This is a genomic window from Candidatus Enterococcus avicola, assembly GCF_047470845.1.
Lineage (GTDB): Bacteria > Bacillota > Bacilli > Lactobacillales > Enterococcaceae > Enterococcus_D > Enterococcus_D casseliflavus.
Genome location: NZ_JBLGTY010000009.1, coordinates 57,672 through 115,342, shown reverse-complemented (window position 1 = coordinate 115,342; position 57,671 = coordinate 57,672). Strand labels below are relative to the sequence as shown.

The following is a 57,671-nucleotide window of genomic DNA, read 5'->3' as shown; positions in this document are numbered from 1 at the left end:
GCATGACCACCTAACTCCAATGAAACTTTTTTCAGAGTTGGTGCTGCTTGTTCATATAATTTCATCCCAACTTTCGTGGAGCCGGTAAAGGTGATTTTTTTGACTTGTTCATTTTCGGTCAATTCTTTCCCAATCTCAGAAGAATCACCTAAGACGATATTGACGACCCCGTCTGGAAGTCCTGCTTGTTGAAAAAGCTCGCCTAAAGCTAATGCGGATAGTGGGGTTTCTTTTGATGGTTTCATAACAAGGGTACAGCCAACGGCCATAGCAGGTGCAATTTTTCTTGCAATCATGTTAGAAGGAAAGTTCCAAGGCGTGATCGCGCCAACAACCCCGATCGCTTCTTTGCGTACCAGCCAATGATTGTGTTCAGGGGCTGGAATCACTTCGCCATAGACCCGTTGCGCTTCAGCTGCATTCCAACGGAAATTGTCAACGTTGGATTGGATTTCTGCCTCCGCTTCTTTTAATGGTTTTCCTTGTTCCATACTCATGATTTTTGCTAAACGATCGCTTTCTTCCTCCATCAAATCAGCAATGACGTTCATCAAATCGGCACGTTCTCGAGGGGAGCGCTTTGACCATTCGGGAAAAGCAATCGCTGCGGCATCGATTGCTTGCTTGGTTTCCTCGATCCCTCCTTGACTAACTTTTACGAGTTCTTCATTAGTGGCAGGATTGGTAACCGAAACCGACTCTTTTGTTCCTTCAAGCCATTTTCCGTTAATCAATAACTTTGTTGGTACTTGTGGTAACTGTTGGTTCATCTTGGCACTTCCTTTCAATAATGGGTTCTTATTTAACCCTAGCACGGATCAGAAAGGATGACAATTCATATGCAAGTCTCTTGATTCTCCAAATTTTTGTAAAGAACCAAAGGGGAAATGTCCTGCTCCTATCATTTTATGGTAGAATAGAAAAATAAGAATGTTTGTTCGATTCTTGGAAAATATAGTAAAATATTCAAGGAGTGAGGGACGCGTGCAACAAGTAAAAGAGCTTTTAAAAACAGTAGGATTTGTCGTGATCTTCACTTTATTCCTCTTGTTATTAAGACAGTATGTCTTTACTCCTGTGATCGTAAAAGGAGATTCGATGGACCCCACATTACATGATGGTGAGCGGGTGATTGCTTTGAAAAATACCGAGATCGAACGTTTCGATATCATAACGTTTGAAGCACCGGATGAAGCAGGCAAAAACTATATCAAACGCGTGATCGGTTTACCTGGCGATCAGGTTTCCTATCAAAACGATACCCTTTATATCAATGGACAAGCATATGATGAACCCTACTTGGATGAATTCAAAGCAGCTGTCACAGATGGCTTTCCATTGACCAGTGATTTTGATATGGGGTTATTTGGTGTTGAAGTCATTCCTGAAGGTCAAATTTTAGTGTTAGGGGATAACCGCCGAATTTCCAAGGATAGTCGTCAATTAGGTTTGATCGATGAAGCAACGATTTTGGGTGATGTAAAATTTGTATTCTGGCCAATTGCCGATTTTGGTATGCTAGGCAAAGAGTGAAATTCTGCGACCGTTTTTTTGTTTTTAAGGAGATTCTTTTAAAAACAAAGACGCATTTGAAGAAGCGTGTCGCTGATTTTTAGTGTTTTTTTAAAAGACGATGGAGAGAAGGAGTCCTTTCATGAGTTTACGATTTATCCTTGGCGATGGCCGTTGTCGTCATGATCAAGCAGTGATAGAAAATGCAAAAAGTTGGTTAGAAAAAGACCATCAAGAAGTATTTTTTCTGGTACCTAACTACAACAAATTTGAACGAGAGCGCGAGATCCTTCAATTACTGAAAGAGGATCGCGTAGAAGATTTTGCTTCTATTCGCGCGCAAGTGTATAGTTTTCACCGTTTGGCTTGGTTTTATCTGCAGCAAACCGGCTTGCTTTCTCAAAATGCCATCACTGAAAATGGTGCCTCCATGATCATGCGTAAGCTGCTTTTGGAACTAGAAGAAGAACTCGTCTTATACCGTGGTGAGATCAACAAAGCGGGTTTTATCCAGCAATTGTTGGCGTTCTATCAAGAAATGCATACAAGTCGATTGGGGATCGAAGATTTATTGGCAGGTGGTGCTGCACCAAGCGCAACCCAAGACGAGGAGAAAAAATACAGTGAATTAGCGAAAATATTTCAACGATTTGAACAAGAACTTCTGGAGCGTGCATTACAAGTCGAACAACCGATCACCTTGTTGACACGCTTTCTTGAAGGTTCCTTGCTGGATGATTCTCCAGTGGAGCAAGCAATGCCTAACGCGGTGTCAATGAACAAAGCACCAGATCTTTCCCATGCCTTATTTATTATCAGTGGGTTTTCCGCTTTTTCAACACAGGAACAGCAGCTGATTCAAGTGTTGATGAAAAAAAGTCATGTCATTATTGATCTTTTTCTGGATCGTTGGTATCCACAAGAGCTGCCTTCACCGTTAAATTTGTTTTATGAAGCAGGGCGAACCTATTATCAATTGATCAGTTTTGCCCGAGAAAATCAAGTGCCGATTTATTTGGATCAGAAACTTTCGGTCAACCAAGAGGTAGACAAGGAAGCGAAGGGATCGATGCAACAGGCGTATAATGAAATTGAAACATTTTGGCGGCAGACTCAGTCACAAGTCAACTATCAGCAACAGTCCTCTGTGAAGGACTTTCTGGCAGTTTGGAAAGTTGGGAATCCAGAAGAAGAGATCCGTCAGATTGCAGCGTCGATCCGTGGGATGATGAGCGATAAGAAACGGTACCCAGCATTACGATACCGAGAGATCCAATTATTGATCGCTGAACCAGAAATCTATCATCAATATATCCCTAAAATTTTTACTGAGTTTGAGATTCCTTTTTATATCGATGAAGAGCAGATGATGGCGCAACATCCATTGGTTGAGTTTTTGAATGCTTTTTTTGCTTGTCAATCCTACGGCTTTCGCTTAAATGATATTTTACGGTTGCTTAGAACGGAACTTTACTTACCGGCAGCCTATCGCTCCGAAGCAGATTGGCTCGTTGGGCGTGACCAGTTTCGTAAGTTGGTGGATATTACCGAGAACAAAGCGTTGGCTCATGATTTCCAAGGAGCGAGTTGGACGAGAAACGAAGATTGGGAACTGATCGAGTATTTACAATCGGAAGAAGAGCAGACGGATAAAGTGGATTTGACAGCGTATACCAACCAGTTGCGCAGGGCCTTTAAACAAGATGTTGCTGATACTCTTGACTGGCTGACAGCTGCTAGAACGAACCGCGATGCGGTCGAACTGCTGTATCGCTTTTTACTGAATGCCGGTGTTGAAGAACAACTGCGGCATTGGCGAGATCAAGCGATCCAGCAAGGGAAGTTGGATCAAGCCCGTAATCATGAACAAGCATGGCAAGCCTTGATGGATTTGCTGGATGAATATGCTGCGATCTATGGGGAAGAGTCCTTTGATTTTGCGCTCTTTGAGGATGTCTTATTGACTGGCTTAGAAAATGTCACATTCGGGAAGATCCCAACAGCGATCGACCAAGTCAACATCAATCGCCTTGATCTGGCACGTCCAAAGCAAGCAAAGATCACATTTGCACCGGGATTGAATGAAACGGCGTTACCAAGAAAAATAGAGAACAAAACGTTGTTGACGAATGAAGAACGTCAGCATTTCAATCAGTTGTTCAATGGTGAAAAATACCTTAGAGATACAGTGGTGGAAGGCAGTGTCAAAGAGCCATTTGCCTTTTATTCTGTCTTGCTTTCAGCAACGGAACACTTATCACTGTCCTATGCCGTTAATTTTGATACCCAGCAAAACATCAAAATGTCGCCTTATTTAGATCGCGTGGTCAAACGTTTGGATGTCCCACTGCAAGAGCGAGGGATTTTGACGCTAGTCAGCGATCCAAGAAACTATGTCGGCAGTTACCGTGGTCTGATCTATCAAATCAATAACCTCAGTCAGCAAGCGCAAAAAAACAAAGAGAATTTGCCTAGGGTTTGGGAGCAGCTGAAACAAGCACTGCTGCGTTCGGAATGGACAGATTTAGCTGCCCAAGTATTTGAAAGCCAAACGCATCAAAATATTCCGATTCCTTTGTCTCAAGCACAAGCTGCGGCACTATATGGACCGTCGATCTACAGTTCCATTTCTCAGATGGAGACGTTCTATCAGTGTGAATACAAGTATTTCGTCAGCTACGGATTACGGTTAAAAGAACGGGAAGTTTATGGCTTAAATCCAGCAATGACCGGTGAGTTTTTCCATGATGCGTTGGACCGCTTTGTCAAAGTCCTGATTGCTGAAAATATTTCCTTGACCCAGTTAACTGCTGACCAACGCGTGCAATTTGTGGAAGTCGTTTTGCAGGAAATTTTTGGCGAAAGCCGTTATCGCTTACTGACGAGCTCTGCTCGGATGAATTTTATTCGGTATCAATTAGGCAAGACGATTCAGCGAGTAGCGTGGGCATTAGCGAAACAAGGACAAAAAATGCATTTTAGTCCTGAAAAGACGGAGGTGCTATTCGGTCAGATCGCTGGCTCAAATGGAATCAATGGGATCGAATTGCCATTAAGTTCTGGCGGGAAACTGCATGTGCGGGGGAAGATCGATCGTGTCGATACGGCGAAAACGGAAGAAGAACAATGGCTTTCTGTTGTTGACTATAAATCTAGCAGCCGAGATTTTGACCTTTCTGAAGCATACTACGGACTTGCGATGCAGTTGATCACCTATCTCGATGTCGCATTGACGGATGCTGTCCAACTGGTTGGTTCGCCAAATGTGCGACCAGCGGGGGCTTATTATCTGCATGTGCATAATCCGCTTTTGGACGGACAAGAAGCCAGTGAAGAAGAACGTTTAAAACGTTTCAAGTATGACGGGTTGTTTATTGACGAACCGGCTGTTTTCCCGTTGCTAGATGAGGATGTTGAAGCCAGCAAAAATTCACCGATATTTCCTGTTCGAAAAGACAAAAACGGCAATTATCAAAAAACAACGCAGGCGAAAAACAAGTTTTATACAGAAGAAGAGCTTGAACTATTAAGAAAACACAATCGTAAAAACATGCAGCAAAGCGGTGAGAAGCTGTTGAGCGGTGAAATCGCCTTAAACCCGTCTTATAAAATAAAAGACAAAAAACGGGCGTGTGAATTTTGTCCGTTTCGCAGCATCTGTGACTTTGATGTATTGTTGAAAGAAAATGAGTACCACCGTTTAGAAAACTTATCTAAAGATGAGATTATCCATCGCTTAAGGGAGGAAGAAGATGAGTAAGATCCCTTTAAAACCGCAAAATGAAACCTTTACGGATACCCAATGGCAAGCCATTTTTGATAAAGGGGATAATATCCTCGTTTCCGCTTCAGCGGGTTCAGGCAAAACCACCGTTTTGGTTCGGCGAGTGATCGAAAAGCTAAAAGCAGGAACGACGATCGATTCTTTACTGATCGTAACCTTTACCGAAGCAGCTGCTCGAGAAATGAAAGAACGGATTCAAGTGGCATTGCAACAGGCCATCAATCAAGAAAGTGACGAGCAAAAGCGCCAGCACTTCGTTCGTCAGCTGCAGCTGTTGCCGACAGCTAACATTTCTACCTTGCATGCGTTTTGTTTAACTGTGATTCGGCGTTTTTATTATTTGATCGATTTAGATCCCAATTTCCGCATGATGACCGATGAAACCGAAATTTTATTGATGAAAGAAGAAATATGGACACAGCTGAGAGATCAACAATATGAAGCCAATGATGAAGCCTTCTTTCGTTTGACGGAAAATTTTTCAAGTGATCGTTCTGATGAAGGCGTCGGGGATCTGATCCTGTCTCTTTATGACTTTGCCCGAGCCAATCCAGATCCAGTCAACTGGTTAGCCCATCTAAGTGATCACTATATCGGCAAAGAAACCTTTGCTGAAAATATCCTGTATCAATCGCAAATCAAACCGAGTTTGCAAGAAAATTTGAAGACAGCGGCGCATTTGCTGCAGGCGGCGCAAGACTATGCCCGTTCTGATGAAGCGATGGAAAAAGCCGCACAGTTGATCGATACCGAATTGGGCATGGTGGAAACCTTAAAGGCTCTGCTGGATGCAGACGATGTCGATGGCTTCTATGAGCAGATCCAAACATTGCGTTTTGGTCGTTACCCAGCTTTTCGCAAACCAGAACAAAAGGAATTGTCCCAAGAAATCAAGCCCTTACGCGATGATGCGAAAAAATTGGTCGAGCAATTGAAAGCCACCTTCCCGTATCCACCAGCTGAAATGATGGAGCTGCTTCATCGATCAGCACCTGTCGTTGAAAAAATGGCAGCGATGACCGAAGCATTTATGAAAGCATTTCAAGAAAGAAAGCTTTCAAAAGGCCGTTTAGACTTTAATGATTTGGAACATTTCACCTTGCAGATTTTACAAGGAGATGGCAGTGGAAGTGAGGCGTCGACCTATTATCGTGATCGCTTTGAAGAAGTTTTAGTCGATGAATACCAAGACGTCAATCGGCTGCAAGAGGCAATTTTATATTGGGTGAGACAAGTCGATCATAACCCTGGCAACATGTTTATGGTGGGGGATGTGAAGCAGTCGATCTATTCGTTTCGACTAGCAGATCCGACGCTATTTATCGAAAAATACTTGGCATTTGAAACAGAGAATGGTGGGCGGAGAATCGTCTTAGCAGAAAATTTCCGTTCTCGTTCCGATGTATTGGATTTTACGAATCTAGTTTTTCAACAACTGATGGATGAAAGGGTTGGACAAATCCCTTACGATGAGGCGGCAGCCTTGATTACCGGTTTTCCTGATTTTCCAGAAAGCGAGGCCTTTGCCACAGAGCTCTTGTTATATGAAAAAGAGCATGAATCCGAAGAACAATTGATCGATGACAAAACAGAAGGTGAAATGCAGATCACTGCCTTGAAGATTCGAGAGTTGATTGAATCAAACTTCATGATCTATGACAAAAAAGCCAAAACAAATCGACCAATCACTTACAATGACATCGTCTTATTGACCCCCACACGTAAAAACAATCTTGTCATTTTAGATGTCTTTAAGCAGTTTGGGATTCCGATGGCGGTCAATGATGCTCAAAACTATTTTCAGGCAACGGAGATCCAAACCGTCGTTTCTTTGCTGCAGATCATTGATAACCCGTACCAAGATATCCCACTTGTGGCCGTTTTGCGTTCGCCAATCGTCGGCCTAACAGAAGATCAATTGGCTGAGATCCGTTTAGCGAATCGTTCCAGCGACTACTACGATGCAGTATTGGATTACCATGGGCAACAAGAAGCGTCACCCTTGTGGCAAACGGTGGATGGGTTTTTAACAAAACTGGAACAATGGCGAGAGGAAGCACGACGATTACCAATCCCGACCTTACTTTGGCAAATCTATGAAGATACTGCCTATTTGGATTATGTCGTGGGACTGCCTGCGGGTCAGCAGCGCTATGCCAATTTAGCGGCATTGGTCCACAGAGCGGAGAAATACGAAAAGAGCAGTTTCCGTGGGTTGTACCAATTCATTCGCTTCATCGAAAAGATGCAAGAAAAAAACAAGGACTTGGCAGAGCCATTAGCTACACCAGTAGAAGATGCGGTTCGTGTGATGACCGTCCATGCAAGTAAAGGTTTGGAATTTCCTGTAGTCTTCTTATTGGATACAACAAAATTCTTTAATTACCAAGATTTTCAAAAACGCTATATCTTTGAAGAACAGCTGGGGGCTGGAATCCAATATGTGGAACCCGCAGAAAACCTTAAATTTGAAACACTGCCGTTTCAAGCCATCAAGCAAGTTCGTTTGAAAAAAGCCTTGTCAGAAGAGATGCGAAAATTATACGTAGCATTGACACGAGCAGAGCAGAAGCTTTTCTTAGTAGGCTCCTATAAAAATCAAGCGGATGCCTTTAAGACGTGGCAATCTGGCTTGACACAATCCGAGATGGTTCTTGATCCAGCGTTGCGCTTAGTGGCTCGGGGGAGCTTGATGGATTGGGTCGGACGGACCTTGATGCGCCATCCAGATATGGAAGCAGTATTCTCCGAAGCGTCAGAGCGCAAGCGAACGATCGATCATCCTGCTCATTTTCGTCTGTCATGGTGGAATCAAGAAACGATCACGCAAGAAGTCCAAGAGACGCTTGCGCCAGTCGAGGAGCCTAAACGATTGATTGCGCCAGATAGCAATATCGATGATCTTTTGAAACGCCTAGCCTATCGCTATCCTTATCAAAAAGCGACCCAAACGACTAGTTATCAATCTGTTTCAGAATTGAAAAGACTCTATAACGATCCTGATGATCAACAGACCACTTTGTTGGAATGGCGGTCGGTTTCCGAGAAGACGAATCCTCAGCAATATCGCTACGTACAAGATGAATTGGCGAAACCCAAATTTCTGCAAGAAACGAAGCCTCTCGCCAGCAGTATCGGAACCGCAACACATACGGTTTTGCAAATGATCCCCTTAGGAATGAAGCCAACACAAGATACTTTGGCGCTCCTGATTGCTGAACTCGTGAAAAAGCAATTTTTTTCTGAAGAAATCGCCAAAAAAATTGACCGATCGAGTATTTTGTGGTTTTATCAAACTGAACTAGGTGAACTGCTGAACCAATTCTCTGATGTGGTGAAGCGGGAGCAGCCGTTTTCGATGCTAAAAGAGGCCGATACGATCTTTGAAGGGTTTGACGAACCAGATGCGCCGCTTTTGATCCATGGTATTATTGACGGCTATATTGAATTGGCGGATGAAATCATTTTGTATGACTTTAAAACGGATGATGTGTTCGGCAGTCAGGCTCAGATTGAACAGAAAATGCGCGAACGATATTATGGTCAATTAAAACTCTATTGCCAAGCATTGGAGAAAGCATTGAACAAACCAGTGAAACAGACCTATCTAGTGCTGTTAAAACCTAAGATGATCGTGGCATTCTAGCTGATCGATCCTAGTTTCTTACATTTCGTAAGTCATATGCTATAATAGGTAAAAGAGGTGATGGAGAATGATAAAAGTAGAATCGGATTATGCCCTTTGTCCTAAATTTGAAAAAGCTTTTTCTATTTTAGGCAAAAAGTGGAACGGCTTGATCATTGATGTCCTTCTTGAAGACGGCAAACAAAGATTTGTTGAGTTAGCAAACAAGATTCCTCAAGTGAGTGATCGGGTGTTAGTCGAACGCTTGAAAGAATTAGAGCGGGAAGAAATTGTCTGCAAAGAAAACAATCTTTACTGCTTGACGCCAAGAGGTATTGCTCTTGAAAAGAGTATGATGAGTGTGAAGCGTTGGGCAGAAACCTGGGTACGTGAGGAAGAATGCAGTTGATTTCTCAACGGAAATTAGGTAAACTAAGCTTAAATGAATAGTAATAAAAAGCGTTGATAGAAACTAGTAATTTGGCTGGATCAGAAAAAGGGAGACTTGTCACAGACTGAAAGCAAGTCCTGCATTCGAAAAATGAATTTCACTTCTGGAGCTTGCTGAGAACAATCAGTCGGCAGTGTTGCTGTCGTTAGCCGAAGTGAGTGCGCGGAACTTTCCGCGAATGAGGATGGTAACACGAGACGTCGTTCCTTTTTAAGGGATGACGTCTTTTTTTGTCTTTTTTTCAAAAGATCGTCACTTTTTCCAGTCAAATCGTTTTTTACACTATTCACTGTATAGAAGGAGGAAACACATGTCTTTACAAGAAAAATTAGAAGCATTGAAGGAAACGACATTGCTTAAAATCAAAGAAAGTCCAACCATGAATGACTTGAATCAGATTCGAGTGGAAGTGCTTGGAAAAAAAGGTCCCATTACTGAAGTTCTACGGGGGATGAAAGATCTTTCTGCGGAAGAACGGCCGAAGGTGGGGAGCTATGCCAACGAGATTCGTGATATCTTGACAGAAGCGATCGAAGAAGCAAAATCGTCTATCGAAGCAGCAAACTTGGAAAAAGCCCTTGCTGAAGAATCCATCGACGTGACTTTGCCTGGTAAAAAGATGGACCGAGGAACACGCCATGTGCTAACGCAAATCATGGAAGAAATCGAAGATATCTTTGTTGGTATGGGCTACCAAGTAGTTGAAGGCTACGAAGTGGAAAAAGATCATTACAACTTCGAACGGATGAATCTGCCAAAAGATCATCCAGCCAGAGACATGCAGGATACTTTTTATATTTCAGAGGAAGTGCTGATTCGGACCCATACGTCACCAGTGCAAGCGCGAACAATGGAGACTCATGATTTTTCTAAAGGGCCGCTGCGGATGATCTCACCAGGGAAAGTTTTCCGTCGTGACACAGATGATGCGACCCATAGCCACCAATTCCATCAAATTGAAGGATTGGTGATCGATAAAAATATTACGATGGGTGACTTAAAAGGAACCTTAGAAGTCATGATGCAAAAAATGTTTGGTGAAGATCGCCAAATTCGCTTGCGACCAAGCTATTTCCCTTTCACAGAACCATCGGTCGAAGTCGATGTCAGCTGCTTCAAGTGCGGTGGTGCGGGTTGTAACGTTTGTAAACAAACTGGCTGGATCGAGATCCTCGGTGCTGGAATGGTGCATCCTAACGTCTTAGAAATGTCAGGGATCGATCCAACCCAATATTCAGGATTTGCTTTTGGTTTAGGTCCTGATCGAGTGGCAATGCTGCGCTACGGCGTAAACGACATTCGCCAATTCTATCAAAATGATGTGCGTTTCATTCGCCAGTTCAAGGGGGAACAATAAATGTTAGTATCGTACAAATGGTTAAATGAATACCTTGATCTGTCTGAGATCACACCAAAAGAGCTGGCGGATAAAATGTCAGTGACTGGGATCGAAGTCGAAGGTATTGACGTGCCTGAAGAGGGTTTAAAAAAAATCGTTGTCGGAGAAGTGACCGACTGCCGACCACATCCAGATTCTGATCATCTATCGATTTGCCAAGTAAATATTGGTGAGGAAGAAGACACGCAAATCGTTTGTGGGGCACCAAATGTCAAAAGCGGCATCAAAGTCATCGTGGCATTACCAGGCTCTCGAATCGCGGGCAATGTAAAAATCAAAAAGGGCAAGATGCGGGGAGAAGTTTCGAACGGCATGATTTGTTCATTGCAAGAATTGGGATACGCCGATAGCGTGATTCCCAAAGAATACGCAGAAGGAATCTATTATTTACCAGCAGAAGCAGAAGTAGGAACACCGGTTTTTCCTTATCTCGATATGGATGATCACATTATCGAATTATCGATCACTCCGAACCGCGCGGATGCGTTGAGCATGCGGGGGGTTGCTTATGAAGTCGGTGCCATCTATCGGCAAACACCGAAGTTTCCTGAAATTGCGCTTAATGAAAGTGAAGTAGCTGCTGCCGATAAAATTCAGGTGAAGGTCACGGAAGCAACCGATGCACCCGCCTACCAAATTCGAATCATTGATGGTGTAACGATCGCCCCAAGTCCACAATGGCTGCAAAATCGCTTGATGAATGAAGGCATTCGTCCAATCAACAATGTTGTGGACGTGACAAATTATATCTTGTTATTATTTGGACAACCATTGCATGCTTTTGATTATCAAAAGCTAGACAGCAAGGAAATACTGGTACGTCGCGGCAAAGAAAATGAAAGCCTAGTTACCTTAGATGGAGAAACACGTCAGCTTTCATCAGAAGACATCGTTATCACCAACGGAATGACACCCGTTGCGCTCGCAGGCGTCATGGGAGGGCTTGATTCTGAAATCACGGAAACAACGACCACAGTCGCTTTAGAAGCGGCGCTGTTCGATCCATTAGCGATTCGTTTAACCTCAAAGAAATTCAATTTAAGAAGTGAGTCCTCTGCTCGTTTTGAAAAAGGGATCAACCAAGCAACGGTTGCAAAAGCTTGTGATGCAGCAGCAGCACTAATTGCGGAACTTGCTGGCGGAACGGTCTTAAAAGGGGCAGTAATAGGTTCCCAAGTAGCTGTAGAACCTGTGGAGGTTACAATCACTTTAGCTCGAATCAATAGCTATTTAGGCACAGAAATCACTGATGAAGAAGTGCAAGAAATCTTTGATGCATTAGGCTTTGGTCATCGTCAAGAAGCAGACAGCTATATTGTTTCTGTCCCACCTCGTCGTTGGGATATTACGATCGAAGCAGATATCATTGAAGAAGTGGCGCGTATTTACGGTTATGATCGTTTGCCATCGACTTTACCGCAAGGAGAAACGGTTGCCGGTCATCTAACCAAAGCGCAACGTCTGACTAGAGAAGTTCGGACGCTATTGGAAGGCAACGGGGTCAGTGAAGCCATCAGCTATGCTTTGACCACTGAAGAGAAGGCACAACAATTTACGGATAAATCGAGCCAAGTGACTCGATTGGATTGGCCAATGACCGAAGAGCGTGCCGTCTTGCGCTTGAATCTGATTTCAGGCTTGTTAGACGACGTTGCGTACAATTTGGCACGTAAAAACAATCGTGTTGCTTTGTATGAAATTGGTCGCGTCTTCTATCAAACAGGCGACAGTAAGCACGAGCTGCCAACAGAAGTCAATCACTTAGGGCTAGCTTTGACAGGAAATATCCATGAGAAAGACTGGCAAACCCAAGCTCAAAAAGTTGATTTCTTCCATTTGAAAGGCATTTTAGAAAATCTATTTGATTCGTTGGCATTAACCGACCGTATTCGTTATCAAAAAACGGCAGCCCTCAAAGAGATGCATCCTGGCCGTACGGCAATGATCTTGCTAGATGACCAAGAAATCGGCTTCTTGGGACAAGTCCACCCATCGATTGCCAAAGATTATGAAGTGAGTGAAACCTATGTTACTGAATTGAACTTAGATCAACTGTTAGCAGCGAAAACAGAACAATTGGTCTATCAACCAGTTTCTAAGTTCCCATCAGTAACGCGAGATATGGCACTCTTGCTTGATGAAACGATCGATAACCAGTCCGTGATGGAGATCATTCGCGAAAGTGCCGGTCGCTTCTTAAGTGCGATTCGTTTATTCGATGTTTATCAAGGGAAAAACATCGAAGCAGGCAAAAAATCATTAGGGTACAGCCTGACCTTTAGCAATCCAGAAGCTACCCTGACGGATGAAGAGATCAATCAAGCAATAGCGAAAATTACTCGTAACTTAGAAGAAAAAGTTCAAGCAGAAATCCGCTAATCAAATAAGTAGAAAAACGTTCTCCACCATACAAAGAAGTTGGGTGGGGAACGTTTTCTACTATTATAATAGATGCTCAGATGACACAAGAATGTGAGGAGTTGAGTGAAAGCTGTAAAAGATTTCTCTATAGAAGGCAATCCAGTTTTTTTGGTACAACCTTTTTTAAACACTGGCAAGGCTGGAAAAATGCATTTTCTAATCCACATTTTATGAAGATATTTTTTAGGACAGCTCTCTTAGTTTTTGTGCAAGAAACAGCATCAAATCAAATTACACAAAGTGTCAGTCTGGGGAGGAAGGGTTCTCGTGAAATCTAACACAGAGTTGGCACATAGGTTTTGTATGAAAGAATTCATTCCGATTTGTAAACAAAAAAACAAGCCTTTACGGCTTGTTTTTTTAGGCAAAGTAATTGATGCCCATTGCATTTTTGACTTCAGCTAACGTTTGGGCGGCAACTTGTTCTGCTTTTTCACTACCAAGTTTTAATAAGTTCATCACTTCACCGGGATCTTTTGCAAAAGCTTCACGGCGTTCACGAATCGGTGCAAATTCGGCTTCCAGAACATCGATCAAATAGCGTTTGATTTTGACATCGCCTAGTCCACCACGAGTGTAATGTTCTTTTAATTCAGCAATTTTTTCTTTTTCAGTGCCAAATACATCAAGATACGTAAAGACCATATTGCCTTCGACTTGTCCAGGGTCGTTGACATGAATGTGATTTGGGTCCGTGTACATGCTCATCACTTTCTTTTGTAATACATCGGCTGGATCAGATAAGTAAATACCATTGTTCAGTGATTTGCTCATTTTCCCGTTCCCATCGATCCCCGCTAAACGCCCCATGCCTTTTGGCGGTAAAACCGCTTTTGGTTCGACTAATACTTCATTATACGTAGAATTAAAACTATGCACGATTTCTTGCGTTTGTTCCAGCATTGGTTTTTGATCTTCTCCAACGGGGACTAAATTTGCTTTAAAAGCGGTGATATCCGCTGCTTGAGAGACAGGATAGATGAAGAAACCTGAAGGGACGCCTTCACCAAATTTTTTTTGTTCAATTTCGGCTTTAACGGTTGGATTGCGTCGTACTCGAGCAACACTGACTAGATTGAGATAATACATCGTCAATTCAGAGAGCTGAGGGATTTGCGATTGAATAAACATCGTTGTTTTTGCTGGATCCAATCCAACGGCTAAATAATCCAAAGCAACTTCTAGAATATTCGCTGAGACCTTCTCAGGTGTTTTCGCATTATCTGTTAGTGCCTGCATGTCAGCGACCATGATATAAAGCTGATTTTCAGGGTCAGCTTGCATTTCGACCCGTTTTTTTAAAGACCCCACATAATGGCCAAGATGCAATTTGCCAGTTGGGCGGTCGCCAGTTAAAATCGTATTCACTTTTTTTCCACCTTTTCCTTTGTTATATGGTTTATCTTACCTTTTTTTAGCAAAAGAAACAACCGGTTCTCCTTGTGATCTGATGGGGTGAGAAAAATTTTCATGGACAAAAACCTCACATCAAAGTAAAATAGCACTTGTCTTTTCAGAAATAAGGGGGGAACATTGGAAAAGCACCTTTACAAATGAAAAAAGATTGAGCTATAATATGAATCAAATCTTTCCAATTACTCATTTAATTTTAAAAAAAGCTAGGAGTGTGAATCAATGGCAATGATCGAATTTAAGAACGTAGAGAAATATTACGGAAAGTTCCATGCATTAAAAAACATCAACCTTGAATTTGAAAAAGGTGAGGTCGTTGTTGTTATCGGACCTTCAGGATCTGGTAAAAGTACAATGCTCCGTACGATTAATGGTCTAGAAACCATTTCAGGTGGTCAATTATTGGTCAATGGCAAGAACTTGTTTGACAAAGATGTCAAAATGACAGAAATTAGAAAAAACATCGGCATGGTGTTTCAACATTTCAATTTGTATCCAAATAAAACCGTGTTAGAAAACATTACGTTGGCACCGATCAAAGTATTAAAACAAAATGAGCAAGAAGCCATCAATTTGGCGGAAAAGCTTCTTGATCGGGTAGGGATGTTAGATAAAAAAGATTCCTATCCTTCCATGTTATCTGGCGGACAACAGCAGCGGGTCGCAATTGCCAGAGGGCTTGCGATGAAACCAGAAATGCTGCTTTTTGATGAGCCAACGTCAGCATTGGATCCAGAAATGATTGGTGATGTCTTGGATGTCATGAAAAAAATTGCCAGTGAAGGCATGTCCATGATCGTTGTTACCCATGAAATGAGCTTTGCCCGTGAAGTAGCAGATCGAATCGTCTTTATGGCGGAAGGACAAGTCCTAGAGGATCGGCGCGATGTCGATGGATTCTTTGATGCACCAAGAGACGAACGTGCAAAACAATTCTTGAGCAAAGTCAGCAATCATTAAGCAATAGGAGGAACCCTTATGAGAAAGAAAATCTTTTCCTTTCTAGTCTTAGCCTTTGCCCTTGTGACTTTCTCAGGTTGTAAAGGACAAAGTGCCGCAGAGATCGATATTTTAGAAAACAGCAAAGAGACGAATCAGATCGTTTGGGGCGTAAAAAACGATACCCGTCTTTTTGGATTAATGGATATCGCGACCAGAGAAGTACGAGGATTCGATATTGATATCGCTCGTGCAATCACTGAGAAAATTTTAGGTCGTGATGGCAATGCCATCTTTGTTGAAGTTACCTCAAAAACCCGGATTCCTCTTTTGAAAAACGGCAACATCGATGCAATCATCGCCACGATGACTATCACGGAAGAACGTAAAAAACAGGTCGATTTTTCCGATGTCTACTTTGATGCAGGACAATCGTTATTAGTCGCAAAAGATAGTCCAATCCAAGGGATCGAAGATTTGACCGCAGATACCACTGTATTGGTCGTGAAAGGCTCTACTTCCGCTGTGAACATCCGTGAAGCAGCACCAGAAGCGCAAATTTTGGAACTTGAGAATTATGCGGAAGCCTTTACCGCTTTACAATCTGGTCAAGGGGATGCTATGACCACGGATAATGCGATCCTATTAGGGATGGCGAGTGAAAATCCCAATTACCATTTAGTTGGCGAAACTTTTACAGAAGAACCTTATGGGATTGCTATCAATAAAGGACAAAAGCCGTTTCTTGATGCAGTGAATCAAGCCTTGCGGGAAATGCGTGAAGATGGAACCTATGATGAGATTTACAACAAGTGGTTCCCTGAAGACGAATCAGGAAAAGTAGAGTAGGAGGAAACTGAATGGTTGAATTATTTCAAACGTATACCGGTCAGTTTATTGAAGGCTTTAAATACACAGTCATGGCGAGTTTGATCGCACTGTTTTTTAGTCTTTTGATCGGAACCTTAATGGCAATTTTTCAGTTGTCAGACAATCGCCTCATCAAAGGGATTGCCAAAGCGTATGTTGAGTTTTTTAGAAATATTCCCTTATTGATCATCGTGATGTTCTTTTATGTCGTTGTGCCAATGTATTGGGTTTCTTTTGACGGCTTTCAAGCAGGAACGATCGGCTTAACGATCTATACATCGGCATTTATCGCTGAGACGATCCGTTCAGGGATTCAAACGGTCCCTAAAGGCCAGTTGGAAGCTTCCTTGTCTTCTGGTTTTACTTACAGCCAAGCAATGCGCTACATTATTTTGCCTCAAGCATTTAAGATCGTCGTACCGCCGTTAGGCAATCAATTTATCAATCTTGTCAAAAATTCATCAATTTTGGCGATGGTCGCAGGATTAGATATTATGTATCAAGGCGATTTGATCGCAAGTGAGACCTTCAATACATTTGATACGTATATCATTGTTGGTCTTTTCTATTTGATCATTACCCTACCATTGTCTTATTTGATGGTTTACTTGGAACGGCGTTGGGCTGTCCGCTCATAGAAAGGAGCTAACGAACTATGGACTTTTTTGAAGCTTTTTCAGCGATTAACATTCGCTTCTTGATCGATGGCTTGCGGGTAACAGTTGAAGTGTCGATCCTATCGATTTTATTTAGCTTTATTATCGGAGGGATCGCCGGCATTTTGCGCTTCAGCTCGATCCCAGTCTTTTCTAAAGTATTAGGTGTCGTGATCGATGTTATTCGTAACTTGCCTTTGCTCTTGATCATCTTTTTCACTTACTTTGCATTGCCGCAGATCGGTATCCGCTTTAATATTTTTTGGTCAGCAGTTGTGGCGTTGACGATTTTTGAATCAGCGATGCTTTCTGAAATTTTTCGTGCTGGTTTGAATTCTGTGCCAAAAGGGCAGATGGAAGCTGGTTTGTCTACAGGGCTAAGCTATGTCGAAGTATTGCGGAGCATCGTCGTGCCGCAGGCATTTAAAGCGATGCTGCCAGCGATCGTCAGTCAGTTGATCTCTTTGATCAAAGATACGTCATTAGCTGTGATTATTTCTTTACCAGAGCTGACTCATCATGCTCGAATCATTTATGGTCAAAACACAAACTATGTTTTGCCTATGTTTTTAGCAATGACTGTTTTATACTTTTTGGTTTGTTATGCCTTGTCATTGCTTTCTGGCTTTTTGGAAAAACGTCAGTACGATTACTAAAACGAATAATCGTCAAAAACATCCCCACGATCGGTCTTTCACCCATGCAAGTGCAACTTGTGGGGTGTAAGCCAATCGTAGGGGCTTTTTTCTTTTTGACCGTTTCGTGGTTTTTGGGAAAGCTTTTTTAGCAAACGAAAGGAATACTTGAAAAATAGTCAAAAAAAGTCCAAAATGAATAAGAGAGAAAAATGCACCAAACTCTTTCTTTCATGTAAAGGATGGAAACTATGACAAACAACAGACCAATTGGTTTTATCGATTCTGGTGTTGGTGGGTTGACGGTCGTCAAAGAAGCAATCAAGCAATTACCCAACGAATCGATTCTTTATCTGGGAGATACAGCCAGATGCCCGTATGGTCCGAGACCTGCTGAGCAAGTCATCGAGTATACGTGGCAAATGACCCGTTTTTTATTAGAAAAAAACATTAAAATGTTGGTGATCGCTTGTAATACAGCAACAGCGGTCGCCCTTGAAGAAATCAAAGAACAACTAGCGATCCCAGTGATCGGCGTGATCCTGCCTGGCAGTCGAGCAGCAGTCAAAGCAAGCAAAAACCAACGAATCGGTGTCATCGGGACAAACGGAACGATCAAAAGTGACTCTTACAAGCGCGCGCTTCATGGCAAAGCGCCCCATGCGTCCGTCGTCAGTTTGGCTTGCCCGAAGTTTGTGCCGATCGTAGAAAGCAAACAATACCATAGCTCGGTCGCCAAGAAAATCGTGGCAGAAACGTTGCGTCCATTGAAAAACAAACGGCTAGATACAGTGATTTTGGGTTGTACCCATTATCCTTTATTGCGTCCTTTGATCCAAAATGAATTGGGCGCTCATATCCAGCTGATTGATTCAGGGGCAGAAACGGTGGGGGAAGTCAGCACCTTGTTGGACTATTTTTCCATTGCTGCAACGAGTCAGGACGATCCGCATCCGCAACATGCATTTTTTACTACTGGTTCACCGAAAATGTTTGATGAGATTGCCAATGATTGGCTTGATTTAGACACGATCTCATCGATTCACACTGATTTAGGAGGCTTTTAAATGCGACATGATGGCAGAAAAGAAACAATGTTAAGACCAGTTAAAATTCAAACCAACGTCTACAAACACCCCGAAGGATCGGTTGTGATCTCTTTTGGTGACACAACCGTGATCTGTTCGGCAACGATTGAAGATCGGGTCCCTCCGTTTTTACGAGATACGGGAAAAGGCTGGGTCACAGCCGAATACAGTATGCTTCCACGAGCGACCAACACTCGTAATCGTCGAGAAAGTGCCAAAGGCAAGCTTTCTGGTCGGACGATGGAGATCCAACGGCTGATCGCTCGTTCCTTGCGCGCAGTAGTCGATTTAGAAAAATTAGGGGAGCGCAGTATCGTGGTCGATTGTGATGTCGTTCAAGCAGATGGCGGTACCCGAACAGCTAGTATTACCGGCGCATTTGTCGCGTTGCGTTTAGCTATCGATACCTTGTTGCGTGACAAAGCGTTGACGGAAGATCCAATCAAGGAGCATTTGGCAGCAATTAGTGTCGGGATCTTACCAGATGGCACCTGTGTGACCGATCTTGATTATCAAGAAGATTCTTCAGCTGCTGTTGACATGAATTTGGTGATGACGGAATCTGGTCGATTTGTCGAATTGCAAGGAACTGGGGAAGAAGCGACCTTTGATGGTCAGCAGTTGAATGAGATGCTGATTTACGGAAAAACGGCTATCGAAGAATTGATTGCCTATCAAAAAGAGGCACTGTTTTTACCAGATGAACCCCCTTATGAGATTCCCGAAAAAACGATCGTCATTGCTACAGGCAATCCAGGAAAAGCCAAGGAATTTAAAGCCGTATTTGGCGCAGCAGGTTACGATGTGCGTACCTTAAAAGACTATCCTTCCTTGCCAGATGTTGAAGAAACCGGCACCACCTTTGAAGAAAATGCCCGCCTTAAAGCCGAAACCATCGCCAGAATTTTGGGAAGACCGGTGTTAGCTGATGACTCAGGACTGAAAGTCGATGCACTAGGGGGACGACCAGGGGTGTACTCTGCTCGATTTGCTGGTGAGCAAAAAAGTGACGCTGCCAATAATGCAAAATTGCTCTATGAATTGACGGATGTCGAAGATGACAAACGCAGTGCCCAATTTCACTGTACGTTAGTTTTCGCAGCGCCAGGAAAAGAGAGTTTGGTGGTTGAAGCTCAATGGCCGGGGAGAATCGGCCGCATCCCTCGCGGAGAAAATGGGTTCGGCTACGATCCATTGTTTATTCCTGATGGTTCAGAGCAAAGCGCAGCCCAAATGAGTCAAGAAGAAAAGAACCGAGTGAGCCACCGTGGTCTAGCAATCAAAAAACTGCAGGAACAGTGGCGGGAGTGGTTAGAAGGAGAAAATGTATGAAATACTTAGTTGTCAGTGACAATCATTCAGATCGTGAGATTCTTGTTGATCTTAAAAATGAATTCGAAAATCAAGTCGATTTGTTCCTTCATTGTGGGGATTCAGAACTTCCTGAAACGGATCCTTTATGGGAAACATTCCAAGTCGTTTGTGGCAATTGCGATTACGGTGGTGGTTTTCCGAATGAGCGTATCGTTAAAACGCCGCTGGATACCATCTATATGACCCATGGCCATTTGGCGGATGTTCGTTTTGGCGTAACCAAATTAGGCTTAAAAGCGCAACAAGCAGATGCCTCGATCGCTTTGTTTGGTCATACGCATCAAATTGCTTGTGAGAAAGTCGGGAATCGACTTTTCTTGAATCCCGGCAGTATTTCCCAACCGCGAGGGCAAATTCAAATCAAAAGTTTTGCGATTATTGAAAGTACGCCAGAACAATGGGCAATCCAATACTATGATCGTTCCTTTCATAAAGTCCCAGAGCTAGCTTTCGTTTTCACACGTTAAGTAAGCGGAATCAAAAAGTAAAAATTTCATTATAATTTTGCAGGTTTCTACTTTCTATTCTCATTTTCAAGTAAAATAGAAGAGTAGCTGTGAAATGGAGGCAATTAGATTGATAGGACAGACCGTAGAAAAAATATTACTCGAGAATCAAGAAAATTTCTTGGTGCCGGCAGAGAATGTGGCATCGGTATTTTATAACCACCCTTTGAGTCACGCATTGCTTGTTTTATCAAAAGTGGGCTATTCAAAGATCCCAGTACTAGATAGTGAGGACCATTTAGTCGGCTTAATCAGCCTCTCAAACATCGTAGAACGAATGATGGATCTCACTGGCTTCAGTATGGAAAATATTGAAGGGCTGACTGTGGCAGATGTCATGGAAGTCAATGTGAATTGCATCAAAGAAAACGATGAGTTGGAAAGTATGCTGCATCTGTTAGTGGATCAAGCATTCTTGCCGATCGTTGATGATGACAATGTCTTTGTTGGGATTATCACCCGCAAAGAGATTTTAAAATCCGTCAATCATTTGGCGCATGAAATCGAAAGACGCTATTTGCTGATTTCGAAAGAAGATGCCCCAAAGATGACAGATGAACTGCATGTGGTATAGAAAAAAGGTTATCCCAGTTTCGGGATAACCTTTTTTTAAATACCGACGATCGGCGCATTGGGGATCGTATAGCCTTTGGCAGTTAAAGCATCGATCGATGCGGCCAAAAATTCCTCTTTGATTTTCCATTGCGTACCGTTGGTCACATACATGGTCGTGCGAATTGCAAAGTTGTTGTTCCCTAGATCCACCAGACCGAAGACCGTAGGGGCCGTTTGAATCTCTTCTTCGTGCTGCTGAGCAATCTGTTCATTGACTTCTTCAATGATGGCACGTATTTCATCTAAGCCTTCAGATGGTAAGATACGTACGTCTACCACGACTTGCATATTGGCTCTGGATGTATTACTGATGGTTGTGATGTTACGATTTGGGATATAATGAACGGTTCCATCAACGGATTTTAATTGAACAGTCCGAATACCGACGGCCGTCACTGTACCTTCAAGCGTCAGATTGGTCAAGCGGACGTAATCACCAACGTTGATTTGTTGTTCGGTAATAATAAAGAATCCAGTAATCAAGTCATTCATAAAGCCTTGGGCACCGAGACCGAGGGCGACACCGACGACTCCGGCACCGGCTAGTAGCGAGCCTACAGGTACGCCGATGGTTGAAAGGAGTGCATAGACAAAAAAGAAGCCTAATGTGTAATGAACCGTATTGCGGATCAGGGTATGGATCGTGTTGATTCGACTCACATTGAAGGTGGCTTTTTTTTCATAGGACCGATAGATCCGGTCAATGATCATGTTGCTTATTTTTAATAAAATTCCGAATAAGATACACAAAAAAAGCAGCATCAGTGCTTTTTGGATCAGTAGGCCAATGATCGATTCCCAGTCGATCGATGCCCACCATTTTTGTAATGCATTGAGCTGAGCAGCTGCTGGTTCGGTAATGCTGGAACCACTTGAATCGGTCGTGCTAGCTGCAAGTAGCAGTTGTTTCATAAAATCCCTCCAAGTCTTACTGCATCTATTTTAACGAAGATAAAATAGAAATGCAAAGGAGGTTTTCTGAAATACCTGTTTTTTTCAGAAAAAGCCTGCTCAGCCAACGGAGAGGCAAATAGCAGACTTTTCTATGACAATCATTGATTAAGATAAATGAACGCCTTTATCAACAAAAATCACTTCGCCGATAATCCCGCTTGATAATGGACTGATCAAGAAGGCACAAGTATTGCCCACTTCTTCAATCGTCACACCAATATGATCAGGTGTTCGATCCTCTGACAATTGGATCAGTTTTTGATAGTCTTTTACACCAGTTACTGCCAGCGTCTTGATGGCACCAGCTGAAATCGCATTGACGCGGATTTTTTGCGGTGAAAGTTCGGCAGCTAAATAGCGAACGCTTGATTCTAAAGCGGCTTTTGCAATCCCCATCATATTGTAGTTCGGTACTGCCCGTTCGGCACCTAAGTAGGAAAGGGTAACGATTCCAGCATTTTCAGCTAAGATTGGTTTGGCATATTTGGTGACGGCAATCAATGAATAACTGCTGATGTCTTGCGCCAAAGCATAACCGTCACGAGAAATATTCAAAATATCGCCAGATAGATCTTCTTTATTGGCATAAGCAACGGCATGGACAACACCGTGGATCTCACCTGCATATTCTTTGATCGTTTCAAAGGCGGAAGCAATGCTTTCGTCATTGGCGACGTCACATTCCACTACAAATTCATCAGATTCCAATAAGCGCTCTAAAGGCTTTTTCATGCGGTCGTTTTGATACGTGTAGATCACTTCGGCTCCTTGTGCTTTTAATGCTTGTGCACAGCCCCAAGCGATACTGCGTTTGTTAGCAACGCCCATGACGACAACTTTTTTACCAGTTAAAAAACTCATAATTCCACTCCTTAATAAATTCAACAATAATAAAATACGTATAATGACAAATAGTAAATCAAACTATCTTGATTTCTAATTATTAAGCATAATTGTTTGATTGTCAAACTATTTTTTTCTTAATAAATATTTAGTTGCGAATTTCGCTGAACTATGATACTTTGATAATCAAACTATAATAAATTCTTAAGCAAGGAAGGGAAACCATGAAAAAACTATTGACTGAAACAGAAGTCATGGATTTGATTCCAAATCGCTACCCAATTATATATATTGATTACGTCGATGAAATCGAGTCTGGCAAAAAGATTATCGCAACGAAAAATGTCACCATCAACGAAGACTTTTTCCAAGGACATTTCCCAGGAAATCCAGTAATGCCAGGTGCTTTGATTTTAGAAACATTGGCACAAGCAGGATCGATCCTGATCTTGAAATCCGAGGAATTCCAAGGTAGAACGGCGTATATCGGCGGCATCAACAAAGCCAAATTCCGTCAAAAAGTTGTTCCGGGAGATACCATCAAACTTGTTTTCGAGATCACCAAAATCAAAGGCTCTGTAGGAACTGCTGATGCGGTCGCTACAGTGGACGGAAAAAAAGCTGCGGAATGCGAATTCACCTTTATCGTTGGCGACCAAAAATAAAAGAAAACCGCTGAAATTCCCGATTAACGGAGACTTCAGCGGTTTTTTATTTATTCTTTGGCTTCTTGCAAGACCTTGATCGTTTCGATCTTCACTGGCTCAACCGGTTGAGAATTCTCACCATTGCCAGAGTCTTGGGTTTCTGCTTGCGCAATTTTATCTACGACATCCATGCCTTCGATCACTTGACCAAATACAGTATAGCTGCCGTCCAATCGTGGTGTTCCACCATTTTTGTAGGCTTCGATGATTTTTTCAGGATAGTGTTGGATCGCTAGACCGTCGGATACATCTTGATCATTTTGAACGATGTAGAATTGACTGCCTTGGCTGTTTGGCGCACTTGATTTTGCCATTGCTAATGCGCCTCGCAAGTGATAAAGCTGGTTCGAGTATTCTTCGCCGAATCCTTCGCCCCAAATGCTTTCTCCGCCAGTGCCATCACCATTAGGGTCGCCCCCTTGGATCATAAACTCTTCTACGACACGATGGAAAGTCAAGCCGTCATAATACCCATCTTTGGCATGGGTCAAAAAGTTTTCGACTGCTTTGGGCGCGATCTCTGGGAAAAGTTTGATTTTGATCGAGCCTTCTTCCGTTACCATTTCAACTAAAGCTTCATTCTCTTGCACATCCGTTGATAATTGCGGCAATTCCAGGGCATTCAAGTCAACAGATTCTGAGGTTGACGTGCTTTCTGCCGAATTGCTTGATGAGGGATCGGTGGTACTTGAACCTGTACAAGCAGCTAATAATAAAAGGCTAGCAGCTGCTGTCAGTGTGAATAGGATTTTTTTCATTCTTTCATTCCTTCCAGTTTTCTTAATGATAATCATAACAAAAAAGAGACATAGAAGAAAGCGCAGATTTTGTGGAATGAGAAAGAAACAGACGGAAAGGTGTAGACCACTTTTTAGATGTTTGCTATAATGAAAGAGGATTCATTATAATAAACGGATAGAATTTACAGGAGGTTTTTTTGATGGGAAAATTAGGGATATCGATTTATCCAGAGCGCTCAACGTTTGAAAAGGACAAAGCGTATCTAGACTTGGCACACAAATACGGCTTTAAACGGGTATTTACCAGTTTGCTGCAAATCAACGATGACAAAGAAAAAGTCTTGGCAGACTTTAAACAAGTCGTAGATTATGCCAATCAGTTAGGAATGGAAGTCATGGTAGACATCAATCCTGGTTTATTCGAACAGTTAGGTATTTCTTATGATGATTTATCCTTCTTTGATGAGATGGGGGCTTACGGTGTTCGGTTAGATATTGGTTTCACTGGTTCAGAAGAAGCCAAAATGACCCGTAATCCTTACGGGATCAAAATCGAAATCAATATGAGCAGCGGCACGAGCTACGTGGATAACATCATGAGTTATTCACCTAATACTGAAAATTTACTCGGTTCGCATAACTTCTATCCTCATCGCTATTCAGGGTTAGGCTATGACCATTTTGTTTTTTGTTCGGAAAAATTCCGCAAATACAATTTAAATACGATGGCTTTCGTGAATTCTCACGAAGCTGATTTCGGTCCATGGCCAACACAAGATGGTTTATGCTCTTTGGAAGACCATCGTGATCTGCCACTAGCTACACAAGTCAAACATTTAGTGTTGACTGGTTTGATCGATGATATCTCTATTGGAAATGCCTATGCTTCAGAAGCAGAATTGGCAGCAATGGCTGAAGCGTTTCATGCTGATTATCCGACATTAAGAGTCGATGTCGTTGACGGAATCACTGAAGATGAACGAATTTGTCTCTTCGATAATCTGCACAGCTATCGAGGAGATCACTCAGAGTACATCTTGCGTTCAACAATGACGCGGATCTATTATAAAGACAAGGAATTTCCCCCTCATGATACCCGTGATATGGTAAGAGGGGATGTCTTGATCGATAATGCTGGCTATGGTCAATACAAAGGTGAGACGCAAATCGCCTTGAAAGCAATGAAAAATGATGGTCGCGTCAATGTCGTTGGTAAGATCGCTGATGAGGAACTATTCTTATTAGAATTTTTGAAACCTTGGTCAAGTTTTAAATTGGTCGAAAATAACTAATTATCACGAGAAATCAACCATTGCCAACAAAGCGTGTTGGCAATGGTTTTCTTTTTGGGCGCTTGCAATTGACAAACACGAGCAAAAAACGGTAATTTATGTAGTGGGTTCTTTCCATGAAGAACGATGAAACCATAATAATATTATGTAAACTATATAACAAGAGGACGTGACACGTGTGAAATTGCGCTGGAAGATTGCCATCGGAGTGGCTGTATTAGCAATTGCAGGATTAGGGTATGCAGGAAACTATTTTTACGATTATGCGGTGGTTCCTTCAGAAAAAGATTTTTTGGAAGGAGATACCCCTGGTACGGATGAAAATCAGACAGGAAATGAATCGCAAAATTGGTTTACAGATCCAGCAAATCGTGAGATGTGGCAGCTGACTTCTGAAGATGATTTAAAATTATCCGCCATTTATCTACAAGCAAAGGAGAAGAATCGAGGAAAAACGGCGATCATCGCGCATGGCTACATGGGGAATGCAGAAACGATGGCGGACTATGCTAAGATGTATCATGATTTAGGCTATAATGTCTTGGTTCCAGACGCTCGAGGGCATGGTCAAAGCGAAGGAGATTATATTGGTTTTGGGTGGCACGAACGTAAGGATTATCTGCAATGGATCGATGAAGTACTCGCAAAAAATGGTCCTGAAGAAACGATCACTTTGTATGGCATCAGTATGGGGGCTGCCACGGTAATGATGACCAGTGGGGAAGACTTGCCGAAAAATGTCACTTCTATCATTGAAGATTGTGGGTATACCAACGTCAATGAAGAATTGGGTTATCAACTCGATCAATTGTTTGGTCTACCTGCCTTTCCATTGATGAATGTCACTAGCCTTGTCACAAAAATCCGAGCGGGGTATTTCTTTGGTGAAGCAGATGCAGTCAAACAACTGCAAAAGAATACGCGTCCAATCTTTTTTATCCATGGCGATGCGGATACGTTTGTTCCTTATTCGATGCTGGATATTTTGTATAACGCGACCGATGCACCAAAAGAAAAGTGGGTTGTTTCAGGTGCCGAGCATGCGAAAAGCTACAAAACAGATCCAGCGCTTTACAAAGAAAAAATTGCAGCTTTTTTGGACAAATACGATCACCCAGCAAGTGAATAAAAAAGTGCCGGTTCAAAAAAAGAACCGGCACTTTTTGCTTGACCATTGGCTTATAAACGAGCAAATTCTTCTAGCAAACGAATCATTTGGCAAGTAAAGCCATATTCATTATCATACCAAGCGACGGTTTTCACCAGTTGGAAATCGCCAGCCGTGGTTACTTCTGTTTGTGTCGGATCAAAGATAGAACCTTGAGTGGTACCAATCACATCTCCAGAGACGATCTCACGGTCATCGTAACCGAATGACGGATTATCGACGGTGTGTTTTCTGATCGCTTCATTGACTTCATCGGCGGTTACTTTGGTTTTCAAAATTGAGACTAATTCTGTTAAAGAACCATCGACGACAGGAACCCGTTGGGCGTGTCCTTGTAATTTGCCATTTAATTCTGGGATAACTAGACCGATTGCTTTAGCAGCACCCGTCGAGTGAGGGATCGTGTTGTCTGCAGCGGACCGAGCGGCTCTTAAGTTTCCGCCTTTTACCGGACCATCCAATAGCATTTGTGTAGAAGTATAGGCATGTACCGTTGTCATCGTACCAACTTCGATCCCGAATTCCTCATTTAAGAAGTAGGCCATCGGAGCTAAGCAGTTGGTCGTACAAGAACCTGCGGATATGATAGTATCCTCTGGTGTTAACGTGTCGGAGTTAACATTGTAAACGATCGTTTTCATATTACCAGCTGGTGCGGAGATAACGACTCGTTTGACACCCGCATCAAGATGGGCTTGTGCTTTTTCTGCGGAAGTGTAAAAACCCGTGCATTCTAAAACGATATCGACGCCATTTTCTTTTGCCCAAGGGATTTTGCTTGCGTCTGGTTCAGCGTACACTCGGGTCTCTTTGCCATCGACAACGATAGCATTATCCGTTGCAGTAACAGTTCCAGGGTACGTGCCGTGGGTCGAGTCAAATTGCAATAAGTGTGCTAACATGACTGGACTCGTTAAATCATTGATTGCCACAACTTCAATATCGGCAGAAACTTCTTTGATCCTACGAAAAGCCAAACGTCCAATTCGTCCAAAACCATTGATTCCAACTTTTACTGTCATTTCTTGTTTCCTCCTTTGATTGTGTCTGGTACACTTAAAAGTTTGCTACGATTTCAAGTGACTGTCTAAGAATAACCCTTAAGAATTCGCGATTTCTTACGGAAACCCATGAGAAAAGATAGACAAAAGGCGTTTGGGTCGTTACAATAAAATAGACTTTCTTATTAGAGAAATAGTAACCACTTAAGGTGAGATAACTGATAATCAAAAAGTATAGAAGGTAGTAAAAAAAGAATGGAGGACAAATAATGTCCATGTTTTTAGATCAAGTGACAATCGATGTCAAAGCAGGAAAAGGCGGCGACGGAATGGTTGCTTTTCGCCGAGAGAAATATGTCCCAGACGGCGGACCCGCAGGTGGTGACGGTGGACGTGGTGGTGATGTCATTTTAGTCGTAGACGAGGGTCTGCGTACATTAATGGATTTCCGTTTTAATCGTCATTTTAAAGCGCAACCCGGGGAAAACGGCATGAGTAAAGGAATGCACGGTCGTGGCTCAGATGATACATACATCAAAGTTCCACAGGGAACGACCGTTCGTGACGCTGAAACAGGTGCCTTATTAGGTGATTTGATTGAGCAAGGCCAAACATTAGTGATTGCTAAAGGTGGCCGTGGCGGCCGTGGCAACATTCGGTTTGCCTCTCCGAAAAACCCAGCCCCAGAATTAGCTGAGAATGGAGAACCTGGTCAAGAAAGAAAAATCGAGCTCGAATTAAAAGTTTTAGCAGATGTTGGTCTAGTTGGTTTCCCTTCAGTTGGGAAGTCTACATTACTCTCTGTGATTTCCTCTGCTCGACCAAAAATTGGTGCGTATCATTTTACCACGCTGGTACCAAATTTAGGTATGGTAACAACTACTGATGGCCGTAGTTTTGCGGTCGCTGATCTGCCTGGTCTGATCGAAGGAGCCTCACAAGGGGTTGGTTTAGGGACTCAGTTTTTACGCCATATCGAACGGACCCGCGTCATTTTACATGTGATCGATATGAGTGGCATGGAAGGACGCGATCCATACGAGGACTATTTGTCCATCAACAATGAATTGTCGACCCATAACTTGCGCTTACTAGAGCGACCACAAATCATCGTTGCCAATAAGATGGATATGCCGGATGCTGAAGAAAACCTAGCCCTTTTCAAAGAGCAGCTGGCAAAAGAAAAAACGGATGAGTTCGCGGATGAACCAATGATTTTCCCAATCTCAGGTGTCACTCGTAAGGGAATCGATGCCTTGTTGAATGCGACAGCGGATCTATTGGAAGTCACCCCTGAGTTCCTCTTATACGATGAAGAAATGGAAGAAGATGTTGTTCATTATGGCTTCCAATCGGATGAACCAGAGTTCTCAATTGATCGTGATCCTGATGCAACTTGGATCTTGAGCGGTGAAAAAATCGAAAAACTATTCCAGATGACGAATTTTGATCATGATGAGACCGTGATGCGTTTTGCTCGTCAGCTGCGTGGTTTAGGTGTCGATGAAGCATTACGGGCGCGCGGTGCCAAAGACGGCGATATCGTTCGGATCGGCAACTTCGAGTTCGAGTTTGTCGAATAATCGTTTAAAAGAACATCATTTGCCTAAAAAATACCTTTTTAGCTGCAGTGCATTTGACTACCGATCATTGATTTTCACTAAGAAATCAATGATTGGTAGTCTTTTTGGTTTCTTTTTTCATTTAAATGATTTACTGTTAAAATAAAGAAGAGAACAAATAAACCAAAGGGAGCGATTTTTATGTCAAAACGTGTCATTGTAATGAATTTTGATGCCAGTGCCAAAGCGTACCAAGCCTTTTCGGAAGTGAAACGGATGCATATGGAACGGAAGATCAAAGGGGAACAAATGGCAGTTCTTACCCACACCAATGAAGGCGTGCATCAATTTAAAGTCGAGGACTTTCTCGATTTTACTGGGAACAATAAGACATCAACGGGTGGATTGATCGGGATGCTCGTTGGTGTGCTAGGCGGACCTTTAGGAATCATGCTGGGCTGGTTTGGTGGCAGTATGATCGGTGCTACTCGTGATGCAAAAGAGATCCAAAATGCGCAAATGCTTTTTGAACATGTCGGAAACCAAATTGGTGTTGGTGATACGGGGTTATTATTGATCGCAGATGAAGAAGACAATCGTCCTTTGAATCAATTGATCATGAATGAATTAGGCGGTGACATCACGCGCTTTGACTACGATGAAGTGGAAGCAGAGATTGAAACGGCTAAGAAAGTCGAAGAATCCACCAAAGCACGCGTTCAAGAAGACTGGAAAAACTCTCATAACGACGCAGAAGATCGCCAATCTGAGAAATAAAATCCACAAGCTTCAATTGCAACTTGATTTCTTTTCCGCTAAAATTGGAAAGAGATGAAAGGAAAGAAGCTTATGGAATTAGAATTTTTAGGAACAGGCGCGGGTGTGCCTGCGAAACATCGAAACGTGACCAGCATTGCGTTACGACTTTTAGATGAACGGAATGCCGTTTGGCTTTTTGATTGTGGCGAAGGGACGCAAATGCAGATTTTGCATTCTACGATTCGTCCACGAAAGATTGAAAAAATCTTTATCACTCATCTTCATGGTGACCATATCTATGGGTTGCCAGGATTGATCAGCAGCCGCTCCTTTCAAGGAGGCGACACGCCTCTAGAGATTTATGGACCCAAGGGGATCAAAGCATACGTTCAAACCGTTTTGCGGATTTCTCAGACCAAAGTCAGCTACCCCTTACATTTTTTCGAGATTGAAGAAGAAGGGATTCTTTTTAAAGATCAGCAATTTGAAGTATCGTGTCTGCGCCTTGATCATGGCATTGACAGTTTTGGTTATCGGATTGTTGAAGCAAGCCATCAAGGGGAATTGCAAGTGCAGGCTTTACTGGAACTTGGGTTGAAACCTGGGCCGCTCTTCGGTCGTTTGAAAAAAGGTGAAGTAGTTACCCTTGACGATGGACGTCAAATCAATGGGGCTGATTTCTTGGGCCAAGCGAAAAAAGGTCGGATCGTGGCGATATTAGGTGATACGCGTAAATGTCAAAACGCCGTACTGCTAGCAGAAGATGCGGATGTATTGGTGCATGAAAGTACCTTTAACAAAGAAGAAGCCAAGTTGGCTCGCGCTTATTTTCACTCGACGACGCGGCAAGCTGCCGAAGTGGCACAAGAAGCTCAAGCGAAGCGTTTGCTGTTGACCCATATCAGTGCGCGTTACGTTGGCAAAGATATTACAAATTTAGTAAATGAAGCAAAAGAAGTATTTCCGAATACGTTGATCGTCAAAGATTTTGATATTGTCGAGATCCCTTTTGCCGGAGAGGAAGAAACAGATGAATTTAGAGAATAAAGTTGTCGTTGTAACAGGTGGCTCTGCTGGACTTGGCGAACAAATCTGTTATGAAGCCGCAAAACGTGGTGCGATCGTCGTGACTTGTGCCCGAAGAACGAATCTGATTGGAAAAGTCAAAGAACAATGTATGGAATTAAGCGGCAAAGAAGCGTATGCGTTTCAATTGGATGTAGCAAATCCTGAAAGTGTGGAGCGCTTACTAGAAAAAATCAATGAAAAAGTTGGTAAGATCGATGTCTTCGTCAATAATGCTGGCTACGGGATCTTTCAAGAATTTACAGAGATGGACCCGGCGGTCATCCGAAGTATGTTCGAAGTCAATGTGCTTGGCATGATGGTTTTGACCCAGCAAGTAGCGATCCAAATGGCTGAACAAAAGCATGGTCATATCATAAATGTTGCTTCCATCGCAGGTAAGATCGCTACGCCAAAAACGGCCGTCTACTCTGCAACAAAATTTGCTGTGCTCGGTTTTTCTAACGCATTACGTTTAGAACTAAAACCATTAGGGATCAACGTAACAACGGTCAATCCTGGACCGATCGAAACGGCATTCTTTGACCAAGCAGACCCAAGCGGTAGTTACTTATCGTCGGTGGGCAGCCTAGTGCTCGAACCGAACAAATTAGCGCAAACGATCGTCAAAGCGATGATCCATCCAAAACGAGAAATCAATCGCCCACATATTTTAGGCGCTGCTGCGAAACTATATACCCTGTTTCCTTCAATCGGCGATTATATGGCGGGAACGATGTTCAACAAAAAATAGGAGTTGAAGCCCATGAAAAATCAATGGCGTGTTATCGTTGGTATTTTACTGATTTTAGTGATCGTTTTATTTGCCGTTGCAAACAATATGACTGTCCCGATCAACTTTGGCTTCACAACGATTCAATCGCCACTGATCTTAGTCATTATTGGTTCTGCTTTGTTAGGCGCATTGATTTTGCTGCTGGTTTCCACAAGCGCAATGTTCCGCCAAAAAAAAGAACTAAAGCAATTGAGAAAAGAGCTCTCAGATTATCGTTCGAATAACGAGAAGGTTCTCCAAGAACAACGAGAAGCTTTGGAACGGGAATACACGAACAAGCAGGCGGAGTTAGCGGCAAGACAGCAGCAGCTCGATGATCAAGAAGCCCAGCTTTCCTCACGTGCTGCGGGCGCATCCACGCCGCCAACGATCGATGAGGAAATGAAGTCTTTTGAATCGCAAGCCTAAAAGAACGACGTTTCACAAAAAAAGAGTTTGCTAGTGCAAGGTTTGCTGCAAGCTCTTTTTTTGTGTTGTAAAACGAGTGCTGTTTCTCTCGTTGTTTTTCTTTTTTGTATAAACTTTGCTATAATATCCTAGTTAGGAGTGATTTGGTGAAACGTGCAAATTTTCATTGGGTGCGTCCGCAAGAAAGCGAAACGACCCCAGTATTTAAAGAGCTGATCCAAGAAAGAAAGATCCCTGAGCGGATCGGCGCGTTGCTATGGCAGCGAAATATTCGAACAGCAGAGGCGCTCGATGCTTTTTTATCAACGGACCTGCAATATCTTCATGATCCGTTTTTATTTCATGATATGGCTAAAGCCGTGGAACGAATCCATGAAGCGATTTTAAATGGCGAACGAATCTTGATTTATGGTGATTACGATGCGGATGGGATTACGAGCACTACCGTGTTAAAGGAAACGTTGGAATTGCTAGGGGCGGAAGCTGAGTATTATTTGCCTAATCGTTTTACAGATGGATATGGTCCCAATCTAACTGTCTATCAAGATAAAATTGCAGCAGGGACGCAATTGATCATCACCGTCGACAATGGGGTGTCTGGTCATGAGGCGATTGCTTATGCTCAAGGACAAGGAGTTGACGTGATCGTCACAGATCACCATGAACTACCTGCAGAACTACCGGAGGCGTTTGCTATTGTCCATCCCCGTCACCCTCAAGGAAACTATCCTTTTGGTGATTTGGCTGGAGTCGGCGTTGCATTTAAAGTGGCTTGCGCTTTGTTAGAAGAAGTGCCAGTGGAATTGCTTGATCTTGTTGCGATTGGGACGATCGCTGATATGGTTTCTTTAACCGATGAGAATCGGCTATTAGTCAGCAACGGGTTGAAAATGATTCAGCAATCGGATCGCATCGGACTGAATGAGTTGCTGTCAGTCAGCGGTTTAAAAAAACAAACAGTCAACGAAACAGATATTGGCTTCGCCGTTGGACCACGGTTAAATGCGATCGGTCGTTTGGAGGACCCCAATCCGGCTGTTCGCTTGTTGACTACCTTCGATGAAGAAGAGGCAGTCAGCTTAGCCAAAACCTTGGATACGATCAATCAGCAGCGAAAAACCTTTGTTGAAGAAATCATGAAAGAAGCACAAGAAAAAATCGATCCTGCGAATCATGTTCATTTGGTGGTGGGAGATCATTGGCACGAAGGTGTTTTAGGGATCGTGGCAGGACGAATCATGCAAAGTACAGGACAACCAGTGATCGTTTTGACCAAAAAAGAAAATGGCTTAGCCAAAGGGTCGGGAAGAAGCATTGCTGCGTTGAATCTGTTTGAAATGCTGTCGACGATGAAAGACATGTTTACTAGCTTTGGCGGACATCATGCAGCAGTTGGATTAAGTATCCCCATCGATCATTTAGATATGCTGCAAGCCCAAATGAATCGTTACGTTGAAGAAAATGCCATTGACCTCAGTCAGGGCATCCCCTTAGCGATCGATGAGGAGCTACCGTTAACAGAAGTTTCGATCAGTTTTATTGAATCATTAAAAGTCTTAGCGCCTTTTGGAACGGACAACCCCTTACCGAAATTTTTATTTTCTAATCTGATGACTCAAAATGCTCGCCAGACTGGTTCAGAAAATCAGCATTTGAAGTTAGTGATGAGCGATGAGTCTAACACGCAGCTGGATGTCATTGGGTTTGGTTTTGGAAAAGATTTAGTAGCGTTTGAAAACGACCGCTTATCGATCGTTGGTCAGCTTTCCATCAATGAATGGAATGGCAACAAAAAACCGCAGCTCATGTTGGATGATTTTGCAGTGGAAGGGATTCAGCTATTTGATTATCGTTCGAAAAGAAGCCGTCAAGGTGTCTCTCTGGGCAGTCAAACACTAGGCGTTCTTTTCAAGCAGAAACTTCCTCGGGAATTGCAAGGCTTTTGTGGGCAAACCACCATATTTGACTCAGTTACAGCCTTGGAAGATACTTTTCGTGCTGGTCAGTTCCAAGAGATTGCATTTTTAGATTGTCCTGCTGACCCTGCAGTGATCAAAGAGATCGTTCAAGCGCTCCAGGCGTCAAGAGTTGCTTTTGTTTTCTACTCGACAGAAGATGCTTATTTAGATGGGGTAGGGACAAGAGAGCAATACAGTCGTCTCTTTCAACTGATCAAACAGCAGCCTCGTTTGGACATTCGTTACAAACTAAAGATGGTCGCTGACTATCTAAAAATTCCACAAAAATTACTTATTTTCATGATTCAGGTGTTTTCTGAGCTGGAATTTGTTACAATACAAGATGGTGTTTTGAATAAAACTGCTGATCCTGTTTCCCGTCCATTGACGGAGAGTCATTTGTATCAGCAACGACAAAAACTGATCAAAACAGAAGAATTTTTATTAATGAGTGATTTATCAACCCTTCGTCAGTGGTTGACAGTCTAGGAGGAAAGAAAATGGATTTAAAAGAGTATATTGCTAGTATTCCTGATTATCCCCAAGAGGGAATTATTTTTCGGGACATCTCGCCATTGATGGCAGATGGAGAAGCGTATCGGTATGCGACACAACAAATCGTTGAGTATGCACAAGAAAAAGGCATCGATATGGTGGTAGGTCCTGAAGCCCGCGGCTTTATCGTTGGTTGTCCAGTTGCCTATCAATTAGGTGTCGGCTTTGCCCCAGTACGTAAAAAAGGCAAATTGCCACGGGAAACGATTGAAGCAGAATATGAAAAAGAGTACGGTGTGGATGTCTTGACGCTGCACGCCGATGCCATCAAACCAGGTCAACGTGTCTTGATCTGTGATGATCTACTAGCAACTGGTGGAACGATCAAAGCAACGATCGAACTCGTAGAAAAACTAGGTGGTATCGTTGTTGGCTGTGCCTTCTTGATCGAACTGATGGATCTACATGGAAGAGACAAGATCCAAGGTGTCGAAATCAAGACGTTAATGGAATACTAAAAAAGCAGAAACAAAAAAGGACTCGCTGGAGTCCTTTTTTGTTTCTGCTGCCTTATGGGCGTATGTAGGGGAAGGATCATGGTTCATAACGATAAAAATCATGATCGTGATAATAATGGCGGTTACGTTTGCGCTCTGCTTGGCGGAATTTCTTTTCATCCCAAAGCATGAACCAAAGCATCATTAGAGGGCAAAAAATCAGAACAGCACTTAAAACGCCAAAATAGCCAATAACAATTCCCATCAATAATACCCACAACATAAAACCAAATCGACGAACTGCTTTCATCTCATTCACTCCTTAAATAATACGAACTTATGTTTGTATACTTATTATACGAATGTTTGTTCGCTTTGTAAAGAGGAAAGAAAAAAATCTTCGTAAAAACGAAGATTTCCTAGTCAGCTCGTTGAGCATCAAAGCAGATGGCGATACAATCCAACAACCAATCCTAAAATCGTTACGTCAGGCAAAATGATTGGGTCTAAATAATCATTTTCTGGTTGTAAACGAATGTAATTCTTTTCTTTATAGAATCGTTTGCACGTAGCTTCGTCTTCATCTGTCATAGCAATCACGATATCGCCATTTTGAGCACTTTGTTGTTTACGAACGATTACTTGATCACCGTCGAGAATGCCAGCATTGATCATACTTTCTCCTCGGATCGTCAACATGAATAAACTTCCTGTGCTATTCGCTAAATCTGGCGGAATCGGAAAGAAAGCGGATGCATCTTCCACAGCTAAAATCGGTTCTCCAGCAGTTACGACACCAAGCATCGGAATGGATGCTGGTTGAACATCGATTTTTTCAAGACCGGAAGCAGTTAATTCAATGGCTCTGGGTTTTGTAGGATCTCGTAAGATCAGCCCTTTCTTTTCAAGTCGGGACAAATGGCCATGAACAGTTGAGGTAGAAGATAACTGAACGGCTTCGCCAATTTCGCGAACAGTCGGCGGATAGCCTTTTTCAGTGACACGTGTGTGAATGAACTTAAGAATTTCGATTTGTCGATTTTCTGTTCGTTTTGCCAAAACTGACACCTTCTTTCATTTGATAACCTTAGTGTACCATAGCTATATCGATTATTCAAACAAATGTTCGCTTTTTGTGCTATTGTTTTTGCTCGCTAGTTTGTAGTAAAATCAAGAGGGAAAAGGAGGAACAACTATGCTATCTCAAGAAAAATTAGCACGAATCAATGAACTTGCCAACAAGAAAAAAACAGAAGGATTGACTGAGGCTGAGACCCACGAACAAAAAGTTCTGCGTGAAGAGTATTTAACCGCCTTTCGTGGAGGGATGCGACACCATATCGAAGGAATGAAAATCGTTGACCCTGAAGGTGCTGATGTAACACCAGAGAAGTTAAAAGAGATTCAAAAGAAAAAAGGTCTCCACGGCAGATAATTGTGAATTCCTTTTCATTGCTATTGAAATAAGCTTCTGAATCACGTATAATGAAAGATGTAATAAAGGTAAAAAAACCTAAATTAGGAGGAACTACCATTGTTTGATAAAATCGATCAATTAGGAGTGAACACCCTTCGTACATTAAGTATCGAAGCCGTACAAAAAGCCAATTCAGGACATCCAGGATTACCGATGGGGGCAGCACCCATGGCCTATGCCTTGTGGACGAAACACTTGAAAGTCAATCCAACGACTTCTCGCAACTGGGTGGATCGTGACCGTTTTGTTTTGTCTGCTGGACACGGTTCGGCGTTATTGTACAGCTTGTTGCACGTGTCTGGCTACGATGTGACCATTGAGGATCTAAAAAACTTCCGTCAATGGGATAGCCGCACGCCAGGGCATCCAGAAGTCGATCACACAGACGGCGTGGAAGCAACCACTGGACCTTTAGGACAAGGGATCGCCATGGCAGTCGGTATGGCGATGGCCGAAGCCCACTTGGCAGCAACCTACAATCGCGACAAGTATCAAGTCATTGATCACTATACCTACGCTTTATGCGGCGATGGCGACTTGATGGAAGGTGTTTCGCAAGAAGCGGCATCCATGGCTGGTCACATGAAATTAGACAAACTGATCGTCTTGTACGATTCAAATGACATCTCCCTAGATGGCCCAACTTCAAAAGCCTTTACAGAAAATGTCGGTGCGCGTTTTGAAGCATATGGCTGGCAACACATTCTCGTTGAAGACGGCAATGATTTAGAAGCGATCTCGAAAGCGATCGACGAAGCAAAAGCTGAAAGCGACAAACCAACCTTGATCGAAATCAAGACTGTGATCGGATACGGTGCGCCAAATCAAGGCACCTCTGCCGTTCATGGTGCGCCGATCGGTGCCGAAGGCATTTCTGCAGCTAAAGCGATTTATGGTTGGGAATACCCAGAATTTACCGTGCCTGAAGAAGTTGCCGCGCGCTTCAAAGAAACCATGATCGATGAAGGGCAAAAAGCTGAAGCAGCTTGGAACGAAACCTTCCGTGCCTATGAAGCAGCCTACCCAGAACTTGCGGCGCAATTCAAACAAGCTTTTGCAGGTGAATTGCCAGCAGATTGGGATGCAGCATTACCAAGCTACGAAGTTGGCAGCTCACAAGCTAGTCGAGTATCCAGCAAAGAGATGATCCAAGCCTTATCCAAAGCCGTCCCTAGTCTCTGGGGTGGATCGGCTGACCTTTCTGGATCCAACAACACGATGGTGGCAGCAGAAAAAGACTTTGAACCTGGCCAATACGAAGGCCGCAACATTTGGTTTGGCGTCCGAGAATTTGCGATGGCGGCAGCGATGAACGGCATCCAATTGCATGGCGGTACGCGAATCTATGGCGGAACCTTCTTCGTCTTCGTTGATTACTTGCGTCCAGCGGTGCGCTTGTCTGCGATCCAGCATGCACCTGTGATCTATGTCTTGACGCATGACTCCGTGGCGGTTGGAGAAGATGGACCGACACATGAGCCAATCGAGCAATTAGCCAGCGTCCGTTGCATGCCAAATGTCCAAGTGATTCGTCCAGCAGACGGCAATGAAACCCGTGCTGCCTGGAAATTGGCCATGACGACAACGGATAAACCAACAGTCTTAGTCTTAAGCCGACAAAATCTACCAGTGATCGAAGGCACGCAAACCGGTGCGGATGAAAATGTCGCAAAAGGTGGTTACGTGATTTCAAAACAAGCTGGTGAAACACCAGCGGGGATTTTGATCGCCACAGGTTCTGAAGTGAATCTTGCGGTCCAAGCACAAGCTAAATTGGCAGAAGAAGGCATCGATGTATCGGTGGTCTCCTTACCAAGCTTTGATTTGTTTGAAGCACAAAGCTCAGAATACAAAGAAAGCGTCTTGCCAAAAGCAGTGAAGAAACGGGTAGCGATCGAAGCAGCTTCCCCATTTGGTTGGGAACGTTACACCGGTTGCCATGGAAAAGTGATCGCGATCGATCATTTCGGTGCATCGGCACCTGGTGACAAAGTCTTAGCGGAATTCGGCTTCAGTGTTGAGAATGTCGTGAATACTTTCAAATCAATCGATTAATTGATCGACAATCAATCAAAAATAGCACGTTCGAGAATCTTTTCGATTTTCGAGCGTGTTTTTTTGTCTGGAGCATGGTTAGAGAACCACAAGGGAGAGGAATGAGAAACGCAAGTCACCGATTCAACAGGAAAATACTTTCTATCGATGAGCCAATCGTCAGAGAGAAACTGGTTCAAACAAATAATAAACGTCACTTTGTTGTATAAAATTGAATATATATGAATAAAAATACTGGTTTTCGTTGTTGCAAGGCTGGTTCCTGTGTATAGTTAAAGAAAAGGAAACTAAACAATAAGAGCCAAGGAGAATGGCTCAAGAAAAGAGAACAGGGAAGAACGACTACTTGAAGAAAGAGGAATAAGGAGATGGAAAAACACGATGAAAAGGTTGAGGGTTAGTCACACGAACCGACGAAAGAAATGCGGCGTTATGAGTGGAAAAAAGAAAAAAACCATTCTTTTGGTAATACTACTGCTAAAGCTATTTTCACGAGACGTTTACGCAACAGAATTGAATGAAATTGCAACAGGTGATGAAGCAAACGTTGTGATACATACTGATTTTCTCAAGAGTGAAGTGACAAATCCGTCTATTTATCTCACCTATACGGCCGTTCCGTCAAGTGGAAGTGAGATAGTTGATGTTCACGTTGAGATCAATGGGGCATACCATAGTCATCTTTATTTGAAAGATGAAAACAATCACGAAACAGTGGAGGAATTCGAATTCGGCAGTGGAATCGTTGTTTTGCCCTATCATCAATCAGAAGCGATGTATCTTGAGCTTGTAGCGGTTGACAGCAGCGGCGCCAGTGGGCGATTCAAATTAGAACATCCGATTACTGTGGTAGATCCACCCGCTCTGCCGTCACCAACTCCTGATGAAATTAGTACTGAATTCTTTTGGGAGGATGAAAGAACATTTGTGAACAATCGCTTATACATGGGAATCGCTGGAGAAACAGAAATAGACCGATTCCGAGTATCAGAAGCGAAGATCCATGAAGCAGTCGAATCGATTGGCGGGACAATTTTGCAAGAAGCGGATTGGTCATGGCACATTCTCATAGGTGTCAAAAAAAGTACCGCTGAAGAGCTGATCGCCATGATTATGAGCCTGGTGACGAATTATCCTGAGGTCTTCGACGGGGGCAGTTTAGATATAATTGAGAATGTCGGACATGCAGGAGAGACAAGTGAGACATTTGATGTGGACACGAACGAGACCTTAAATGATCCGTTGGTCTATGCACGATCAAATGAGGCTGCAGCTTCTACTGAGCCGTTGGAGATTTCCTCCGGAATGACACTATTTCTTTATATAATAATGGTAATACCAGTTCCAAGTTTGGTCGTAACATGGTTTTTACTCAGACACAAACGCTAAATAGGAGGAAAAATGGAAATAAAAAAGAAACGATTGCGCAATAAAGTCGTGGTATTAGTGATCATCTTGCTGTTTACACCCAAAATCAGTCATGCTGAAACGAATAGTAATACAGAAAGAGACGGGCAAACGATCATAAACATGGAAGATAAACCGATCATCGAACTACTCAGTGAAGAGCCTGGTGCAGAATTAAATGTGCCCTTTTTTGAGATAATCTACGCAATAACCCCTACTACAGGCAGTTTTATTGATGAAGTGTTCGTGAAGGTCGATGGGGAATTCGATCGTTATCTTTTTCGAAGTATCACTTCATCAGTAATGATCGAACCCGGTCGAAAAATAGCTGACGCACGTTTCTTTCTTCCAACTGAATCTGAAGCGCATCGATTTGAACTTGTAGCCATTGACAGCACAGGAGCAATGGCGACCTATTCATTTGAAGAACCATTTTATATGAAAGAATCTCCAGGCCTACCTGCACTGTTTTTGGAGGATATCACTACTTATGAGGCAGACGGCGTAAAAAAGGGTTTTGTGAACAATCGCATACACCTTGAAATCGACCGTGCTGCTCGCGATGAGCAGTTTCCCACATTGACTGAACAATTGTTGGATAGTCTCATCACACGTGAAGCTCAATTTTTAGCTGGACCTGATCAAAATGATCGAGTAACAATTGAAGTAGCACCCTTTTCCTTTGAGGAATTTCATCAGATCCTCTTTGAAATCAGACAATTTTCTTCTGGGTTGATCAAAAGGGGAGCTTTGGAAGAAATTGATCCCGCGACTGTTTCACTTGATCCTAGAGACGAAAAGCATGCAGCTCGGCCCATGACAATTACTTCAGATATGGTTCAGACAGGGTGGGTCCCTGGACTATTTTTGCGCAAATATCAAACGAATCTGCTCAGGTTTAAGTTTACTCTTAGTGAGGAGAATTATTTGCTGCACAAGTACTTTCCGTCCACTGATTTAGGACGATCATTGTTCTATCAACGGGCGGACGATGCCGTAAGGCAAATCGATGGAATCAGAGTAATCGATCCTCTGCCGATGTTTCCGTATATATGGGTAGAACTCGATGAAAATAGTCCCAATGAATTGATCGAAAAAGCCCAAAAAGTAATGAGAGAATCCGCGGATGTATTTGACCAAGCAGAGATGGTCTTGATCAATGATTATCTAAATGGCGAACCATTCTACGAAGAGGTGCATAGGCAAGTACCAGTTGTGATCAATGAGAATGGTACCGTAGGCTCGCTGTCTTCGGTAAAATGGATAGGGATCACACCGACTATGAAGTCAATTTACCGCACTATCATAAGTCTCCCCATAATTTACTTATGCTTCATTTTTTGTGTGTATCTTTGGAACCGAGTGCGTTTTCGTCCCAAATAGTTTTAGATTTTTCAGGAATCGACGGCGATCAACAAGGCAGGTTCAGAAAGGAGCTAAGAAAGCAAGGTGGTTGAAGGAGGCTGAATTGTTGCAAATTTGCTTTTTGCTTATTCTTGAAACAGAGAAGAAGAAAGTGAAAAAAATTTTAAAAGTTTTTTGTTTTGTTGAGAATACTAAGAATGTTCGTTTAGTTTTTTAAAAGACTCTTTCCAAAGTGTAAAGTGATCATTGTTTGCACTGTTAGATGTTTTTCCGTATAATAGCTGTATTGATTTATTTGAAAAAACGTACAGTTACTGGAGGAAAAAAATGGGAAGTTATCAAACAAGAAGTGAAAGACATCATCAACCAAAGAAGACGATAAAAAGACCTACTAAAAAGGCGGTGGTCTCTTTGATGGGGGCAGGAATGATGTTAGCGCCAATGACGGTCACTTTCGTTCCTCAACAGGTACAAGCTGCTGAGAATCAATACGCAACGCAGGACATTTCAGGTTTTATCGAGCAAATTGGCTGGTCAGCACAAGATGTTGCTGCCAACAATGATCTCTATGCTTCTGTGATGATTGCTCAAGCGATTTTGGAAAGCGGCTATGGTTCTTCCGCGTTATCCAATGCACCCTATTACAATTTGTTTGGGGTCAAAGGCAGTTACAACGGACAAAGTGTCTATATGCCTACACAAGAGTATTTGAATGGTCAGTGGGTAGAGATGAATGAACCGTTTCGTCAATATAACTCTTACTGGGAATCGTTTCAGGATCATGCGAATGTCTTGCGCAGCACGAGTTTCGCGACAGGAACTGCTCATTACAGTGGTGTTTGGAAAAGCCAAACAACCTCATTTTATGATGCAACGAATTACTTGACGGGGCGCTATGCTACCGATCCAGGGTATGCACAAAAACTGAACTGGTTAATTGAAACGTATCAGCTCACACGCTTTGATACTGGGGCAACGCAAAGTACCGCATGGACAAATACAACGAGCACGACTAGCACCAGTACTACGCAAACTACAACGACGACTCAGGTAAACAGCGGATCTACATCGCAGAGCTATTACGTTGCTTCAGGCGATACACTTTGGGATATCGCCAATAAATTTGGTACAACGGTCGACGCTCTAATGGCAACAAATGGGTTATCTAGTGAGGTCATTGTTGTTGGCCAAGAATTAATCGTTTAATTATCTGATACCGCCTTAAGAATGATTGCTCTAAATGGCATCATTCTTAAGGTTTTTTTGTAATGGAAAAACAAAATAAAGAAAGTGAATACAAACAAATATAAAAAAATAAGAAAAAAATTGAAATTGCTTACTTTTTATTCGCAACTCGGGGTTATTTTAGGTAGAATGGAAGAATAAGAACGGGAGGGATTTTCAATGACAAAAATCTATCAATCGGTCAATGAGTTAGTTGGGCATACGCCAATCGTCAAATTAAATCACATCGTAGAAGAAGGTTCTGCGGATGTGTATCTGAAATTAGAGTTCTTCAATCCTGGGGGAAGTGTCAAGGACAGAATTGCTTTAGCCATGATTGAAAAAGCAGAAAAAAATGGCTTGTTAAAAGCTGGTGATACCATCATCGAACCAACATCTGGGAATACTGGGATCGGCTTAGCCATGATCGGTACGGCAAAAGGCTATCGTGTCGTGCTGGTTATGCCAGAAACCATGAGTATTGAAAGACGTAAAATTGTTCAAGCTTATGGCGCAGAGTTGATTTTGACCCCTGGGTCTGAAGGAATCACTGGTTCTATCAATAAAGCAAAAGAATTAGCAGAACAAGACGGCTATTATATGCCATTACAATTTGAAAACCCAGCCAATCCAGAAGTCCATGAAAAAACGACAGGGAAAGAAATTGAGGATGCGTTTGAATCTAAAGGGTTAGACGCTTTTGTTGCTGGGATCGGCACAGGTGGCACGATCACTGGTGCGGGGAAGGAATTGAAGCGCGTCTATCCTAATTTGAAGATCGTGGGCGTTGAGCCTGCAGAATCAGCTATTTTAGGAGGTGGCAAACCTGGTCCCCATAAGATCCAAGGGATCGGCACGGGATTTGTTCCTAAAGTACTAGACACTGAGATTTATGATCAGGTGATTGCCATCGCTAGTGAGGATGCCATGGAAACTGCGCGTCAAGTTGGGATGAAAGAAGGAATCTTAGTAGGAATTTCTTCTGGTGCAGCGATCAAAGCGGCATTAGAGGTTGCTAAGGACTTAGGAAAAGGCAAAAAAGTCTTAGCGATCGTACCAGATAATGGTGAACGCTATTTGTCTACGGCACTGTATCAGTTTGAAGACTAGCAAAGAGGGGGAAAGCAGGCATTCGTTTGTCTGCTTTTCTTTCTCGAAAAACTGAGGGAAGACGGGCTAGGCAAATGCGTTATTCCTTTAAAAAAACAAGGAAAGCTGTTTGAATTTTTAGGTTTTACATAGTATGATAGGTAAGATAAGAGAAATGGAGGAACTCCTGTGAGTACGATCTACGATGAAGCGATCAAACGATTAAAACATGAAAATATTCGTATTACACCGCAGCGAGTAGCGATATTAGAATTTTTAGCCAGTCACGATGCCCATCCGACCGCTGAAGAGATTTATCGGGCGATCGAAGTTCATTTTCCTGGTATAAGTGTCGCAACGGTATACAATAACTTACGTTTGTTCACAGAAATTGGCTTTGTAAAAGAAATGAATTATGGAGATGCCTCCAGTCGTTTTGATTTTACAACGGAGCCTCATTATCATGCTATCTGCCAAAAGTGTGGAAAGATCGCTGATTTTTACTATCCAGGATTGGAAGATGTCGAGATGGCGGCTTCGAAATTAACTGGGTATCAAATAAATAACCATCGACTAGAAGTTTATGGTCTATGTCCTGAATGCCAAGTGAAAGAGGAGGAAACAAAATGAAGATAATTTCTACAGATCAAGCACCACAAGCAATCGGTCCTTATGTTCAAGCAAAAATCGCAAACGGCTTTTTGTTTGCTTCTGGTCAAGTGCCATTAGATCCTGTTTCGGGGGAAGTTGTCGGTACGACGATTGAAGTACAGACTCAGCAAGTATTGAAAAATATCAACGCGATTCTTGAAGCGGCGGAACTTACGCCAGATGACATCGTTAAGACGACATGTTTTTTAAAAAATATGAATGATTTCGTTCCTTTCAATAATACGTATAGCACATTGTTCAATGAAGCGTTACCTGCACGTTCTGCTGTCGAAGTTGCTCGCTTACCAAAAGATGTTTTGGTTGAAGTTGAGATCATCGCAGCAGTCAAAGAAAAAGCGTAACCAACAAAGAATCGTGGGACGTCCGCATTTGCGTCGTCCCCTTTTTATTGATTCGATCCTGATAGGAAGAATCTTAATGTTTCAAGTGAGCCAAGGAGAAGAGGATGTAGTATGGTTTCGTTAAAGGAATATTTGGCAAAAGGGCAAACGACGATTTCAAATTTGCTTTTAGAGAATTACCATCATCTTGGTTTGACGAATGATGAATTTTTGTTATGGCTGCAACTGTATCGCAGCCATGAGCAAGGCAATGATTTTCCAGATTTACGTGAGATCGCCTCGGTGATGGGCAGCGACCAAAAAGAGATCTATCATTGGTTGAATCAATTGCTGAAAAAAGATGTGCTGCGAATGGGTTCTAAAAAAGACGACGCAGGAAAAATGGTTGATTATTATGATTTCACTGGCATTTATGAACGGCTCGAGTTTCTTTTACAGCAGCAATCCAAAAAAGAAGTCGCTGAAACAAATGAAGAGAAGATTCGCGAGTTGTATCGCTTATTTGAAGGAGAATTTGGTCGCCCCTTATCGGCGATCGAATACCAACGGATCGGGCAGTGGTTGGATGAGGACCACTATGATCCCGAGCTGGTCCAGTTTGCTTTGCGAGAAGCGGTCTTGAATCAAGCGTATAGTTTAAACTATATCGATCGTATTTTGCTTTCGTGGGAACGCAAGAATATTACCTCAAAAGCGCAAGTAGAAGAAGAGCAAAAAAGAAGAAAAAAACAGTTTCTTCAAAATGAAACCACGCCACAAGAAGATGGCCCAATGCCCAAAATCCCTATGCATAATTGGTTAGAAGGAGAGTAAGATACAAGGAGTTTAATTCGTCCAATGATCAGTAAAGAAAAAACAATGACTGCGATAGAAATAATGTATGAGATGTTTCCTGAAGCACATGGAGAACTAGTGTCACAAAATGCCTTTGAATTGCTGATTGCTGTCATTCTAAGCGCACAGGCAACGGACGTGTCAGTTAATAAAGTGACACCGGCACTTTTTGAAGCATATCCAACGCCGCAGGCTCTCAGCGAGGCGCCGTTAGAAGACATTATTGAAAAAATCAAATCGATTGGCCTCTATCGAAACAAAGCGAAAAATATCAAAACTTGTGCCTCTGAATTGTTGCTGCGTTTTGGAGGCGAAGTGCCTCAAACCAGAGAAGACTTAATTTCTTTGCCAGGTGTCGGCAGAAAAACAGCGAACGTCGTTCTTGGCGATGCGTTTGGCATTCCAGCAATCGCTGTCGATACGCATGTCGAGCGGGTATCAAAAAGGCTGCGCATCTGTAAACTAGACGCCAACGTATTAGAAGTCGAACAAACATTGATGAAAAAGATTCCAGATACGTTGTGGGTCAAAACGCATCACACGTTAATTTTCTTTGGTCGTTATCATTGCACAGCACGGGCACCTAAGTGTGAGGTTTGTCCATTGTTGACAATGTGCCAAGAAGGAAAACTTCGGATGAAGGGGAAGAAAACCATTTAATGGTGAACATAAACCAAAAATAACTAGGATCAAGACGCTAAGCGAAATCGCTTAGCGTTTTTTTTGCACAAATTGATAAAAAAACAGGTAATTAACGTAATACCCTTTATTAAAGCCCTTTCAAGTAACTGGAAAAACATAAGCTTACTGAATTTTTTTGATTACACCACTCAAAATCAGATTTTTTTTCACAAAGAGATCGTGTGAGGGATGATGCTCGATGCGAAATGAACCTTCCGATACGCCTTTTTTTTGAAACTATTTGTAAGCTTAGTATGATGGGTTTCTTTCGCACAATTTTCACCCTTTCTTTTTATAAAACTGCTTATTTTTGTTCAATAAAACGTAAAATTAATAAGAAAATTCACCTATTGGTGAAAAATAGTATTTCAAATCTGTGAAAATCATCAGTATAGTGAACTTTGTCAAAGGTTATAAGTCTTTCTCTGCTATTTTACGAATGACAGAAAAAGCGTTGCACAGTTCAAATGATTCTGTAACGATCTCAAAATCATTTTTTGTTAACGGGTCTTAGACAAACACAGTTTTGAAAGATCACTTATAAGATGTGGCAAGTATAGAGGAGGAGGGAGAATGAAAGGAGAAAAGGTATGGAAATTAGTTCGTATGGTTCTGTTTTGCACTCTTTTTTATGGGATAACTATTTCTACGGCAGCGGTGAATGCTCAGGAAGTGCAGTCGGTTGAAACAGAAAGCTCTGTGCTTTTTACCGGTGTTTATGAGCCTATTGGGCAACCCGAACCAGCACCGACAGCAGGCCCTACAGAGAATATCTCGCCACCAAACGAGGTAGCAAAACCAGGTGGTATTTTACCAAAGACCAACGAGACAAGAACTTACGGCGGAATCTTACTTGGATTACTGCTCGTACTGGTTGTATTGTATGTGCAATATACCAAACATCGGTCAAAATTTATGATGGTTAAAAAGAAAAGACAAATAATTTGAAAGCAGGGATGAATTTGAAATTCGTACGATTTGCATCGGCAGCTGTTTTAGCTGCAACTTTATTTACTATTAGCGCGCAAGCCTTCGCTACTGAAAGTGTAACAAACCATGATACAGAAGGGAAAGTTCTCTTTGTACCAAACGATAGCGAAGCGACAGTGGTTCAACCACCAAATCCTGGTCCTAATGGTCCAGATGTAGAGATCAATCCAGTCGGCCCGGAAGGACAAACGGGACCATTGACGATTGCTTACGCACCTACGCTTAATTTCGGTGAGCAAGTGATTTCTAATACCGATCAAGAATATAAGCTAGTGGCTGAATTACACAAGCTAAAAGACGCGGAAGATAGTGAAGAAAGAGTTCCATATGTTTCATTTGCTCAAGTCCAAGATACGCGTGGGACAAATGCTGGGTGGGATTTAAAAGTTTCCTTAAGTGCTTTTGAATCAGGAACACAGAATAATGAACTGACTGGAGCACGAATTCGTTTTAATTCGCCAAAATTGGAATATAACGGAAGCAACCAAGAAAATGAACCACAAATTCATGCGGATGGATTGATTTTAGATGCTACAAATAGTGAGCGTTCGGTTCTGACCGCTGCTCAAACAAAAGGTGCTGGCGTATCGTCAGTCGTTTGGGGCGATCAGGAAGAAATCAATCGACAAGTGGAAGCAGGCGCAGAGGTTGTTGAAAATGCTGGAATCGAGTTACTTGTTCCTGGATCAACAGCAAAAGACGCTGCTCTTTATGAAGCAACCCTTACTTGGACATTGGCTGCAACAGCTGGACCGGACGGAGAAACGGTCCAATAACTTGGTTTTGTACTGAATAAAAAAGAAAGAAGGAACTAGAAATGAAAAAGATTCGTTTAGCTACGGTCGCTGTATTATCCACCACTTTACTAGCAGGAGGCGTTCAAGCCTTTGCCCAATCTTCATTAGAAACGACTACCGATAACGTTGTAGGGTTTACCTCAGACGGAAGCGATCTAACAGTCGTACAACCGCCAGTCGTGCACCCAGAAGTAGAAACGATCGAACCAACACCGCCAGGACAAACGGGTCCATTTACCATTGCTTATGCACCACAAACATTCGATTTTGGTCAGAATGCAATTTCTACCAGTGATCGTTGGTATTCAATCGTTGCTGATGAGCGTAATTTGGCTGATCAATCAGGTACGACACCGTATGTATCGTTTGCCCAAGTGCAAGATACCCGAGGAACGCATGCTGGTTGGACATTAAATGTTAGTCTAACTGATTTTACTTCTGAATCAGGGGATGTCTTGACTGGGGCAAAAATCAAGTTGGCAAACCCTGAGATCGTGTTCAACAAAGTCGAGGGTGATCCAGACTTACAGCCAAGTGCCGTTATCAATAATGAAGAACAAAATGCGTTGATCTTAGATGTCAACGATCAAGACATTCCTGTCATGCGTGCTTCGGTCGGTCAAGGCGCGGGCGCTTCATCGATTTACTGGGGAGATCAAGAAAAATTGACGGAACAAAATCTTAATAAACAAGAAGGCGAAATTATCAGAAATGATGATATTCAACTATTTGTACCAGGTTCTACCACGCAGCTAGCAACTAACTATACTGCGGAAATGACATGGACGCTAACTGCTTCTGTTGATAGTGGCGGCGAAACAGTAAATCCGTAAGAAGGATCATAGCTTGCAACAAGAAACAACTGGCAGGAATAGTAAATTATTCCTGCCTTTTTTGGAAGGAGAACCACTTTTGACTGAACAACGTATGAGAATGAAATGGATAAAAACGGTTACCTATGCGGTCATCCTATTATCATTCTTTTTTTCACCAAGATTGAGCTATGCTCAGACAGAATCAGAATTAAACTTCTATGTGACGCCTATCTTACCGGAAAGTCAGCTGGAAGGAGGGGCATTGGGGTATTTCGATTTAAATCTTGGGGCAGGAGAACGTGATGAATTGGCTTTAGAGATCGAAAATGGTTCTGATCAAGCGATCGAAATAGAAATTTCTGCCCATACGGCATTTACGAATGTGAATGGTGTTGTGGAATATGGTAGGGATGCAGAATCCCCTGATCCGACTTTACCTGCATCAATTGATGAACTGGTAGAGGTGCCTGAAACCGTATCGTTCGATCCATTAGAAAAACGAATCATTTCTTTACCGATTACGATGCCAGAAGAGGAATTTAAAGGGGTTTTGGCAGGTGGCATTCGAATCAAAGAGGTTATTTCGGAAGAGGAGCAAACACAATCTGCTGAACAAGGATTAGGTATTCGGAATGCATTTTCCTATGTCATTGGTGTGGTAGTAAGCAACAATCGGTCCGCAACGGATCCGGGATTGGAACTGCTTGATGTTTTTGCCGATCAAGTAAACTACCGAAACGTATTTAGTGCTGTTATCCAAAATTATACTTCAACATTTGTCAATCAATTGGAAGTAACAGCTGAAATTCGATCTGTTGGCAGTGAGACAATTTTATATGAAACAAGTCAATCAGCGATGCAAATGGCTCCTAATTCACATATGCATTTCCCAATTCCCTTGAATGGCGATCGTTTTCGTAATGGGGAGTATGTATTGAATCTTACTGCGCGGTCAGGAGAGGAAGAGTGGTTTTGGGAACAGACATTTAGCGTAGAGGCAGAAGATGCTCGCCGCTTAAATGAACTCGATGTCACTGTAGATACGTCACTCAATTGGTGGATGATCGCCACGGCTGGTCTAATCAGCTTGTTTCTATTGCTTGCGATCATCCTAATTGTTCGTCAGAAAAAAAATGCAAAGGAAGGTGGGAAAAGTTGAAATGAAGAATACCCCACACAAGGTAATAATTGCGATCATTATTGGATTGCTAAGTGTGCAAACTTTTTTTCCAAGTCTGAGCAGTTTACTATTGCCAGAAATCCACGCCATCGATCACACGATTGAACCATTGGACGAAACGCATAACATGTCCTTGCTTGATAAAGCAACACAACCGATCCAAACAAAAGAATTTGACATCCATACCCCTTTTTTTCAGTTTCCAGTTAGTGTGATTGAAGGTGTCGTGGATCAACCGATCGATGTTTTCGTCGTATCAAGCCAACCGTTAGATGAGATTACGCTGGTTGTAGCGAAAGAAGCAGCGATCGTGGAAGAAGAATTTGCTGCAGAAGTGAAGAGTAAAAAGCTGTCTGAAGAAGAACAGGAATGGACGCTTACCTTTGATGAAGAGCTAATGGAGTTCGAGATTCCTATCGTCTTTAATAAAATAGGCGATTATCAACTGGTTATAGGTGAAGCGGAACTAACGATCGAAGTACAGGCAGAAGATGACGAGGAAGAGGACTCGGATGATGATGCAGATAATGAAACGATCGAGACAGAAGTCTCACCATCAGAGACGCCGCAGGAAGGGGAACGAACCACGCAACCTTCCAATGACGCGAACCTAAACGAGAATCAGCAAGACACAGAAGCTGATCAAGCAGAAGCGATTGCCCAATTGACAGAACCGGTCACACCGTTAAACGAAATCAGTCATCGGGATGTTTCCAACTGGCAAGAATTTATGGCGGCAATCGTGAATAAAGATGTAAATTATATCAATATCGTAAACGACTTTGAATCTTCGGATAATCCTACTTAAGGAGTTTCTGGAGTGGCTGTGGGAAGTGCAACTTCCAACCCAACAAATGGATTAGCCTATATTTGGACCAATGCTTCTGGAATTTCAAGAACGCTTGTGATCGAAGGCAATGGGTATCAAATCGACTTTAGAGCTGTTGCTGTCGGATTTTATGATAGTACCGTCAATAGTGCAACGCCGTGGGACATCACGTACCAAAATATCGATATCGTCATGGCAACTATTATGGCTTCATGAATTTTACGAATATGAGCATTCCACAACAGAATCTATCCAGAATGCGCTACCATAATTTGACCAATGCGGGAAATCAATTGATTCACTCGCACGCAACACCTGTCGTTATGTCTGGCGAGGTAACATCGCATCAATCACCAACGTATACGTCCCGATCAGGACGAGTACAAACGATCAACGCAACGAATCAGGTGAATATGGAAATAACCCAATTAGAAGTTCTCGATAACGCAGTAGTTGACATGTCAACGATTAATGCGGGAAATATTTATTTGTACTATGCAACGGGTCGAATGATTATTGGCGATGATGTGAAAATGACCTTGCGAACAGCTGGCACAGGAGGAGAAGCCTATGGGGCAAATATTTACATTCAAAATGGTCGGATCGATATCGGTAATCGATCCGAGCTTCATTTGAATGCTCGAGCCAACTCTCCCGCAATCAGTTTGTATGCTAGCGGCGCCCACTTTGAAATGTCTGAGGATAGCAAAGTGGTAATCAAAGCTGACGGACGTACCACAAGCCTCAATGGATGGGGCTATAACATTATCTACATGGGTGCTGGAAGCACGATGCTTATTGGAAATAAAAGCAGTGTCGAAATTGATGCAGTGAATCAAGGGACCACCACATCCGGAGTGATCCATGTAGCCGGTGCCGCCACATTTATTGTTGCTAAAGAAGGAATCTTGGATATTAAGTCAGACGGAACCAATCCCTCTCATTCCTTGATGACATTTTTGAGCTCGGCCTCAACCTTCACTTTTGCGGATGCACAACGCATCAATTTAGAGAAAACAAGGGCGGTTACCGGAAATGCAGCAAATAGCAGCCTTATTTCGATCTCCGGCAGCGGTGGGCTATTAGATGTGGATATTCAAGCAGCGAAACAATGGCGGCACGGAAACTTGACGAATGAACCAGACTTCAGTTGGAGTCCAATCTTCAATTTAAAAGTTAATTTTGCCTCAACCTTGTCATCGATTTCGAATGTTTCTTCCATCTCTCAAGAGATCGTTGATCATTTTCGCGCGAATTTTACCACAAGAGCACAACGTATCCTATTTGAATATATTCCAGATGTCGAGGTTCATTTAGAACCATTAACGGAAGACCCGGCACTGGAAGGCTCAAGAATCATTAGGGGAAAAGCCACACCTTATAGTGTGATTCGTTTTGACGGAGATCCAGCGATTCCCGCACCGCAACTGCAATCACCCTCTTTTGATGATAACAGCTTGTTCCATCTTCAAGCAGATGCCAATGGTGATTTCAGCTTGACCTTAGCCGAGGGGGATCGGTTTACAAAACATAATACGGTGACGGCTTACGCTTTCTTAAATGGAAAATTTGATACAGCTGAAACAGTTGTTCAAGAGATTGCCACAATGAATCCACGAGATCCGATCGCGCCAGATATTGAAGTGAATCCAGAAAATAAACCGGATATACCAGAACATTTAGGGTTTATCAGTATCGATTTCATCTCCCAGTATAGCTTTGGAGATGTATCAATAAGTGCAGATACCAAACAGTACAAGGCATTGCCGCAACGTCTTAGCAGTGCAGATGGCTCAGTAACTGAGGAACGGCCGAATTACGTGCAGATTTCTGACCGTCGCGCTCAATTTACCGGCTGGGAACTAAACGCGACATTATCCGCTGCAGGATTTCGTAATGATCGAGGAGAAGAACTTCGGGGTGCACGAATTATTTTAGAAAATGCAGTTATGCTGACGAATGCTGCCAATTCAGCAATTCCTCCCACTTATAGTGAATCAATGATCCTTGATCCTGGGGTACCCGCTTTGATCGCTGAAGCAGATGCAAATGAAGGAAGCGGTACCTGGATTCAGCGCTACGGGGATATGGGGACGATGGGGGATAGTGTCAAACTTGAAGTACCCATTGGATCAAATCCGCGTAACATGACCTACCAAGCAACGATTGAATGGGAGTTAAGTTTTGTCCCATCTAGCGAATGATCAATGCTCAATCTTATCAAATGGAAGCTGTTGACGCCTATGACAGCTTCCATTCTTGATAGGAAGATAGTGAGTAAATCGCTTGAAAAGCAGTGGGTTTTACCGTTTTTTTGCGGTAGATCACGCTTGCTTCATAATAACCGCGAAGATATAGAGTTCACCTAAACTCGTGCAAAAACTATTCAAGTAGCTTTGAATCAGTTCGTCAGGTTTTGTTCAAAACCAATGATGCCAGCTGAAACAAGAGAAAGGAAACTGTATGAAGAGTAAAAAAAAGAAGTCATATCTGACATTATTCAGTGCTGGGATTTTAGCAAGCCAACTTTTTGTTTCTCCCGTATTGCTGGCGAAAGAAAGCCTTCAGCCTGATAACTATTCAGAAAATACAAATGTCGAACAGCAACTTGATGACCAAGATTCATCGGCAGCAGAAGACCAAGAAAGTCAAGAAGACGTCAGCAAAGAGCAAACGGAGGACTCGACCGAGTTATCCTCCGAATCAAATGAACCGCTTATGGATTCAGAAACAGCAGATCCCGTTGTAGAATCTCTTGATTCGTCTGAAGAATCAGACTCAACACAAACGACCGAGTCAGCGGAAACGACCGAACTAGAGGAATTAGAGTCCACGGAACCTTCCGAGGAAGAGGAAAAACTAGATGCTGAAACGGACGATCTAGAAGTAGAAACAGAGAACAAGCCAAAAGAGACCGACTTGATTGATGAGTCATTGGCACCAAAAGAAAATGAAATTTCAACTGAGAGCAACGAAAATACTGAAAATGCAAAAAAAGAGGAGCCGAAAACACCTCCGATTATTGCACCTGAGCAAGTAATAAACCCTGTCGTTCAATCACCAGATGCTACTTCTCACTTGAAAAATTCTTTTTATGATGGACGTACCATTGATTTACCAGAGAGTTTTCGGGCAGCGAAGATCGCAGATTCGAATCTGTTAGATTTCACCTTGCCGATATTAGCTGATTATGATGCCCAATGGCAAGCGGCATTGGTCTACGAGATCATCGGGCAAATTGGTGAACTAGAAGAACCATCGACAATGGACGAATGGATCAATGAACGGATCAAAGCGGTTATAGAAGGAAAAGCTAGCTGGATAGAAAAAGAACAGCAGGTTGAACAATTACAACCGGGGGATCTTTTATATGACGAAAATAAGTTAATCGGTATCTACCTCGCAGATGGTTACCAAGCAAGTTTAGTGACAAATCAAGAAGAGCCAACGAAAACTGCCATCGAAGTTCAGCGGGTTTCAATCGAAGAGCCGCTATCGATCAGACGGCTATCAAATCCTGAATTGGCTACATATGGCGAAAAGCTAGTTACTGAATATCCAGCCCCTTACGAATTTACAGTGAATCAAAAGACCCAGACGTTTATTGAAACATTGGCACAAGAAGCCCAAAGCTTAGGGCAAGAATACGATGTCTTTGCTTCTGTATTAATCGCGCAAGCGATCCTTGAAAGCGGCAGTGGCGACAGCGGGCTTTCCAGCAGTCCCCATTATAACCTTTTTGGGATCAAAGGCAGTTATCAAGGAAGCAGCGTGACTTTACCAACAATGGAAGATAAAGGCAACGGAGAACTATTCCAAATTCAAGCAGCCTTTCGTTCCTATTCAAGTTATCGAGATTCGATGGCAGATTATGTCAAATTGATTCGCGGAGGAATCACTGGAAATCCAACCTTTTATCAAGACGTGTGGCGCTCTGAATCAAAAAACTATCTTCGGGCAGCAGATGCTTTGACGGGCACTTATGCGACCGATGTTAATTATAGTAAAAAAATCAATTCACTGATTGCGGTCTATGGATTGACGCAATATGACCAAGTGATCGCAACAGAAACAGGCTTGTTTATCCAAGGAAAAGAACAAATTCCAGAAGAGTATCGCTCCCTCATGACATTCCCAGAATACAACGGTCGTGACTACAATCTTTCTGGTTCGTATCCTGTTGGACAATGTACTTGGTATGTGTTCAATCGGGTGAGTCAATTAGGCGGTCAAGTAGATGACTACATGGGAAATGGTGGTCAATGGGGCAATACCGGACGACGTTTAGGTTACAACGTCAGTCAAACGCCTAAAGCAGGCAGTATGATCTCTTTTGCACCTGGAACAGCTGGATCTGATCCTCGTTATGGTCATGTCGCTTTTGTTGAAGCCGTTGGTCCAAATGGTATTTTGGTTTCAGAAGGAAATGTCTATGGTGGAACCACAATCTCTTATCGCGTGATCAGCAATGAATTGGCGCACTCATCAAGTGTTTCATATATTATGCCAAAATAAGGATGGAGGGCTGGCAATATGAGTAAAAGGCATAGACAAATAGGTCTTCCTATCAGCGGTATCTTTTTGATGGTCCTTTTGCTTATTGCGTTTCTTCAGCCGTATCGACTGGCGTTAGTCAGAGGAACGTCCATGCTGCCGACGATCGAGGATCGACAAGTTGTGCTGATTCATAAAAAGCGTCAGCCAAATCGCTATCAGCTGATCGCTTTCGAACAGGAAGGAAAATTTTTGATCAAGAGAGTGATTGGTGTGCCGGGGGATTCCTTCGTTCGTACACAGGAGCGGTTGTTGATTGGGGCGGAGGATACTGACTTTGATTTTTCATTTATGATCACTGTGAAGGATGAAGCCGTTGAGGCGTTGCCGATTCGGGGGTACCTCAAAGAAGATGAGTACTTTGTCGTTGGCGATGCACTGCTCACTTCAAGTGATAGTAGAGAATTTGGAATCATTTCAAGTAAAACCTTTTATGGTGTGGTGACCACGTTCTTCTGAAACATCAGCTTTTTGAAAGGAAGTTTGCGATGATTCATTTCTTGCAACATATCAATGAGACTAAGTTTGTATCAAAATGGATGAATAAAACGAATTTTAGTTTTGATGGAAGGAAGAGACTGTGATTTTTATCTATATTGGGATGATACTGCTTGCCATTGGAGCAGGTAGTATCATCGGTTGGCGATTGTATCGAGAATATTTATTAAGAAAAGTTGAAAAGCAGCTGTCGTCAGATGCTTTATCCAAAAGGAAACTGCGTTTATTTAAGCACAACCTGCGCAGTGGGCACCTGCTAATTTTATTGGGCTGCAGTAGTGCCATAATCGTAAGTGTCTTGCTACTAACAGTTTTTCAGCTGACAGGCGGCATTCATTTGCAAAAGCTGCAAGAAGAAACCAGTCAATTGAAAGAGGAAGTCTTCGCGCTAAGAACTGAACAAACGGAATGGATGCGTATGCCGATTTTTGCATATCCTGAGAACGGCTTTTCTTTTGAAGCGATTGATTGGGAGCATTTACTCGTCTCCAATGATCGTGAAGCACAGTTTGCAGCTGAATATGAGTTGGCCTATCAGTTATCACCATATCTAGGTCGCACTGTAGCGATGATTTTTGTTGATCAGCCTTTGCAAGAAATCTCGATTGTTCTATCTAGCAAATTACCATCAATTGATGACTTAAACGGATGGGAAGAGAATTTTTCTCGTCTACTCCATGATATGCAGAACGTTCCCCTGATCACCCAAGGAACCTTCTCTGTCCAATTTTTCAAGGATTCTGATCAGTCCTTTGAGCAGACGATCATTCGTGACGAGAATGGGGTCTGGACCCTTTTAGAACGCAGATTCCCAAACACTGATGCTCAAGAAGTAGACAACAACGAGAGGAGCGAGAGCATATCGTCTACTCCTCAAACGGATCAAAGTGAAACGATCAATACAAATGAACAAAAAGGCAGTGTGAAAAATTAATGATGAAAAAGAAAAACAAAGGTTGGTTTTCTGCCCAAAAGCTAATGGATGAAGTGAATCAATTATCCATAGAAGAGCTGAATGAATTTGAGGAGACAAATCAAGAAGAGGGAATCGTTGAGGATCAAGGGTCCGCAAAGGCTACCCCTGAAAAAAATGAGGACGAGACCAATCGAGCAGCAGACAATGAACTCCCTAAAACCGAGAAAGAAGCAGTAAAACCTGTCGCACAAACTTTCGCAAAACCGATTTCTCACCAAAGAGTGGCTGGAGATCAGCAGAAAGAGCAAAGTGTCAAAAAGATAGCAGTGCAGCAAAAGTCCTCTGGCAACCGTGATAGCTACGCCAAGGATAGTCAACTCGTTGAAGATAAAGGAGAACGTATGGAGAAAGAAT

General features: G+C 42.6%; 51 protein-coding genes and 1 pseudogene (2 of these 52 cut by a window edge). 44 read left to right on the top strand and 8 right to left on the bottom strand.

All coding sequences use genetic code 11. From position 1 onward, the window contains the following. Positions 1 to 770, bottom strand: the 5' portion of a protein-coding gene (locus ACI3E5_RS09695; protein ID WP_325845148.1) for an NAD-dependent succinate-semialdehyde dehydrogenase. It extends 682 nt beyond the left edge of the window; the window shows 770 of its 1,452 coding nt (coding positions 1–770); the start codon lies at positions 768 to 770; the stop codon falls past the left edge of the window. Between the two features lie 214 nt (positions 771 to 984). Between ACI3E5_RS09695 and lepB (ACI3E5_RS09690) the strand changes: the two genes are divergently transcribed. The 6 genes from lepB (ACI3E5_RS09690) to pheT all read left to right on the top strand — a co-directional run bounded on the left by lepB (ACI3E5_RS09690) (position 985) and on the right by pheT (position 13,150). Next, positions 985 to 1,533, top strand: a complete 549-nt coding sequence (gene lepB, locus ACI3E5_RS09690) for a signal peptidase I (protein WP_005226195.1) — start codon at positions 985 to 987, stop codon at positions 1,531 to 1,533. Between the two features lie 121 nt (positions 1,534 to 1,654). Further along, positions 1,655 to 5,272, top strand: coding sequence for a PD-(D/E)XK nuclease family protein (locus tag ACI3E5_RS09685; protein ID WP_325845149.1), 3,618 nt, complete (start codon positions 1,655 to 1,657; stop codon positions 5,270 to 5,272). After that, the gene (addA, locus tag ACI3E5_RS09680; protein WP_289229515.1) at positions 5,265 to 8,942 is read left to right on the top strand and encodes a helicase-exonuclease AddAB subunit AddA; all 3,678 of its coding nucleotides are present in this window, start codon (positions 5,265 to 5,267) and stop codon (positions 8,940 to 8,942) included. The genes ACI3E5_RS09685 and addA overlap by 8 nt, the downstream gene beginning before the upstream one ends. A 67-nt stretch (positions 8,943 to 9,009) precedes the next feature. After that, complete coding sequence (locus tag ACI3E5_RS09675; protein ID WP_005226192.1) at positions 9,010 to 9,330, top strand: winged helix-turn-helix transcriptional regulator; 321 nt, start codon at positions 9,010 to 9,012, stop codon at positions 9,328 to 9,330. 352 nt (positions 9,331 to 9,682) lie between these two features. Then, entirely contained in the window at positions 9,683 to 10,729 is a 1,047-nt protein-coding gene (gene pheS, locus ACI3E5_RS09670) for a phenylalanine--tRNA ligase subunit alpha (RefSeq protein WP_005226191.1), read from the top strand. Continuing rightward, positions 10,730 to 13,150: a phenylalanine--tRNA ligase subunit beta gene (pheT, locus tag ACI3E5_RS09665; RefSeq protein ID WP_498821591.1), complete on the top strand. Its 2,421-nt coding sequence runs from the start codon at positions 10,730 to 10,732 to the stop codon at positions 13,148 to 13,150. Between the two features lie 402 nt (positions 13,151 to 13,552). On the opposite strand, the gene trpS is transcribed toward pheT, so the two are convergent. Beyond that, entirely contained in the window at positions 13,553 to 14,560 is a 1,008-nt protein-coding gene (trpS, locus tag ACI3E5_RS09660) for a tryptophan--tRNA ligase (RefSeq protein WP_498855867.1), read from the bottom strand. Positions 14,561 to 14,827: 267 nt separating this feature from the next. On the opposite strand from trpS, the gene ACI3E5_RS09655 reads away from it, so the two are divergent. The 8 genes from ACI3E5_RS09655 to cbpB all read left to right on the top strand — a co-directional run bounded on the left by ACI3E5_RS09655 (position 14,828) and on the right by cbpB (position 21,247). Next, on the top strand, positions 14,828 to 15,565 hold the full coding sequence (locus tag ACI3E5_RS09655) for an amino acid ABC transporter ATP-binding protein (protein ID WP_005226188.1): 738 nt from the start codon (positions 14,828 to 14,830) through the stop codon (positions 15,563 to 15,565). 18 nt (positions 15,566 to 15,583) lie between these two features. Next, positions 15,584 to 16,393, top strand: a complete 810-nt coding sequence (locus ACI3E5_RS09650; RefSeq protein ID WP_005226187.1) for a transporter substrate-binding domain-containing protein — start codon at positions 15,584 to 15,586, stop codon at positions 16,391 to 16,393. Between the two features lie 11 nt (positions 16,394 to 16,404). Further along, positions 16,405 to 17,052, top strand: coding sequence for an amino acid ABC transporter permease (locus tag ACI3E5_RS09645; protein WP_325845152.1), 648 nt, complete (start codon positions 16,405 to 16,407; stop codon positions 17,050 to 17,052). A gap of 17 nt (positions 17,053 to 17,069) precedes the next feature. Continuing rightward, entirely contained in the window at positions 17,070 to 17,726 is a 657-nt protein-coding gene (locus ACI3E5_RS09640; RefSeq protein ID WP_005226185.1) for an amino acid ABC transporter permease, read from the top strand. A gap of 230 nt (positions 17,727 to 17,956) precedes the next feature. After that, positions 17,957 to 18,772 carry a glutamate racemase gene (racE, locus tag ACI3E5_RS09635; RefSeq protein WP_015509769.1) on the top strand — a complete coding sequence of 272 codons (816 nt, stop codon included), beginning with the start codon at positions 17,957 to 17,959 and terminating at the stop codon, positions 18,770 to 18,772. Beyond that, positions 18,773 to 20,125: a ribonuclease PH gene (rph, locus tag ACI3E5_RS09630; protein ID WP_118215625.1), complete on the top strand. Its 1,353-nt coding sequence runs from the start codon at positions 18,773 to 18,775 to the stop codon at positions 20,123 to 20,125. Beyond that, positions 20,122 to 20,634 (top strand): metallophosphoesterase, encoded by a 513-nt coding sequence (locus ACI3E5_RS09625; protein ID WP_005226182.1) that lies wholly within the window; start codon positions 20,122 to 20,124, stop codon positions 20,632 to 20,634. The genes rph and ACI3E5_RS09625 overlap by 4 nt, the downstream gene beginning before the upstream one ends. A 109-nt stretch (positions 20,635 to 20,743) precedes the next feature. Beyond that, entirely contained in the window at positions 20,744 to 21,247 is a 504-nt protein-coding gene (gene cbpB / locus ACI3E5_RS09620) for a cyclic-di-AMP-binding protein CbpB (protein ID WP_005226181.1), read from the top strand. A gap of 35 nt (positions 21,248 to 21,282) precedes the next feature. On the opposite strand, the gene ACI3E5_RS09615 is transcribed toward cbpB, so the two are convergent. Together ACI3E5_RS09615 and fabI are read right to left on the bottom strand one after the other, a co-directional pair. Then, on the bottom strand, positions 21,283 to 22,200 hold the full coding sequence (locus ACI3E5_RS09615) for a mechanosensitive ion channel family protein (protein WP_015509767.1): 918 nt from the start codon (positions 22,198 to 22,200) through the stop codon (positions 21,283 to 21,285). 147 nt (positions 22,201 to 22,347) lie between these two features. Then, positions 22,348 to 23,103: an enoyl-ACP reductase FabI gene (gene fabI, locus ACI3E5_RS09610; RefSeq protein ID WP_005226179.1), complete on the bottom strand. Its 756-nt coding sequence runs from the start codon at positions 23,101 to 23,103 to the stop codon at positions 22,348 to 22,350. A gap of 206 nt (positions 23,104 to 23,309) precedes the next feature. Here fabI and fabZ point away from each other — a divergent pair, with 206 nt between their 5' ends. Then, a complete protein-coding gene (gene fabZ, locus ACI3E5_RS09605; RefSeq protein ID WP_325845153.1) occupies positions 23,310 to 23,750 on the top strand; it encodes a 3-hydroxyacyl-ACP dehydratase FabZ in 441 nt (146 codons plus the stop codon). 50 nt (positions 23,751 to 23,800) lie between these two features. On the opposite strand, the gene ACI3E5_RS09600 is transcribed toward fabZ, so the two are convergent. Next, positions 23,801 to 24,550 carry a peptidylprolyl isomerase gene (locus ACI3E5_RS09600; RefSeq protein WP_010748413.1) on the bottom strand — a complete coding sequence of 250 codons (750 nt, stop codon included), beginning with the start codon at positions 24,548 to 24,550 and terminating at the stop codon, positions 23,801 to 23,803. Between the two features lie 182 nt (positions 24,551 to 24,732). On the opposite strand from ACI3E5_RS09600, the gene ACI3E5_RS09595 reads away from it, so the two are divergent. Together ACI3E5_RS09595 and ACI3E5_RS09590 are read left to right on the top strand one after the other, a co-directional pair. Next, entirely contained in the window at positions 24,733 to 25,824 is a 1,092-nt protein-coding gene (locus tag ACI3E5_RS09595; RefSeq protein WP_498821585.1) for a DUF871 domain-containing protein, read from the top strand. A 178-nt stretch (positions 25,825 to 26,002) separates the two neighbouring features. Continuing rightward, the gene (locus tag ACI3E5_RS09590; protein ID WP_325845155.1) at positions 26,003 to 26,953 is read left to right on the top strand and encodes an alpha/beta hydrolase; all 951 of its coding nucleotides are present in this window, start codon (positions 26,003 to 26,005) and stop codon (positions 26,951 to 26,953) included. Positions 26,954 to 27,003: 50 nt separating this feature from the next. On the opposite strand, the gene gap is transcribed toward ACI3E5_RS09590, so the two are convergent. Then, positions 27,004 to 28,014: a type I glyceraldehyde-3-phosphate dehydrogenase gene (gene gap, locus ACI3E5_RS09585; protein ID WP_005226174.1), complete on the bottom strand. Its 1,011-nt coding sequence runs from the start codon at positions 28,012 to 28,014 to the stop codon at positions 27,004 to 27,006. A 248-nt stretch (positions 28,015 to 28,262) separates the two neighbouring features. On the opposite strand from gap, the gene obgE reads away from it, so the two are divergent. From obgE to ACI3E5_RS09550, 7 genes are all read left to right on the top strand, one after another. Continuing rightward, on the top strand, positions 28,263 to 29,576 hold the full coding sequence (gene obgE / locus ACI3E5_RS09580) for a GTPase ObgE (protein WP_005226173.1): 1,314 nt from the start codon (positions 28,263 to 28,265) through the stop codon (positions 29,574 to 29,576). Positions 29,577 to 29,756: 180 nt separating this feature from the next. Continuing rightward, entirely contained in the window at positions 29,757 to 30,332 is a 576-nt protein-coding gene (locus ACI3E5_RS09575; RefSeq protein ID WP_010748409.1) for a DUF456 domain-containing protein, read from the top strand. A gap of 72 nt (positions 30,333 to 30,404) precedes the next feature. Next, a complete protein-coding gene (gene rnz, locus ACI3E5_RS09570; RefSeq protein ID WP_034857404.1) occupies positions 30,405 to 31,361 on the top strand; it encodes a ribonuclease Z in 957 nt (318 codons plus the stop codon). Continuing rightward, positions 31,345 to 32,133 carry an SDR family NAD(P)-dependent oxidoreductase gene (locus tag ACI3E5_RS09565; RefSeq protein ID WP_325845156.1) on the top strand — a complete coding sequence of 263 codons (789 nt, stop codon included), beginning with the start codon at positions 31,345 to 31,347 and terminating at the stop codon, positions 32,131 to 32,133. The genes rnz and ACI3E5_RS09565 overlap by 17 nt, the downstream gene beginning before the upstream one ends. Positions 32,134 to 32,145: 12 nt before the next feature. Further along, a complete protein-coding gene (locus ACI3E5_RS09560; RefSeq protein ID WP_005226169.1) occupies positions 32,146 to 32,583 on the top strand; it encodes a lipopolysaccharide assembly protein LapA domain-containing protein in 438 nt (145 codons plus the stop codon). A gap of 146 nt (positions 32,584 to 32,729) precedes the next feature. Continuing rightward, complete coding sequence (recJ, locus tag ACI3E5_RS09555) at positions 32,730 to 35,030, top strand: single-stranded-DNA-specific exonuclease RecJ (RefSeq protein WP_498821581.1); 2,301 nt, start codon at positions 32,730 to 32,732, stop codon at positions 35,028 to 35,030. A gap of 11 nt (positions 35,031 to 35,041) precedes the next feature. Beyond that, on the top strand, positions 35,042 to 35,554 hold the full coding sequence (locus ACI3E5_RS09550; protein ID WP_005226167.1) for an adenine phosphoribosyltransferase: 513 nt from the start codon (positions 35,042 to 35,044) through the stop codon (positions 35,552 to 35,554). 76 nt (positions 35,555 to 35,630) lie between these two features. Here ACI3E5_RS09550 and ACI3E5_RS09545 read toward each other — a convergent pair whose 3' ends face one another. Beyond that, positions 35,631 to 35,843 (bottom strand): hypothetical protein, encoded by a 213-nt coding sequence (locus tag ACI3E5_RS09545; RefSeq protein ID WP_005236082.1) that lies wholly within the window; start codon positions 35,841 to 35,843, stop codon positions 35,631 to 35,633. 128 nt (positions 35,844 to 35,971) lie between these two features. After that, the gene (gene lexA, locus ACI3E5_RS09540; RefSeq protein ID WP_325845159.1) at positions 35,972 to 36,592 is read right to left on the bottom strand and encodes a transcriptional repressor LexA; all 621 of its coding nucleotides are present in this window, start codon (positions 36,590 to 36,592) and stop codon (positions 35,972 to 35,974) included. 136 nt (positions 36,593 to 36,728) lie between these two features. Here lexA and ACI3E5_RS09535 point away from each other — a divergent pair, with 136 nt between their 5' ends. The 20 genes and pseudogenes from ACI3E5_RS09535 to ACI3E5_RS09440 all read left to right on the top strand — a co-directional run. Continuing rightward, positions 36,729 to 36,968 (top strand): DUF896 family protein, encoded by a 240-nt coding sequence (locus tag ACI3E5_RS09535; protein ID WP_005226164.1) that lies wholly within the window; start codon positions 36,729 to 36,731, stop codon positions 36,966 to 36,968. A 99-nt stretch (positions 36,969 to 37,067) separates the two neighbouring features. After that, positions 37,068 to 39,065, top strand: a complete 1,998-nt coding sequence (tkt, locus tag ACI3E5_RS09530) for a transketolase (protein ID WP_060791961.1) — start codon at positions 37,068 to 37,070, stop codon at positions 39,063 to 39,065. Between the two features lie 381 nt (positions 39,066 to 39,446). Next, the gene (locus ACI3E5_RS09525; RefSeq protein ID WP_325845160.1) at positions 39,447 to 40,454 is read left to right on the top strand and encodes a hypothetical protein; all 1,008 of its coding nucleotides are present in this window, start codon (positions 39,447 to 39,449) and stop codon (positions 40,452 to 40,454) included. Positions 40,455 to 40,466: 12 nt separating this feature from the next. Next, complete coding sequence (locus ACI3E5_RS09520) at positions 40,467 to 41,855, top strand: hypothetical protein (protein ID WP_498821577.1); 1,389 nt, start codon at positions 40,467 to 40,469, stop codon at positions 41,853 to 41,855. A gap of 309 nt (positions 41,856 to 42,164) precedes the next feature. Next, complete coding sequence (locus ACI3E5_RS09515; protein WP_325845162.1) at positions 42,165 to 43,043, top strand: glucosaminidase domain-containing protein; 879 nt, start codon at positions 42,165 to 42,167, stop codon at positions 43,041 to 43,043. A 198-nt stretch (positions 43,044 to 43,241) separates the two neighbouring features. Next, entirely contained in the window at positions 43,242 to 44,171 is a 930-nt protein-coding gene (gene cysK / locus ACI3E5_RS09510) for a cysteine synthase A (RefSeq protein WP_005226159.1), read from the top strand. 168 nt (positions 44,172 to 44,339) lie between these two features. Continuing rightward, complete coding sequence (locus ACI3E5_RS09505) at positions 44,340 to 44,780, top strand: Fur family transcriptional regulator (RefSeq protein ID WP_005226158.1); 441 nt, start codon at positions 44,340 to 44,342, stop codon at positions 44,778 to 44,780. Next, positions 44,777 to 45,163 (top strand): RidA family protein, encoded by a 387-nt coding sequence (locus ACI3E5_RS09500; RefSeq protein WP_015509753.1) that lies wholly within the window; start codon positions 44,777 to 44,779, stop codon positions 45,161 to 45,163. The genes ACI3E5_RS09505 and ACI3E5_RS09500 overlap by 4 nt, the downstream gene beginning before the upstream one ends. Before the next feature lie 111 nt (positions 45,164 to 45,274). After that, positions 45,275 to 45,976: a DnaD domain protein gene (locus ACI3E5_RS09495; RefSeq protein WP_010748401.1), complete on the top strand. Its 702-nt coding sequence runs from the start codon at positions 45,275 to 45,277 to the stop codon at positions 45,974 to 45,976. A gap of 24 nt (positions 45,977 to 46,000) precedes the next feature. Continuing rightward, on the top strand, positions 46,001 to 46,657 hold the full coding sequence (nth, locus tag ACI3E5_RS09490) for an endonuclease III (protein WP_195960721.1): 657 nt from the start codon (positions 46,001 to 46,003) through the stop codon (positions 46,655 to 46,657). A gap of 594 nt (positions 46,658 to 47,251) precedes the next feature. Further along, the gene (locus ACI3E5_RS09485; RefSeq protein ID WP_325845163.1) at positions 47,252 to 47,626 is read left to right on the top strand and encodes an EF2685/EF0750 family sortase-dependent surface protein; all 375 of its coding nucleotides are present in this window, start codon (positions 47,252 to 47,254) and stop codon (positions 47,624 to 47,626) included. 14 nt (positions 47,627 to 47,640) lie between these two features. Continuing rightward, positions 47,641 to 48,444, top strand: a complete 804-nt coding sequence (locus ACI3E5_RS09480) for a WxL domain-containing protein (RefSeq protein ID WP_015509752.1) — start codon at positions 47,641 to 47,643, stop codon at positions 48,442 to 48,444. A 41-nt stretch (positions 48,445 to 48,485) separates the two neighbouring features. Next, complete coding sequence (locus tag ACI3E5_RS09475; RefSeq protein ID WP_498821574.1) at positions 48,486 to 49,298, top strand: WxL domain-containing protein; 813 nt, start codon at positions 48,486 to 48,488, stop codon at positions 49,296 to 49,298. 13 nt (positions 49,299 to 49,311) lie between these two features. Beyond that, positions 49,312 to 50,439, top strand: coding sequence for a WxLIP family cell surface protein (locus tag ACI3E5_RS09470; protein ID WP_413132473.1), 1,128 nt, complete (start codon positions 49,312 to 49,314; stop codon positions 50,437 to 50,439). Beyond that, positions 50,414 to 51,531, top strand: a pseudogene (locus tag ACI3E5_RS09465) (pectate lyase-like adhesive domain-containing protein); the annotation flags it as partial. The gene ACI3E5_RS09470 and the pseudogene ACI3E5_RS09465, both read left to right, overlap by 26 nt. A 15-nt stretch (positions 51,532 to 51,546) precedes the next feature. Then, the gene (locus ACI3E5_RS09460) at positions 51,547 to 53,493 is read left to right on the top strand and encodes a WxL domain-containing protein (RefSeq protein ID WP_498821594.1); all 1,947 of its coding nucleotides are present in this window, start codon (positions 51,547 to 51,549) and stop codon (positions 53,491 to 53,493) included. A 259-nt stretch (positions 53,494 to 53,752) separates the two neighbouring features. Next, positions 53,753 to 55,804: a glucosaminidase domain-containing protein gene (locus tag ACI3E5_RS09455; protein WP_325843699.1), complete on the top strand. Its 2,052-nt coding sequence runs from the start codon at positions 53,753 to 53,755 to the stop codon at positions 55,802 to 55,804. A gap of 18 nt (positions 55,805 to 55,822) precedes the next feature. After that, positions 55,823 to 56,302 carry a signal peptidase I gene (gene lepB / locus ACI3E5_RS09450; RefSeq protein ID WP_015509748.1) on the top strand — a complete coding sequence of 160 codons (480 nt, stop codon included), beginning with the start codon at positions 55,823 to 55,825 and terminating at the stop codon, positions 56,300 to 56,302. A gap of 121 nt (positions 56,303 to 56,423) precedes the next feature. After that, positions 56,424 to 57,275, top strand: a complete 852-nt coding sequence (locus tag ACI3E5_RS09445) for a hypothetical protein (RefSeq protein ID WP_498821570.1) — start codon at positions 56,424 to 56,426, stop codon at positions 57,273 to 57,275. 2 nt (positions 57,276 to 57,277) lie between these two features. Beyond that, positions 57,278 to 57,671, top strand: the 5' end (the start) of a protein-coding gene (locus ACI3E5_RS09440) for a hypothetical protein (RefSeq protein WP_498855866.1). 803 nt of this gene lie beyond the right edge of the window; 394 of the gene's 1,197 nt are visible here — the first part of the coding sequence; its start codon is at positions 57,278 to 57,280; its stop codon lies beyond the right edge, outside the window.

What these genes read in the sequence shown, in the direction of transcription:
- ACI3E5_RS09685 (WP_325845149.1), top strand. Translation starts at nt 1,655, where the DNA reads ATGAGTTTACGATTTATCCTTGGCGATGGCCGTTGTCGTCATGATCAA.
- addA (WP_289229515.1), top strand. Translation starts at nt 5,265, where the DNA reads ATGAGTAAGATCCCTTTAAAACCGCAAAATGAAACCTTTACGGATACC.
- ACI3E5_RS09675 (WP_005226192.1), top strand. Translation starts at nt 9,010, where the DNA reads ATGATAAAAGTAGAATCGGATTATGCCCTTTGTCCTAAATTTGAAAAA.
- pheS (WP_005226191.1), top strand. Translation starts at nt 9,683, where the DNA reads ATGTCTTTACAAGAAAAATTAGAAGCATTGAAGGAAACGACATTGCTT.
- pheT (WP_498821591.1), top strand. Translation starts at nt 10,730, where the DNA reads ATGTTAGTATCGTACAAATGGTTAAATGAATACCTTGATCTGTCTGAG.
- ACI3E5_RS09655 (WP_005226188.1), top strand. Translation starts at nt 14,828, where the DNA reads ATGGCAATGATCGAATTTAAGAACGTAGAGAAATATTACGGAAAGTTC.
- ACI3E5_RS09650 (WP_005226187.1), top strand. Translation starts at nt 15,584, where the DNA reads ATGAGAAAGAAAATCTTTTCCTTTCTAGTCTTAGCCTTTGCCCTTGTG.
- ACI3E5_RS09645 (WP_325845152.1), top strand. Translation starts at nt 16,405, where the DNA reads ATGGTTGAATTATTTCAAACGTATACCGGTCAGTTTATTGAAGGCTTT.
- ACI3E5_RS09640 (WP_005226185.1), top strand. Translation starts at nt 17,070, where the DNA reads ATGGACTTTTTTGAAGCTTTTTCAGCGATTAACATTCGCTTCTTGATC.
- racE (WP_015509769.1), top strand. Translation starts at nt 17,957, where the DNA reads ATGACAAACAACAGACCAATTGGTTTTATCGATTCTGGTGTTGGTGGG.
- rph (WP_118215625.1), top strand. Translation starts at nt 18,773, where the DNA reads ATGCGACATGATGGCAGAAAAGAAACAATGTTAAGACCAGTTAAAATT.
- ACI3E5_RS09625 (WP_005226182.1), top strand. Translation starts at nt 20,122, where the DNA reads ATGAAATACTTAGTTGTCAGTGACAATCATTCAGATCGTGAGATTCTT.
- ACI3E5_RS09615 (WP_015509767.1), bottom strand. Translation starts at nt 22,200, where the DNA reads ATGAAACAACTGCTACTTGCAGCTAGCACGACCGATTCAAGTGGTTCC.
- fabI (WP_005226179.1), bottom strand. Translation starts at nt 23,103, where the DNA reads ATGAGTTTTTTAACTGGTAAAAAAGTTGTCGTCATGGGCGTTGCTAAC.
- fabZ (WP_325845153.1), top strand. Translation starts at nt 23,310, where the DNA reads ATGAAAAAACTATTGACTGAAACAGAAGTCATGGATTTGATTCCAAAT.
- ACI3E5_RS09600 (WP_010748413.1), bottom strand. Translation starts at nt 24,550, where the DNA reads ATGAAAAAAATCCTATTCACACTGACAGCAGCTGCTAGCCTTTTATTA.
- ACI3E5_RS09595 (WP_498821585.1), top strand. Translation starts at nt 24,733, where the DNA reads ATGGGAAAATTAGGGATATCGATTTATCCAGAGCGCTCAACGTTTGAA.
- gap (WP_005226174.1), bottom strand. Translation starts at nt 28,014, where the DNA reads ATGACAGTAAAAGTTGGAATCAATGGTTTTGGACGAATTGGACGTTTG.
- obgE (WP_005226173.1), top strand. Translation starts at nt 28,263, where the DNA reads ATGTCCATGTTTTTAGATCAAGTGACAATCGATGTCAAAGCAGGAAAA.
- ACI3E5_RS09575 (WP_010748409.1), top strand. Translation starts at nt 29,757, where the DNA reads ATGTCAAAACGTGTCATTGTAATGAATTTTGATGCCAGTGCCAAAGCG.
- rnz (WP_034857404.1), top strand. Translation starts at nt 30,405, where the DNA reads ATGGAATTAGAATTTTTAGGAACAGGCGCGGGTGTGCCTGCGAAACAT.
- ACI3E5_RS09565 (WP_325845156.1), top strand. Translation starts at nt 31,345, where the DNA reads ATGAATTTAGAGAATAAAGTTGTCGTTGTAACAGGTGGCTCTGCTGGA.
- ACI3E5_RS09560 (WP_005226169.1), top strand. Translation starts at nt 32,146, where the DNA reads ATGAAAAATCAATGGCGTGTTATCGTTGGTATTTTACTGATTTTAGTG.
- ACI3E5_RS09550 (WP_005226167.1), top strand. Translation starts at nt 35,042, where the DNA reads ATGGATTTAAAAGAGTATATTGCTAGTATTCCTGATTATCCCCAAGAG.
- ACI3E5_RS09545 (WP_005236082.1), bottom strand. Translation starts at nt 35,843, where the DNA reads ATGAAAGCAGTTCGTCGATTTGGTTTTATGTTGTGGGTATTATTGATG.
- ACI3E5_RS09535 (WP_005226164.1), top strand. Translation starts at nt 36,729, where the DNA reads ATGCTATCTCAAGAAAAATTAGCACGAATCAATGAACTTGCCAACAAG.
- ACI3E5_RS09525 (WP_325845160.1), top strand. Translation starts at nt 39,447, where the DNA reads ATGAAAAGGTTGAGGGTTAGTCACACGAACCGACGAAAGAAATGCGGC.
- ACI3E5_RS09520 (WP_498821577.1), top strand. Translation starts at nt 40,467, where the DNA reads ATGGAAATAAAAAAGAAACGATTGCGCAATAAAGTCGTGGTATTAGTG.
- ACI3E5_RS09515 (WP_325845162.1), top strand. Translation starts at nt 42,165, where the DNA reads ATGGGAAGTTATCAAACAAGAAGTGAAAGACATCATCAACCAAAGAAG.
- cysK (WP_005226159.1), top strand. Translation starts at nt 43,242, where the DNA reads ATGACAAAAATCTATCAATCGGTCAATGAGTTAGTTGGGCATACGCCA.
- ACI3E5_RS09500 (WP_015509753.1), top strand. Translation starts at nt 44,777, where the DNA reads ATGAAGATAATTTCTACAGATCAAGCACCACAAGCAATCGGTCCTTAT.
- ACI3E5_RS09495 (WP_010748401.1), top strand. Translation starts at nt 45,275, where the DNA reads ATGGTTTCGTTAAAGGAATATTTGGCAAAAGGGCAAACGACGATTTCA.
- nth (WP_195960721.1), top strand. Translation starts at nt 46,001, where the DNA reads ATGATCAGTAAAGAAAAAACAATGACTGCGATAGAAATAATGTATGAG.
- ACI3E5_RS09485 (WP_325845163.1), top strand. Translation starts at nt 47,252, where the DNA reads ATGAAAGGAGAAAAGGTATGGAAATTAGTTCGTATGGTTCTGTTTTGC.
- ACI3E5_RS09475 (WP_498821574.1), top strand. Translation starts at nt 48,486, where the DNA reads ATGAAAAAGATTCGTTTAGCTACGGTCGCTGTATTATCCACCACTTTA.
- ACI3E5_RS09460 (WP_498821594.1), top strand. Translation starts at nt 51,547, where the DNA reads ATGCGCTACCATAATTTGACCAATGCGGGAAATCAATTGATTCACTCG.
- ACI3E5_RS09455 (WP_325843699.1), top strand. Translation starts at nt 53,753, where the DNA reads ATGAAGAGTAAAAAAAAGAAGTCATATCTGACATTATTCAGTGCTGGG.
- lepB (WP_015509748.1), top strand. Translation starts at nt 55,823, where the DNA reads ATGAGTAAAAGGCATAGACAAATAGGTCTTCCTATCAGCGGTATCTTT.